This is a genomic window from Alterirhizorhabdus solaris, assembly GCF_007785815.1.
GTDB classification, from domain to species: domain Bacteria; phylum Pseudomonadota; class Alphaproteobacteria; order Sphingomonadales; family Sphingomonadaceae; genus Alterirhizorhabdus; species Alterirhizorhabdus solaris.
On sequence record NZ_VNIM01000002.1, the window covers coordinates 55,655 to 112,739 of the forward strand.

Consider the following 57,085-nt stretch of genomic DNA (forward strand, 5'->3'; position numbering starts at 1 on the left):
TGGCTCTCCGATCACGGCATTCCGGCGATGGCGTACAGCCCGGTCGAACAGGGACGGCTCCTCGCCGATCGCACCCTTGCTGCGATCGCGAGCAACATCGGCGCGATGCCGGCGCAGGTGGCGCTCGCCTGGGCGATGCGCCAGGATGGGGTCATCGCTATCCCGAAGGCGGGTTCCGTTGATCATGTGCGGGAGAACCGCGCGGCGGCCGATATCGTCCTTTCGGACGCTGATCTCGCAACACTGGACGCAGCGTTCCCGCGCCCCCGCACGCGTCGCCCGCTCGAGATGCTCTGAGCCTTCCGCAATGACGATCTTCTTCACCGCCGACACGCACTTCGGTGATCGTCGCACGATCAACATGCACCGCCGCCCGTTCGCCAGTGTGGCGGCAATGGACGAGGCGATCGTTGCCGGCTGGAACGAGAGGGTCGGCCCGGACGACGAGGTTTGGCACCTCGGTGACGTCGCACGTCGTTCGGCGGACGTGGCGGCCTTGCTGGCTGAGCTCAACGGCATCAAGCATCTCGTCCGCGGCAACAATGACGGTCCCGCAACCGGCGATGCGACAGGCTGGGCGAGCGTCCAGGACTATGCAGAACTGACGCTGGACGGCGTGTTGCTGGTGCTCTGTCACTACCCATTCAGGAGCTGGAACGGACAGCATCGCCGCTCCATCAACCTGCACGGGCATAGTCATGGCAAGTTGAAGCCCTTGCTGCGCCAGTTCGACGTCGGCGTAGATGCCCGTGGCTTTCGGCCGACGACACTCACCGCACTCCTCGGCGGAGTTTCGAGCAGCGAGCCTGGTGAGAGCACCCCTCGCCTGATCTCGTCGACAGCCTCAAGCGAGACGGTAGGGTGACCGCAAAGGACTATCTGGTCACACCCGATGGACGCTACTTCGTCGTCCGGGGGCGCCTGTGGCGGCGATCAAACCCGTCTTTGCCAGAACAGCAGCGCGGAGCCTTGGTCGGCGAACTCATGGGTGCGAGACGCGCCGTGGGGGTTGCGCTGCGCGCAGGCGACAAGGCTCGCGTTGCCGAGGCCCGTGCCCAGGTCGGCCAAGCCAAGGTCGTGCTCGGCGAGCGCGGGCCGGTATGGTGGCAGGATGGGACGCCTGATCTCAATCGGCACATGGTCGCCAACACACCCTATGCAGACTGGCTGAGAGAGGAGGACCGCGCGCCGTGATGAACCCGCTCCCCGAACTGCCCGCTGGCGCCTTCGCCAAGCAGGACACCGGTGATGATCTCGCTATCTATGCCCCTCCGCGGCTGGTCACGCACATCGACGAGGGGGCGGTGGCCTCGCTCACCGCACACTATCGAGGTCTGTTGCCCGAGAACAAGCCGGTACTCGACCTCATGTCGAGTTGGGTCAGCCACCTGCCGCCCGACCGGACCTACGCTCCTGTCGTCGGACATGGCATGAACGCCGAAGAGCTTGCCGCCAATCCACGCCTTGACCGCTGGTTCGTGCAGGATCTGAATCGCGACGCCACGCTGCCGCTGGACGACCGATCCTTCGAGGGTGCCCTCTGCTGCGTCGGTGCCCAATATCTTCAGCAGCCGGTCGCTGTATTCACCGAAGTGCGCAGGGTACTGGTGCCGGAAGCCCCGCTCATTGTCAGCTTCTCGAATCGGTGTTTCCCGACAAAGGCAGTTGCCATCTGGCGGTCGCTCGACATCAACGGACACGCCGCGCTGGTCCGGCTCTACCTTGAGCGCGCAGGGTTTCGCCACATCACCGCGGACGTCCTCGCCGACGGCCGTGCAAGTGATCCGTTGATCGCGGTCACTGGTCGCGCCTGACGACCGTGAGCGGCCATCGCCGGCGCTTGGAAAAAGAGCCGCGACCTCCTGGGTGATCCACCACCCGCGGAGGATCCCGGTCAAAGACAAACTGTCCGCCGGCGGTGCTACATGTCCACGACCTCGCGGCGTGAGGCGATGCGAGCCCGACGGTCAGCGACTCTTCCGTTGCTGCCGTTCCTCATGATCCGCTGTGATCTCCAGGTCCCTCGCGAGCTGCTCCAAGGCGCGGCGAGCGCCAAGGCGCTCAAGCCCGTCCCGATGATCGACAGACCGCGGCGGGGTGCTTCGCGCTCGCGCCAGTCTCGCGGCGGCCCTGAGTGTTTCTGAATCCACGACCGCCGATCCTCCGATCGCTGCTTAGGAAACCTCGACGGCAACATAGCATCATCGCGGGAGAAGTATCGACTCGCATAGCGTCGGACTCCCGGTCCCGAGGCATGTCCGATCCACCCCTAATGCACGTTGGCGCTGACCAGCTCGTCCAGAGCAGACCCAACGATTCCCCATCTTTTCATGCCCCGCCAATCCCGTTTCCGATGCAGATCCCGCATATAATTGTCAGCCCATGCGACTGCGTCATGTGCGCCCAGATCGGTGATCAATTCGGCCGCTATTGCCCAGGCTTCCTGCTGGTCGCCATGGTCCGGCACGATCTCGGTCGCTGGTTGCTTCCGAGCGCGGCGGTTACGCGGCTCACCAGCCGTCGATCGGAAAGGCGCGGAGTTCGGGTCTGTGCTGACGGCGTTCCGCAGAGTGCTGCGGTCGAGCTTTCGTCTCGCCATGATCAATCGTCCTGCGGTAGTTCATCGGGCCAGAAATCGACCTCTTCAGTCGTCTCTGCGGCGTGCCGCTTCCGGTCGCACTCGGGCAAGACGGGCACTTCTCCGTCGAACCCGATCCTGATCGCTGCTCCAGGCTGTGTCGCCCCCTGGAACACTGCCTGAAGCTCCCGACCATTGCGTAGCATGCTGCCGATCCAGGGCGCGCGATCCGCCGTCAGGTAACCGATCTGAACATGACGGGCGCTGACGACGGCAATGGCGCTCGGATCGACGGGGTTCTTGGGTTCGGGTACGAGCTCGATCGGCTCACCCGGCACACAGAGTAGGATTTCGAACCGGCGGTTGCTGCCATCGGCATTCGGATGGTTCGCGCCAACGACATGCAGGCTGAGTTGCTTCATAGCCATGTCTCAGTCCGCCGCGATCAGCTCAGGGTGCGGCCGAACCATAGCACCCGACCAACGATGTCGATCCGGCCAAGCTCGATGTTCTGCCAGCTCGGATAATCCGGATTGTCGCTCTTGATCGAAATGCCTCGGCCCGATGGATTGCGGGCGAGCCGTTTGACCATCAGGCTGTCGTCGAGCCGCAGCACGTAGATGCCGTCCCGAAGTCGCCCGACGCCGTCCTTACGATCGACGAGCACGTCGTCGCCGTCAGCCAACGTCGGCGCCATGGAATCGCCCTTCACCTGGATAACGGACAGCCCGTCGGCAGATCCCTTGGTGCGATCCCGCAGCCAACGCGGATCGAAGCCGATCGTCGTGCGCCGCGCCTCACCGAAATCGGCAGCGCCATGTCCGGCCGACGCATAGACGTCGAGCACGGGCACCTGTTGCAAGGCCGGCTGCTCCCACTCCTGCGGCCCTCCAAGAACGGCCTCTTTGACGCCGAAGTAAGCGGCAAGAACGCGCCGATCCTCTTCGTGCAGCCGCTTGGGCGTACCGCGCTTGATGTACTGCTGGATGTAAGCATCGTTGCGCCGAAGCATGCGGGACAGACCCGCATAGTCTTCGTTGCGCTCGTCGATCAGCCGTTGGAGCGCTGTGCGAGGATCTTCAATTTGCGCGAGCATCATAGGATCAACTGAGCCGCACGCTTAAGGGCACGCGCCATATGAGCCTGGAGGAAGCCGCGACGATCCTGCACGAAGCTGGGCTGCCGGCCCGCGGCACACTGACGCTGGCGCTGTTCGACCGCCAGGATCTCGCGACCGACTGGGCACGCTCAGGCCTTGGTGGTTTCTTGGAGATGATGGTGGCCGCCCTCCCCGATGCGCTCGCCGCGGAAATTGGCGACACCAGCGACCGGGTCGACCCACGCTGGGGTACGCAGGCCGCGCGCTTCGTGGCGCAGCGTATCGCCCACCACATCCACGACTTGATCGAACGAGAACAGCGGCTCGGCGACTTCTCGCCAGGTCGCACCGCCTAATCCGCTAGCAGCCGGCCACTGGGGAGAGGTCGGGCACACTTTAAACAAGGACAGCTTGATGCAAGCTCATCTCGCCCGATCGACAGAACGCCTGATCAGGCTACCCGAGGTCAGAAAGCGGGTGGGCCTCGGTCGCTCAACGATCTACCGGCTGATGGAACTGGGCTCGTTCCCGAAGTCGCGAAAGCTCGGCGCCAGGGCCATCGCTTGGTCAGAAGCAGAAATAAACGATTGGATTGAAGGCAAGCTAACGAACAGGTCTACTGATTGACCCGCAAGAATTGAGCCCAAACTTGGGATGCAGATCCTTCCGGTCGGTACCCAGGCAGCATCGCAGACCACGTTCCGGCCGGCTCCGACGGCGTTGCCTACTGCACTATTACCACGACCGTGCTTCCGCTGCGGCGTAGATCGACCTGATCGGCATGGGCCGCCCGGGTGCTCGAATCCCTGCTTGCGGGCGGGCTGGATACCGCTCATGCAGGGCAACAAGGGGTCTGAAAGTCAGGGATAGCGATCCTAAACGGTTTCACGCGCGAAGGCTGCTGCCGGGTTTCACGGTTTGAAGAACCAAGCTATCGTTTGTTGTGCAAGGGATCATAGCTGCGGCTGGCCCGTGGAAGCTGCATGGAAATTGACCCGGGTCTATGTCACTCAACGATGATACTTTCTTGAAACACACCCCCGACTTCCTTGCAGGAGGCGGAGAAATGGCCGCGCTCTCACGTGAGCACGATTGGAGGAAGACTCCGCTCGGCGCGCCTGACAGCTGGGAGCAATCGCTGCGAACTGCAGTTTCGATATGCCTCACTACGCCCTTCGTCAGCGCTGTTCATTGGGGTCCTGATCTTCGGATCATCTACAACGACGCCTACGCGCCCGCGCTTGCCGAGCGACACCCACGCGCTCTCGGCCAGCCATTCCGAGACGTGTGGCCTGAGATCTGGGATGTTCTCGGCCCGCAGGTCGAGCAAGTCCTCAAGACCGGTCGCGGATTCTCAACCGAAAACCAGCTTCTGCGCATGGAGCGGAACGGGCAGGTTCAGGACACCTACTGGATCTACAGCTTCGCCCCGATTCATGGGGACGGCTCCGAGATCGGCGGCGTGTTTGTCACCGCCATCGACAATACCGCCAACGTGCTTGCCGAGCGCCGGCGCGACGCTGAGACCGAGCGGCTGCGGCGGATGTTCGAGCAGGCTCCCGGCTTCATCACCGTTCTTGAGGGGCCAGCTCATCGCTTTACCCTCGCCAACGCAGCATACCGGGAGCTCGTCGGCGACCGTGAGCTGATCGGAAAAACCGTAGCGGAAGCCCTGCCGGAGGCGGTTGGGCAAGGCTATCTGGGCCTGCTCGATCAGGTGTTCGCAACAGGGGAAGCGTTCACCACCACCAGAGCGAAGTTCGTGGTTCAGCCGACCGCCGGCGGGCCCGCAAGCGAGCGCTATATCGACTTCGTCTACCAGCCTATTGCTAACGAAGAAGGCCGCGTCACCGGCATCTTCGTCGAAGGGCAGGACGTCACCGAGGCACATCGCGCCGATGCCGTGTTGCTCGAGAGCGAAGCGCGATTCCGAAACGTGGCAGACCATTCGCCCGTGATGATGTGGATGACGGAGCCCGACGGCTATTGCAGCTACCTCAACAAATTCTGGTATGAATTCACCGGGCAGACCGAGGCAGAAGCGCTCGGGCTCGGTTGGACGAAGGCGACCCACCCGGACGACCAGAAGCTCGCCGAGGACACGTTCCTTGCCGCGGTAGCGGCACAGGCTTCGTTCCGCGTCGAATATCGGCTGCGTCGCGCCGACGGGGTATATCGCTGGGCAATCGACGCTGCGGCCCCCCGCTTCGGTGAGGACGGTCGCTTCCTCGGCCATGTCGGCTCGGTGATCGACATCGACGAACGTCGCGAAGCCGAAGAAAAGTTGGCGCTCAATGAAGAGCGGCTGAGGCTGGCACTCGAAGTTGGCGAAATCGGCCAGTGGCATGTCGACAACGTGACCGGAGACATGTTCTGGCCGCCCCGCGTGAAGGCCATGTTCGGCATCTCGCCCGACGTGCCGGTCACGCTGGACGACTTCATCAACGGCGTGCACCCTGAAGACCGCGAGCAAACCCGCGTAGCCTATGAAGCGGCCTCTGATCCCGAGCGCCGGCCGATCTACGACGTGGAATACCGGACTGTCGGCAGGGAAGATGGATTGGTTCGCTGGGTGGCAGCGAAGGGCCGAGGTTTGTTCAACGCGGAAGGCTATTGCTACCGTGTGATTGGCACTGCCGTGGACGTCACGTCACGCAAGGCGGACGAGCTCCGACTTCGCGAGCTGAATGAGACGCTCGAGGCTCAGGTCGCCGAACGCACCGCTGATCGCGACCGCATGTGGCGCCTCTCGACCGATCTGATGTTGGTCGCCCGCTTCGACGCGGTGATTACCGCGGTGAATCCGGCCTGGTCGACGCTGCTCGGATGGGCTGAGCGCGAGCTGATTGGTCGGCGCTTCATCGATCTGGTCCATCCCGAGGATGTCACCAGCACATTGGAGGAGGCTGGCAAGCTGGGCGACGGACAAACGACCTTGCGCTTCGAAAATCGATACCAACACAAGGACGGCTCTTTCCGGTGGTTGTCTTGGACCGCAGTGCCCGGCGACAATTTGATCCATGCTGTGGCTCGCGATGTCTCGGCCGAGCGGGAGCAAGCCGAAATTCTTCAACAGACCGAGGAAGCGCTGCGCCAGGCGCAGAAGATGGAGGCGGTCGGCCAGCTTACCGGCGGCATCGCGCATGATTTCAATAATCTGCTCACCGGGGTGATCGGCTCCCTTGACATGATGCAGAGGAGGATCGCGAAGGGCGAGATGGGCAAGGTGGAGCACTACGCCACCACCGCCATGACGTCGGCGAACCGAGCCGCAGCCCTCACGCACCGACTGCTCGCATTCTCTCGCCGTCAGCCGCTCGACCCAAAGCCAGTCAATTCGAACCGTCTAGTCAGCGGCATGGAAGAATTGCTTCGCCGCACCCTAGGCGAGGCTGTCCGCCTCGAGATCGTGACCGCCGGCGGGCTCTGGCAGACGTTGTGCGACCCGCATCAACTCGAAAGTGCGATACTGAACCTGGCCATCAATGCGCGCGACGCCATGCCGGACGGCGGGAACCTCACCATTGAGACCTGCAACGCACACCTCGACACCGCCTATGCCGCCAAGCTCCGCGGGGTCCCGCCGGGTCAGTATGTCTGCATCTGCGTCACCGACACGGGGACCGGCATGAGCCCGGACGTGATCGCCAAGGCATTCGATCCCTTCTTCACTACCAAGCCGATCGGGCAAGGGACCGGCCTTGGGCTGTCGATGATCTACGGCTTCGCCCGCCAATCGGAGGGCTACGCCAAGATCTATTCCGAGGTTGATCAGGGCACCACATTCAAGCTCTACCTGCCTCGCTACTACGGCGAAGGGGAGGATGCCGACGTGGCTGCTCCCGGCTTCAACGAGGATCATCGCGCCGAACACGGTGAGGTAGTACTGGTTGTGGAGGACGAAACGGCCGTCCGCGAAATCGTCGTCGATGTGCTGGAAGAACTGGGCTATCGCGCGATCCAAGCCGCTGATGGACCGTCGGGCCTAAAGATACTGCAGACCGACACACGTGTAGATCTTCTCGTTAGCGATGTTGGGTTGCCAGGGCTCAACGGCCGCCAATTGGCGGATCAGGCGCGCGAACGCCGACGCGATCTGAAGGTGCTGTTCATGACGGGCTATGCCGAGAACGCCACAATCGCCAACGGCTTCCTCGATCCAGGTATGGAGATGATCACCAAACCATTTGCTATCGAATCGCTGGCAACGCGTATCCGGGGAATGATCGAGAGCAAGTAAGCTCCTCCCAACTCCGACTCTTGTCGGCCAGCAGTCGGGATTGAGAAAAGCTGTCGGAGGTGGCGTCGGCGTCGCACATCCCCGGCATCAGTTGTCGTGATCCACCATAACCGCTCCGACCCAGTTGCGGCTGTCGCCTCTCGCTCCTCGACATTCGCCGCTTGCTCATGTCAATGGACTGACCCTTCGCGAACCTTGCCAGCCGCTTTCAGCGACTTGGATTGGGGACATTGCTGGCTGACAGCTTTCAGGATCGGAACGGTCGAAAGCCGCAAGTGCGTAGTGTCACAACCGTTCGGGTGTGTCGATCAACTGATTGCGAGCAATGCCGAGTTTCATCAGGTCCGGCGCGAGGAAAGAGCGCAGCGCCAGCGGGCTGGCGACCCGCAGCACCGAGCAGCGCACATCCGCGAGCTTGCTAAGCGGAAACGTCTTGAAGGACTGAGCAGGATCGAGATCATGGAAGATCGTCTCGTAGACCGCGGCCTCAAATCCATCCGCGGCATAGGCGGTCGGCACGCGTTTGCGCACGGGGCCGATCGGCGCGAATCGCGAGGAGCCAAAGCCCGGATTGAACGCATCGCCGGCAAGCTTTTCGGCGTGAATGCGCCAGAGAACGGCGCCTACGGGCAGATCGGTGACGTGGGTCGCAAAGGCGGTCGGCGGTTTGGGGACAATGCCGGTCGGCGCCAGCGCTGTCACCCGCCGATCTCGTCGCTCTCATGCGCCGCGGCGTCGAGGACGGCCGCTTCATCGTCGTGGAGTTCCCTCGGAGCGGGTCCACCCAGCCACGAGTTGGTCGACACGAACCAGAAGGCGGTTTGCCATGGTGACCGGCTCGTCGGCAGGACCTCCAAAATCCTCTTGATGAGGGGAAGCGGCTTGCCGTCGGCGTCGAACTGGAAGGTCGGGAAGCGGTCCTGTCCCTGGTAGGGGACCGCGAAGACGCGGCGCTGCGCTTTCCAGCGCGCGGCGGTCTGGTGGCGGTTCTTGGCTTCATGCCCGGCGCGCGCCGCGACCTCGGCCGAGGTCAGCGTCTCGACCTCGTGCATGAAGCGCTGGCGGATGGCGGTGTTGTCAGCCGCGACTGCGGTATGGAACTCGGCCATCGGATCATGGGTATCGGCCAGGACGTCGAGGAGCTGCTCGATCTTGCGCTCGAGATGCCGCGCGCGGACATCCGGCAACAGCTTGTCGACGATTGCGTAGAGTGCCTGTCGATCCGGGTCGGCTGCGATGCCCGTGGCGGTCAGCTGCTCGATCGCGTGATCGACGGCGGTTCGATACTGTTCGGAGAAGCCCTCAACAGTAGGCGCTATATATAAGGTGTCGCTGGCGGCTTCGGAACGCGGAGCCCCGCGCCGCTTGGCCGGCTTGGCGCGCGCGGTCTCGACCAGGCTGGCGAACACCAGATTGGCGAAGGCGCTCGGATCGACAGCGGTGGCGAGGGTCGCCATGGACAGCTCCTGTGGTTAGTCTCGCTAACATATAACCGAACTAACCAAAATTGCCACCCCACGGAGGCAATGGCGCTTAGTCATGCTAACACATAAGCGATCTAACCACGCACGCCACTGCCGATGTTTATTCCAGTAACCCCCCTTCCTGGAAAAAACAAAGTAGTCGAGTAGGGCGGAGTTTTTCGAGTCACCTGGAACGCTGGAACGCTGGAACGCTGGAACGCTGGACCGCGACGTGGAGTGATCTTCTCACCTTTAAACGACCAAACTGGCGGACGGTCGGGAAGCAAAGGATCGATCTCCGCGCTTCGTGCAAGCGTGGCGGCATTCCTGGAACTCATGCTTCCACGCGTCACTCGGCTGCTGCTTGCCATAGACGAATCGTTGCGCAATAATGAGAACGGGTTCTGAGACGGTCTTGCGCCTCACCGCAGCTTATTAAAAGTAGGCGGCGGATTGTCGAGCTTGTTGCATACGAAACCGCGCGCGAGCGATATAGCCGGCGATGGCTGAGATCGATGTTGAGCATATGCGCCGGTGCATCCGCGCGATGGATTTTGAACGGGGTACTGCCGCCCAAATCGCCTTGTGGCGCGAAGATCTAGCTGATGCCCGGGCAAATCTCATCATCGAGAACATGGCGCCAACGGCCAACGAAGACGAAATGTTTGCAATGATGCTGGCCGAGGGCCTCCCACCGTCCCTCATGCCGTCGATTATAAGTAGCCTCTACAGGCCTGACGACTCGGTCTGACGCTTTCAGGCTGAAGGGTCCTGATCGTGTGCCATCCTTCCGTGGGCAGGCTCAAGCGCTTGCTTGGTCCTCGAAAGCACGAAACGGGAGCTCGTTCTCGTTTGTAGGAGGCTTATGAAGGGATTGGAAATCGCCAGCAGATGCGTCTTCGTGCTTTCGAGGACCGATTGAGAGGCCAGGACGGCATGACCCTGCGACGCCGCCAGTTCTTGAACATGACCGCCGTTAGTTGACCATTCATTGCTCTCCCCTTTATGTCACGGCTACGCGGCGTCCACCCAAGGAGAGTCCGTCTCCCGCTAGGGAACTAATGGCCAAGGCCGCCCATTGGGCGGCCTTTGGTTTATCTGGACTGTCAGCGTTTCAACCTATGCGTGACGGCTCTCGCTGCTTATAGGGTAGGCAATATGGCCGTCCCCGCTGTTGTCCATGGCATCAAGGGGCGGCCTTCTTTCGTTACGGGACAAGCAGGGCGTGCCACGTGGCGCACTTCGATGTGGAGGGCGCTGCGTCTCAGCCGCTATGCAGGCTCGGAGCCAAGGCTTCTATGATCCTGCAGTCGGCCACGGTGTTGCGGCTACAGGATTCGATCAGCGTGTCGAGCTCGCCCGCGAGGGCCGTCAGATCGGCGATCTTTCGTGTAATCGCATCCCGATGCCGATTGGCGATCACGTCCACGGCCATGCAGGATTGTTCGCGACGATCGGCGAGTCCCATAAGCTCCCGGACCTGATCGATCGAGAAGCCGAGATCGCGCGCTCGACGGATGAAGGACAAGCGGCGCAGATGCTCGTCCTCGTAAGTTCTGTAATTGCCTGCGGACCGCGCTGGTGTCGGCAGCAAGCCGATTTGTTCGTAGTAGCGTATCGTCTCGACCTTGGTGCCTGTCGCCGAAGCCAGCTTCCCGATCGTCAGTTTCTCAGACACAGCGCTTGACCCTCTACCGACTAGAGGGTGCATATAGGCTGCCAGATCGATTCTACCGAGGTGGCAAGATGGCCTGCACGAGTTGCGCGTCCGACAAGGCGGGCACCCTGAACGACCCGAAGTGGCGGCGCGCGCTGTGGATCGCGCTCGCGATCAATGGCGGCATGTTTGCGATCGAGATCGTCGCCGGGATTACGGGCGGATCGAAAGCGCTCCAGGCCGACGCGCTCGACTTCTTCGGTGACGCTGCCAACTACGCGATCAGCTTGGGCGTCGCTGGAATGGCGATAACCTGGCGCGCGCGCGCAGCGATGCTGAAGGGAGCGACGCTTGCTCTGCTCGGCCTATATGTCCTTCTCGCGGCAGGTTGGGGTGCGCTTCACGGCACGGTACCCCATGCCGAGGTCATGGGTATCGTGGGAGTTGCTGCACTGATCGCGAACGCCTTGGTCGCGGTCATGTTGTATCGCTTCCGCAGCGGCGACGCGAACATGCGTTCAGTTTGGATATGTTCGCGCAACGACGCGATCGGCAATATCGCGGTGGTACTGGCTGCGGGGGGTGTCTTTGGCCTCAACAGCGCGTGGCCTGATCTCATGGTCGCCGTGCTGATGGCAGCGCTTGGGCTGTCCGGCGGCTTCCAGATTATGCGCCAGGCACGCTCCGAACTGCGATCCGGGCCGACACCTCTTCCTTCGGATTACAGGCAGCCGTTACATGGGAGTCGTTAAGTTGCTACGGCGAAGGCCAATGCATCGGCTTACTGCCTTGTTCCTTTGTTTGATGCTCATGCTGTCGCTCGGGCTGGGATCGGTCGCGCACGCGACCGAAGGTGTGAGATGCGTTGATTTCACCGCCGCCAGCGCGCTTGAGCATAGCGCTAGTGACGGGGACCAAGTGCCGGCCGATGCTGACAAGTCCTACCCGCACCATCATGGTGGCTGCCACGGCCATCACATTGGTGTACCGTTTGAGGCAGGTCTCGTCGCCTCCGTAGATGGGCTGCCCATGGCCCATGGGTCTTGGAACCATGATCCGATGGCGCCGGTGCCTTCGGACCCAGCATTGAGACCGCCCCAAGCCTGACGACCACCTAATCCGCCGCACCGATCGCGTGCGGCATCCCAGGTTCGCCAGGAGTTCGTCACCATGTCCCGTATTATCGCGGCCTTACTGGCCGTGGCGTCGTGCGCATCGATCGCGCACGCGCAATCATCAGAGCCAGCACCGACCAGTCCCCCCCTCACGCTCGAACGGGCGTTGGCGCTCGCCGGCGAAACTGCGCCGAGCCTTGAAGCGGCCACGGCAGGGGTGCGAGCGGCCGTGGCGGGGCGTACAGTTGCCGGCTACCGCCCCAACCCGTCGATCGTTGCTGAAACCGAGAACGTCGCAGGAAGCGGCCAATATCGCGGTCTGCGCAGTGCAGAAACGACAGCCGGCTTGTCGCTCCCGATCGAGCTTGGGGGCAAGCGATCCGCACGGATCGCCGTCGCAGACGCGATCGGCAATCGGGCGCGCATCGGAACGGTGTTGGCAGAGGCCGATCTCCGGCTCGCCGTTACCCAGCTCTACATCCAGGCAGCGTCGGCCGAACGCCGCCTCGTTACAGCTCGCGAACAAGCCGGCATCGCTCGGGAGGCGCTACGCGCAGCCGGTGTTCGCGTGCAGGCGGGGCGTGCATCACCGCTCGAACAGCAGCGTGCCGATGTGCTGCGCATCAACGCAGAGACGGCCGTAGAGCGAGCCCAACGGCTTTCCGAGGTCGCGCGAGATAATCTTGCGCGGCGGATCGGCCAGCCCGTGACCGCGTCCTTGGACCTCGCATGGTATGATCGTGTCGAGGGTTTCGGGCCTGCGAGGCCGATCGAACCCGCCGGCACGCTGGCGCTAGCCGCCGCCCGTGCTGACGCTACGACGGCAGAGGCACAGGTTCGGCTTGCTCGCTCGCAGCGGGTTCCAGACGTGACGTTGAGTGCGAGCGCGCGACGGCTCGAGGCGACCAATGACGTTGCCGCAGTTTTCGGGGTCTCCATCCCCTTTCCTGTCTTCAACAACGGTCGGGCAGCTATCGCCCAAGCGCGTGCACAAAGCGATCAGGCGCAGGCCCTACGGCGTGCTGCCGAGTTGGACGCGGCGCAGGACATTGCAAACGCGCAGGCGGAGGTCGCGAATGCCGCTACCTCCGCACGCAATGCGAGCGGTCCGGTACTGGCAGCGGCAGCCGAGGCCGCTCGCATTGCCCGGATCGGCTACCGAGAGGGAAAATTCGGCCAGCTCGACTTGCTCGATGCTGAACGAACCCTGTCTGAGACGCGCACCGCCGCGATCGACGCGCTCGCCACTTATCACGACGCAAAAGCACGCCTGGAACGGCTCGTAGCCGCCGCGCCCTCGTCTGAGGAAAACGTTCAATGACAAAGATCATCATGCGGGCGCTGACGCCCGTGACCCTAGCTCTCATCCTTGCCGGATGCGGTGGAGCCGGCAGCAGCGGTGAAGCCGGCGAAAAGGCCGGAGCTGAAAAGACGGAAGGTGCCGAGGCCGGCGAGGCAAAGGAAGGTCCGAAGGACGTCGTCACACTATCCGCGCCGCAGATCGCCGACGCTGGGATCGAGGTTACGCGACCCACGGTAGGTGGCGTCGCCGGTGCGATCGAGCTGTCGGCAACGATCGAGGGTGATCCGCAGGGCGTACAGGTCGTGTCGGCATCAGTGGGCGGTCGTCTCGTATCGCTGACCCGCAATCTTGGACAATCCGTTGGTCGCGGCGATCCGCTCGCCATTATCGAAAGCCGCGAAGCGGCGTCGCTCAAAGCGGAGGTAGAGGCCGCTCGCGCGCGCTCCGCCCTCGCGCAATCGAATCTTCGTCGCGAGCAGCGGCTGTTCGCCGAGCGCGTGTCACCGGAACAGGATCTCGTTGCAGCGCGGACCGCCGCCACGGAAGCCAGCATCGCGCTTCGCCTGGCGCAGCAGCAATTGTCCGCGACTGGCAGCGGAGGCGGTGCGCTCAACCGCATTGCAGTGCGCTCGCCGATCGCCGGTCAGGTGATCGCGCGCTCGGCCACGCTCGGGCAGACGGTTGCGGCCGACGCCGAGCTTTTCCGGGTCGCCAACCTGTCGAAGGTGACGGTTGCGACTTCGCTGGTGCCGAGTGATGCAGGCCGCGTAAAGCCCGGTGCGCGTGTCGAAGTGACAGCAGTGGGTCGTCGCCAAGAAGGGCGCGTCACCTTCGTCTCCCCTGTCCTGGACGAGACGACGCGACTGGTTCCGGTGATTGTCACGCTCGACAATGCCGGGAGTACCTGGCGGGTTGGCGAGACGGTCAACGTCTCGATCTTGGTGCCGGCCAACGGAGACCGCACCGTCGCCGTGCCCTCGGCCGCGGTTCAGATGATCGAGGACAAGTCGTTCGTCTTCGTGCGCACTTCTACGGGCTTCCGGGCAACGCCGGTGACATTGGGACGCACCAACGGTGGTCAGGTCGTCGTCACGTCCGGGCTCACCGGCTCGGAGCGGATCGCCTCCACCAACAGCTTCACGCTCAAGGCCGAACTCGGCAAGGGCGAAGGCGGGGACGAGGACTGAGCCATGATCGGTCGCATCGTCACCCTCTCCGTCGAGAAGCGCTGGCTTGTCCTGCTTCTCACCGTCGCCGCGGCTCTGCTCGGGATCGGCGCTTTGCGCCAGCTCCCGATCGACGCCGTTCCCGACATCACCAACAACCAGGTGCAGATCAACGTCGTCGCCCCTGCCCTATCCCCTGACCAGATCGAGAAGCAGGTCGCGTTCACAGTCGAGACCGCGCTCGCCGGCATTCCTGGCCTCGAATATACCCGTTCGCTCAGCCGCAACGGCTTCGCCCAGGTCACAGCCGTCTTCACCGAAAAGACCGACATCTACTTCGCCCGGCAACAGGTCGCGGAGCGGCTGCGGACTGCGGAAGAGGATCTTCCCGAGGGCGTGAATCCCGAAATGGGTCCGATCGCGACCGGGCTCGGCGACATCTTCATGTGGACCGTCGAATACCGTGAGCTGGATCAGGTTCATCATCGCAACGGTGAGCCCGGTCTGCAACGCGATGGAAGCTACATCACACCCGAGGGCGATCACCTCGTCAGCGACGCGGACAAGGCGACCTACCTACGTACCGTACAGGACTGGATTGTTACGCCCCAGCTCAAGAGCACTGAGGGGCTGGCCGGGGTCGACTCTCTTGGCGGCTATACCAAGGAATACCTCGTTGTTCCCGATGTGCAGCGCATGGCGGCGATGCGCCTTACATTCCAGGACCTCACAACGGCACTGGAGCGCAACAACACCAGCGCCGGTGCCGGCGTCGTCAATCGTAATGGCGAAGGATTGGCGGTGCGTTCCGATGGGCGCGTGCGCAATGCCGATGAGCTTGCCCGCACCGTCATCGCCACCCGGGAAGGTGTGCCGATCCTGCTCAACCAGATCGCGACCATTCGGACCGGTCAGGCTCTCCGCATGGGTTCGGCGTCCGAGAATGGTCGCGAGGTGGTGGTCGGGACTGCAGTTATGCGGATCGGCGAGAATAGCCGCACTTTCTCAACCGGGGTGGCGGAACGCCTGACGGAAATCGGCAGATCGCTGCCGGTCGATGTGGTTGTGAAGCCCGTCATGAACCGGACCGAGCTGGTGAACTCCACCATCTCTACGGTTGCTCGCAACCTCGCCGAAGGCGCGGTGCTGGTCATCGTCGTGTTGTTCGCACTTCTAGGAAATTTCCGGGCGGCGCTGATCGCGGCACTCGTCATCCCGATCACGATGCTGCTCACCAGCATCGGCATGTTGGAGGCCGGCGTTTCGGCAAATCTGATGAGCCTGGGCGCGCTCGATTTTGGCCTGATCGTCGATGGTGCCGTCATCATCGTCGAGAATGCATTGCGGCGTCTCGCGGAAGCGCAGCATGGCCGTGACGGCGTTCTGACATTGGCGCAGCGGCTTGAACTGGTGGCGGCCTCGGCTCGTGAAATGATCCGTCCGTCCGTTTACGGTCAAGCGATCATCATCCTCGTCTATGCGCCCTTGCTCACCTTCACCGGTGTCGAGGGCAAGATGTTCGAGCCAATGGCACTCACCGTCATCATCGCGCTCGTGTTCGCCTTTATCCTCTCGCTAACCTTCGTGCCCGCAGCGATCGCCATTTGGCTGAGCAAGCGTGTGGAGGAGAAGGAAAGCCGGGCCGTGATGTTCCTCCGGCAGCGCTACGAACCGGGCCTCGATGCAGCGATGCGGCGCCCGACGTTGACCATGGGTGTCGCGGTGGGGGCTCTGGCACTCGCGGCGGCTGCCTTTACGACTTTGGGGCAGGAGTTCCTGCCCCAGCTCGACGAAGGTAATATCCTCGTGCAGGCTGTACGTATTCCCGGTACGTCGGTCGACCAGAGTCAGGCCATGCAGTTCCAGGTGGAAAAGGCTCTCGCGAAGGCACCCGAAGTTCGTTTCGCCTTTTCGCGTACCGGCACGTCTGAGATCGCATCTGACCCGATGCCGGCGAACGCCACGGATACGTTCGTTATCCTGAAGCCGAAGAAGGAATGGCCAGAGCCGGATCTCACGAGAGAGGAGCTGATAGAGCGCTTCGAAAAGCGTCTTTCGACCCTTCCTGGCAACGCCTACGAGATCACTCAGCCGATCCAGATGCGCTTCAACGAGCTGATCGCAGGTGTCCGCGGCGACATCGCCATCAAAGTGTTCGGCGACGACTTCGGCGAGATGAATGCCACCGCAGATCGGATCGCGGGTATCCTGCGCCGCACGAGGGGCGCCGCAGACGTGCGGGTCGAGCAGACTGAAGGACTGCCGATGCTTGATATCCGGCCGAACCGAACCGCAATGTCGCGTGTCGGGGTGACCGCTGGCGACGTGCAGGACACGGTCGCCGCAGCAATCGGCGGAAGGCAGGCGGGCATCATCTTCGAGGGGGATCGTCGCTTCCCGGTCGTGATCCGAATGGCAGAAAGCGCACGGTCTGACCTCACGGCCGTCGCCCAGGTGCCGGTGCCGACTGCCGCCGGCGGCTTCGTACCGCTCTCGACCGTGGCCGATATCGCCGTTGTCGATGGGCCAAACCAGATCAGCCGCGAGAACGGCAAGCGGCGCGTCGTGGTGCAGGCGAACGTGCGCGACCGTGACGTCGCTGGTGTCGTTGCCGATGCCCGCGCAGCGATCGACAGCCAGGTTAAGCTGCCAGCAGGGAGTTACCTGGAATGGGGCGGCCAGTTCGAAAACCTCGCCTCTGCACGTGATCGCTTGGCAATCGTGGTGCCGATCTGCTTCGTCGTCATCATGTTCCTGCTCTACGGGGCGCTCGGTTCCGTTCGGGACGCACTGATCGTGTTCACCGGCGTTCCGCTAGCGCTGGTAGGAGGGGTCCTGGCGCTCGTGCTGCGCGGTATGCCGTTCTCCATCTCTGCAGCAGTTGGCTTCATCGCCTTGTCGGGAATTGCCGTTCTCAACGGCTTGGTCATGGTGTCGTCGATCCACGACCTGATGCGGCAAGGCATGGATCGAGCACTTGCGGCGCATCAGGGCGCACTAGCCCGTCTTCGGCCTGTCGCAATGACTGCTCTTGTGGCTTCACTGGGCTTCGTGCCGATGGCGCTGGGGCACGGTGCTGGAGCGGAAGTGCAGAAACCTCTCGCAACCGTCGTCATCGGTGGCCTGATTTCTGCAACGCTGCTTACGTTGTTTGTGCTTCCAACGCTTTATGCCCGTTTCGGCAGCCGCATGCTGCCGACCTCGAACAACGATCAGCAGGCCGCGCCTACTGGTGAGGAGATCCCGGCATGAGCGAGGAAAGCTTTGATCTCGCCACGGCCGAAAAGCGCCGGACGCTCTGGATAGTCCTGCTGCTCAATCTGGGGCTGGCGGTAGGCTTCGGCGTGACCGGCATAGCCGCGGATTCTAGCGCTCTGATCGCGAACGGCCTCGACAACGCCTCTGATGGACTCGTTTATATCATCAGCTTGCTCGCCCTTTCGCGCTCACAGGCCTGGAAACGAGGGGCAGCGCTGACATCGGGCGTCTTGCTGCTGCTCTTCGCCGCTGGTGTGCTGTTTGATGCCGGGCGGCGCTACTTTTCGGGAAGCGAACCGCTCGGCCCCACGATGATCGGGATGGCGATCGTCGCGGCGCTCGTGAACGGGGTCTGTTTGTGGCTGCTGAAGCGGTTGCGCGAGCCCGACGTGAATATGCGAGCGGCCACGACCTTCAGCCTCAACGACTTCGTATCTAACGGCGGCATCATCCTAGCCGGCGTGATCGTCCTTTGGACTGGGCAGAACTGGCCGGACCTCGTCGTTGGCGTTGCTGTCGCCGCCATCGCGGTGAAAGGCGGCCTGGAGATCCTGCATGATGCCCGCTCCGACGCGGATACAGAAGATACGGATCAGTGAGCGCCGGTCATGACCATGGCGAACACGCCCACGCGACACCGGGCACCGGCATCCTTGAGACCTTAGGTGACAACGGGAAAGGGGCGGCGCTGGACGGAGGAGGCCGATGCGGAGCTCCGCCAGCGCGTGGCCGCCAGACAAACTCTAGCGACGATTGCGAAGGGATGAGACGTACGGTGGATGGGGTCCGTGGACGGGCTGCTCTTTTTTCGAATTACCCTGCCCTCGCCAACGCGGCCTTGCGAGACACGGTAAAGCATGGGTCGAGGTCGAAGCGGGACGGACCTCTGCCGGGTTCCAAGGCGTAAATCGGACTATCACGCCGGTTCCGGTTCAACATCTCAACGCCCGCTTCCATCAAGGCGATCGAGGATCGGGCAGTCTGGACGATCCTCACCGTGGCACGATCCCGCGAGATACACGAGCGAACGCCGCATGCCTTCGAGGGTCTCGATCTTCCGGGCAAGCTCGGCAACCCTAGCCTCAGCTACCGTCTTCACGTCCGCACTAGATCGCTCCCGGTCCGACCAGAGGCCGAGGAGCGCTCGAATGTCATCGATAGGGAATCCCAAATCGCGTGCGTTGGCGATGAAGCGCAGCCGATGAACGTCCGCTTCGCTATAGTCGCGATACCCACTCCCGCGCCGTGGCGGTGCGGGAACGAGCCCGATCTTCTCATAGTGGCGGATCATGCGCTGGGAGACGCCGCTGGCGTCCGACGCCGCTCCGATGTTCACAACTTCACCGCGTTGAGCCGCAGCGCGTTCAGAACGACAGTGAAAGACGAGAGCGCCATCGCCGCACCGGCTAGCATCGGCGAGAGCAGAATGCCGGCGACGGGGTAAAGCACCCCGGCCGCAACCGGCACGCCGATGCCGTTGAACAAGAACGAGAAGAACAGGTTCTGGCGGATGTTGCGCATCGTTGCGTGTGCGAGCTTGCGCGCCCGAACGATCGCCGACAAATCGCCGCGCGTGAGCGTCATGCCGGCGCTTTCGATCGCCACGTCCGTTCCGGTGCCCATCGCCAGGCCCACGTCCGCAGCGGCAAGCGCCGGGGCGTCATTGATGCCGTCGCCGGCCATCGCGACCTTGGCGCCGCTTGCCTTCAGCTCGCCTATGATGCGCGCTTTGTCTTCCGGCCGCAGATCGGCGCGCACGTCATCGAGACCGCCTACCGCGCGCGCGACCGCATCCGCGGTCCCACGATTGTCGCCGGTGAGCATGACGACGCGCAAGCCCTTTTTGCGAAGTGCGGCAATGGCGTCGCGTGCCGATGCCCGCACCGGGTCGGCGACCGCCAGCAAGCCAGCGAGCGCCCCATCGATCGCGACCAGGATGACACCTGCGCCCTCGCTACGATGACGATCAGCCGCGGCATCGACCGGCTTGGGATCAGCGCCGATCCGGCTCATTTGCGCGGGATTGCCGATGACGACCGAGCGGCCGTCGACCGTGGCGCTGACACCCAGGCCGGTTTGCGAGGCGAAGTCCGCTACCGTGCGGAGCTGCAATGCCCGCTCTTTAGCGGCAACGACGATCGCGTGAGCGAGCGGGTGTTCGGATTGCCCTTCGGCGGCCGCGGCAAGCGCGAGCATGTCGTTTTCCGCGACTGCGCCGACAGTCTCGATCGCGACCAGCTTAGGCTTGCCTTCCGTGAGCGTGCCCGTCTTGTCGATGACGAGCGTATCAACCTTCTCTAACCCCTGTAAGGCTTCCGCATTCTTGACCAGCACCCCGGCTGCCGCGCCCCGCCCGGTGCCGACCATGATCGACATGGGTGTGGCGAGCCCGAGCGCGCACGGACAGGCGATGACCAGCACGGCGATAGCGTTGAGCAGGGCATGGCCCATGCGCGGCTCAGGGCCGACTAGCGACCATACCACGAACGTCACCACCGAGATCAGCACGACCAGCGGTACGAACCATCCCGAAACCCGATCGGCGACCGCCTGAATAGGGGCGCGGCTCCGCTGCGCTTCCGCGACCATGCGGACGATCCGCGCCAGCATCGTATCCGAGCCGACCGCGCGAGCTTCCATGACCAGGCTGCCCGTGCCGTTCACCGTTCCCCCGGTGACAGCCGCTTCGACGCCCTTGAGGACTGGCGCGGGTTCGCCGGTGAGCATGGATTCATCGACCGACGAACGGCCTTCGACCACCACGCCATCGACCGGAATCGCTTCGCCGGGACGGACCCGCAGCCGATCGCCAGCGGCGACGTCAGCAAGACCGACCTCTTCCTCGGAGCCGTCAGTCCGCAACCGCCGAGCTGTCTTGGGAGCGAGATCCAGGAGGGCTCGGATCGCGCGCCCGGTTGCCGCCCTGGCGCGCAGCTCGAGCACTTGCCCGAGCAGCACCAGCGTCACCACGACGCCGGCCGCCTCGTAATAGACCGGAACCATCCCACCGTGCATCCGGAACGTCGCGGGGAACAGGCCTGGCGCGAGCGTCGCGACCACGCTGTAGAGGAAGGCCGCGCCGACCCCGATTGCGATCAGCGTGAACATATTGAGATGGCGGGTGTGGATCGAGGTCCACCCTCGCTCGAAAAACGGCAAGCCCGCCCACAGCACGATCGGTGCGGTTAGCGCGAGCTGGACCCACGGCGAGACCGTGGGGCTGACGACATTGATGCCGAGCATCTCGGCAAACATCGAAACGACGAGGAGCGGGATCGTCAGTGCGCCGGCCACCCACAGCCGGCGTGTGAAGTCGACCAGCTCGGGGTTGGGTGTGTCGTCGAGCGACGGTTCTTCGGGCTCGAGCGCCATGCCGCAGATAGGGCACGTCCCCGGCCCTTCCTGGCGGACTTGCGGGTGCATCGGGCACGTCCACATCGCCCCTGGCGTCGCTGTTGGCTCAGGTTTTGGCTTATCGCCGAGATAGGCGTTCGGATCAGCCAAGAACTTGGTCCGGCACCCGGCGCTGCAAAAATGATATTCATGGCCGGCGTGCTCGGCATGGTGCGCCGTTTTCGCTGGATCGACCGCCATGCCGCACACCGGGTCCGTTACCTTGGTCGCGTCGCCGGGCACCTTGGGTCCCGAACAGCAGCCACCCATTTTGCCGGCCTGTTCGACTGGCACTGACGCGGTAGAGGCCCCAGAGCAGCATGAAGCGGGCTCGGCAGCCGGCTCGGCTGACTTTGCTGAGCTGCCGCAACCCCCGGTATGGGCATGAGAATGAGGATCGTTCATGGCGTAACTCCTTCGACCCGGAGGCATGTAGGGTCTGACACCGTGTCAGGGTCAAGGCCAGGTCGAGCTTAACCCGCGACCGTGCGGCCAAGCCGCCTAATATGAGCTACGCGGCCGAAGGCGTTGCCCCTCGAAAAGGGCCAAGCAGGCGAGGGAAAGTGCGATCTGGCGCGTATCTCCTTTAGGGCGGGGATAAGACGGAGAATGACCGATGCATCAGATGGACCCGGCGATGAAGGCGTGCATGGACGCCTGCCACGAATGCCATATCACCTGTCTTTATATGGCGATGAACCACTGCCTTGAGGCAGGTGGGAAGCACGCCGAGCCGCAGCACATGAAAATTATGGCCGATTGCGCGCAGATTTGCGCAGTCGCGATCGACTTCATGGCCCGCAAATCCGAACACCATCGTCATATCTGCCGCGAGTGCGCCGAGATTTGCCGGGCGTGCGCGGCGAGTTGCGAAGGGCTCGCCGGCATGGAGGATTGCGTCGCGGCCTGTAACCGTTGCGCCGAGGAATGCGAGAAGATGGCCGCCTGAGCGGCGAGGCGGGCGGCATTTGGCCGCCCGCCCCTCACATCGCCGAAGCAGGCGGTTCGAGTGTTCCCAGCCATGCGACGAGCGCCAGGATCGCCACTGCGCAGCTCGCCTCAACTGCGAGGCTGCGCCGCAGGCCGCGAAGCGCGCCATGATGATCGACCGCGGTGATCGAGCGCTCGAACGCCGGCGTAAGCCGAAAGCGGTTGAACGACGCAAGCGCGAGCATCGCGCCGAAGAGGGCGAGCTTGGCGATCAGAAGCTGGCCGTAGACCGTAGCTGTGACGTTCGGCAGATTGGCAAGGCCGACCAGCAACCAGGCATTGACCATACCGGTGACGGCGATCGTGCCGACCAGGATCGTGCCCACCAAGCCGAACCCGTGCAGTGCGCGGTGCGTCAGCGTCAGATGGGTGGCATCGACGCGGCCAACCGGCCGGGCGACGAGAAGTACGAGCCCGAGCAGGGCTCCGGCCCAGGCCCCGCCGGCAAGCAGGTGGAGAATGTCGGCGCCCAGATGCACCCAGCCGGCAGCGCCCTCGTCCATCGCGCCGTGCCCTGTCCAGGCAAGCGTGGCGAGCGCCACGGCCGCGGCGAACGCCACCAGGCCGAGCCAAGCCGCGCGACCGGCTGCTACGAGAGCCGCGATCGAGGCCACCCCAAGCGCAGCCATCCGCGCTTCCCACGCGGTGCCCGTCGCAGACCCGGAGAGGAGCATCCCGATCGCATCCTGATCGACCGGCCAAGGCGGCGCCCCGGCCATCGCTGCGGCGAGCAGCGCAAGCGCGATCCCGGAGAAAAGGAGGCCGAGTAGGCCGCTTCCGACGAGCCAGGGGCGCAACGCAATCGCGTCGGCGCGCTCGCCGGCCTTGAGGCCATAAAGGCTGAAAGCCGACAGGCCGAACAGTCCGCTCAGCGTCACATAGAGCGCGAAGCGGACCGCGATCAGCGGCCAGTCGGTGTCCACTTCTACTTGACCGCGAACGCGAAGTTGCCAGCGACGCGGTGGGTGTCGGCCGAGACGACATGCCATGCGACGCTATAGCGGCCCGGTGCGAGCGGTGCCTTCGGCGTGACGACGAGGGTGCGGCCATCATCAGCGACCCCGGCGGCAGCCGCGACCTCCATCGGGGGGTGCGCCGTGCCGCCATGCGCGGTCATCATCAGGTCCGCGCCCGAGAACTTCGGCATCAGCTTCTCGCTGAACCGCAGCGCGAGGCGACCGGGCTTGGCGACCGTCGCGTTCGGCGCTGGTGAGGCGGACAGCAACTTAGGGTGAGCCTCGGCGCCGCTCGCAAGTCCGAGAATGGCGAAGGCGGCGGGGAGGATGACGCGACGCATGAAGTTACTCCATTATGTTCTGTCCATTCTACGCGACGCAATTGCGCACCCCTCATGCGGCCGGGTGAGGGATGATGGGCAGCGCTGCGTAACCAGTGTTAAGGGGACGGAGTGGAAAACATGGATGATCTGGACAGAGCGTTGGCGAGATTGGCGGGAGCACCTGTTCCGGCCGCGCTGGACGACGTCGAAGCACGTGTTCTCGCGCGGATCGGCACCCGGCCGGTCGTGCGGCAGGCCGGGCTCGGCATCGGTGTGGTGACGGTCGCGGCCTTGGCGATCGGCATGATCGGCGCCGAGCTGCCCGCGACCGCGAGTCCCGCGGTGTCGCTCGCACCGCTCGGCGGGGCCTCGCCGCTCGCACCCTCGACTTTACTGATAGGCGAGCCGTGACCTCGACCAAGCGCGTCGTTCTGTGTGTCGTCCTCGCCTTTCTCGCGGCGATCGGAGGCGTGTTCGTTGGACGTGCGCTGTTGCCCCAGCCCAAGCAGCCTGGCACCGCGCTGCACGAGGTATTGCACCACAAGCTCGCGCTCGATGCCGATCAGCAGGCTAAGCTGAAGGTTCTGGAGGACCGGTTCGCGGTGCAACGGCGCGCTCTCGAGCTGGAGTTGCGCGCGACCAATGCTCGGCTTGCCGAGGCGATCGAGGCCGAGCACGGCAACGGCCCGCGGGTCACGGCCGCAGTCGATCAGAGCCATGCCGCGATGGGCGAGCTGCAAAAGGCCACGTTGGCCCACATCTTCGCGATGCGGCAGCTTCTACGGACCGATCAAACCTCCCAATTCGACGCTGCGGTGGTGAAGGCGCTCACCGACGGCCAGGGGTGAGCCTCGATTGGACCACACTGTCCGATGGCGAGCTGGCGACGCTCAGCATCGCCGGTCGGCACGCCGCTTTTGCCGAAATCGTGAGGCGCTACCAACAGCCGGTGTTCCGGCTCGCGCGGGCATGCGTCGGCGAACCCGAAGAAGCGCTCGACCTCGTGCAGGAGACGTTCGTCGCCGCACACCAGGCCCTCCCGCGGTACGACGGGCAGCGCGCCATGAAGGCGTGGCTTTCGACGATCGCGATCAACAAGTGCCGTGACTGGGCGCGAAAGCGCACGGTGCGCCGGTTCTTCTCGTTTGCGGCCCCTATCGATCATCGGGCCGAAGCGGTGGTGGACGATCAGGTGGCGATCGACGACGGCGCAGCCGATCGTCAGGAGTTGGACCGGGTGACAGCTGCCATTTCGACTCTGCCCATGAACCTCAAGGAAGCACTGGTGCTGCGCACCATCGAGGGTTTGAGCCAAGCCGAAACCGCCGAGGTGTTGGGGATCAGCCAGAAGGCTGTCGAAACTCGCCTCTACCGGGCACGCTTGCGCCTCCTAGAAAAGTTGGGCGGCGCACAAGGGATGGGCGTGCGGGACGCGTAGAAGGGGTGAGACGGGCCGATAGCGGTCCCGCCCTTCGAGGAGCTTACATGTCGCGCGTACTCGACCGCCGCCAAGTGCTGCGCGGTGCCACCTTAGCCGGAAGCGGCCTTGCGCTGTCGGCGTACATGCCGGCGTGGGCGCAGCCGGTGTCCGCGGGCATTGCCAAGCCATTGCCGACGGTCTCGGGCGACGACATCACGCTGAAGGTCGCGCATCAGATGATGATGATCGATGGGCGGCAGAGCCATGCCATCGGCATCAACGGCACCGTGCCTGCGCCGCTCATTCGCTTGCGCGAGGGGCAGAATGTCCGCCTTCATGTCGTGAACGAGCTGGACGAGGAGACGTCAATCCACTGGCACGGGCTGTTGGTGCCCTTCCAGATGGACGGTGTGCCCGGCATCAACTTCCCGGGCATCCCCGCGCGCTCGACCTTCACCTACGAGTTCCCGATCATCCAGAGCGGTACCTATTGGTATCACAGTCACTCGGGGCTTCAGGAGCAGGAGGGGCATTACGGCCCTATCCTGATCGACCCCAAGAACCCCGACCCGGTGCAGTTCGATCGCGAGCACGTCATCGTGCTGTCCGACCACAGCTTCCAGCACCCACACTATCTGTTCGATCGCCTCAAGAAGGAGTCGGGCTATTTCAACCGTCAGCGCCAGACCTTGGGCGGGCTGCTGGCCGGCAAGGATCAGCCACTGAAAGAGCGGCTGATGTGGGGCAAAATGCGGATGGACCCCGCCGACGTCGCCGACGTGACCGGCTCGACCTACACCTATCTGGTCAACGGCCATGGCCCCAAGGACAATTGGACCGCGCTGTTCCGGCCGGGCGAGCGGGTGCGGCTTCGCTTCATCAACGCATCGTCCATGACAACCTTCAACGTCCGCATTCCCGGCCTGCCGATGACGATCGTCGCGGCCGATGGCTTGAACGTGCGGCCGATCCAAATTGACGAGTTCCAGTTCGGTCCGGCCGAAACCTATGACGCGATTGTCACGCCGCCCGATATGCGCGCCTATACGTTGGTGGGCGAAAGCGTCGATCGCTCCGGCATGGCGCGCGCGACGCTCGCACCCCGCGAGGGTATGGCGGCTGAAGTCCCACCGCTGCGCAAGCGCCCGCTCGCGACCATGAAAGACATGGGCATGGGCGGTCACGACATGAGCACCATGGATCACGGCTCCATGCAGGGCATGGAGAGCGGTGTGACTGGCGCGCAGGCCGGATCGATGGCGGGCATGGACCACAGCACGATGGACCATGGAGCAGGTGCCGGCTCGATGCAGGGCATGGACCATTCCCAGATGAACCATGGCGCGGCCGGCGCTGCTGCTGGCGCCATGGCCGGGATGACCGCGCCGCAAGCTCAGAGTGGCGCAATGGCCGGGATGGATCACGGGTCCGGTGCGATGCCGGGCATGACGGATGGGCAGTCGATGGCCGGCATGGACATGGGCAGCATGAACATGCGCGATTTTTCGAAGGCCCCGGGTGTGAAGAAGGGGCCAGGCGTCCAGACCATTTCGGCCATGCCCGTCGATCGCACCGGCGAGCCAGGTCAGGGACTGGAGAATGTCGGGCACCGCGTGCTGACCTATCGCGATCTGGTTGCCCTAGACCGCAATCCCGACACGCGGGCACCCGAGCGCGAGATCAAGCTCCACCTTACCGGCAACATGGAACGGTATATGTGGGGCTTCGATGGCGAGAAGCTGTCGGAGAGCCCCGATCCGATCACCCTGCTGCACGGCGAGCGGGTGCGCGTCACCCTCATCAACGACACGATGATGGGGCACCCCATTCACATCCACGGTCACTTCTTCGACCTGGTAACGGGGAAAGGCGCATACGCGCCCCGGAAGCATACCGTGCTCGTCCAGCCAGGCGGGACGGTGAGCTGGGACGTGACAGGCGAGGAAGGCGATTGGGCGTTCCACTGCCACATGCTCTACCACATGCACGCAGGGATGATGCGCGTCGTCCAGGTCCGCAAGGCCGGGGAGGCAGCAGCGTGAAGCGGTCGCTCCTCCTTGTCGGCCTCGCATCGGCAGTCGCCAGCCCAGTGTTCGGGCAGAGCATGGATCATTCCATGCACAACATGCCGGGGATGACCATGCCGGCGAAGCCCGTGGCCAAGGCGACCCCCAAGCCCGCGGGGAAAGCGGCCGCGAAACCTGCGGCCAAACGGAAGGCCCCTGTTCGGCGCGCGGCTCCCCGTCGTGCGCCGACCGCATCGGCTCGGGCGGCCGATCCGCACGCCGGTCACGACATGAGCGGGATGCAGGGCATGAACATGGGCGGGCAGCGGGCCGCGCCCGCCCAGGACCCGCACGCCGGCCACGACATGTCCGCTATGCCCGGTATGGGCTCCCCGGCAGCAGCGGGGCAGGACCCGCATGCCGGGCATGACATGAGCGCGATGCCCGGTATGGCAATGGAGGGTAGCCAGGCAGGCGCCAAGGTCGGGACCGACCTTCCTCCCGGCAACAAGCCCGCTCCCGCGCCGTCCGGCGATCATCTCGCCGATCGTTTCTGGGGAGCGGATACCATGGCCAACTCCCGCGAGAACGACCTGCGGCGCGAGCATGGTGGGATGACCTACTATCAGGTGCTCTTCAATCTCGCCGAATATCAGGCCCGCAAGGGACGCGATGGCTACCGCTGGGATGGCGAGGCTTGGGTCGGAGGCGACATCAACCGGCTCTGGCTGAAGTCGGAAGGCGAAGGGGGGGTCGGCAAGACGCTGAAAAGCGCCGAGCTGCAGGCGCTCTACAGCCACGCCCTCGATCCCTATTGGAACCTCCAGGCCGGCGTCCGCTACGACTTCAAGCCCAATCCCTCGCGCACCTATGCGACGATCGGGATTGAGGGGCTGGCCCCCTACCAATTCGAGGTCGAGGGAGCGCTGTTCCTCTCCGACAAGGGCGACGTGCTCGCCCGCGCCGAGGGCTATTACGACCAGCGCATCACCAATTACTTCGTTCTCCAGCCCAGGGTGGAGGCCAACTTCGCGGCCCAGGACGTGCGGGAAACCGGGATCGGCTCCGGGCTGACGGATTTGGAGGCCGGTTTGCGGCTTCGCTATGAGGGCCGCCGTGAGTTCGCGCCCTATATCGGCGTATCGTGGGAACGGCAGTTCGGCGACACCGCCCGCTTCTCGCGGGCACGGGGCGACGACACGGGCGGCTTCAGCTTCGTCGCCGGCGTGAGGACTTGGTTCTGAGCCCCCGCCTTCGCCTCCACCTCGGAGCGAGCAAGATCCACCGTTGGCTTGCTCTTCTGATCGGCGCGCAGGCGATCGTCTGGTTCACCAGCGGCCTTGTGATGAGCCTGCTCCCCATCGACACCGTGCATGGCGATCACCGGATCGAACGGAACGCCGAGCCGGCGCTGTCGAGCACACAAGGCTTCGCACCGTTGCCCGCCTTGCTCGCGTCGGCCGGAGCGCCGGTCCGACAGCTTCAGCACCGCATGCTGCTCGGGCGACCGATCGTCGAGGCACAGCTTGTGGATGGTCACATCCGTCTGCTGGACGCTCGCACGGCTGCACCACTTCCACCATTGGATGCCAGGGTAGCCAGGACGATCGCTCAGAAGGCGTATCGGGGGGTTGGTGTGCCTGCGCCCACCATCGAGCGGGTCGAACGAGCCAGCACCGAGTATCGCGGGGCGTTGCCAGCTTGGCGTGTCACGTTCGCCGATGATGACGCCACCCGCATCTATGTAGCGGCCGACACGGGACGGCTCACGTCGGTCCGGACAGGAACGTGGCGGCTGTACGACTTCTTCTGGGGCCTCCACATCATGGATTGGACCGAGCACGAGCGGTTCAACACGCCGTGGCTCAACGCCTTTGCCGCAGGCGGTCTCGTCTTCGCAGTGTCGGGCGCGATCCTTCTCTTCATGCGCTGGCCGAGACGGGCGCGCCGCAAAGCCGGGGGGCATATTTCCAGACAGGGAGTCGCATGATGGATGACCACCAAGGCAAGATGGACATGAAGATGGGCTACGGTCGCTTCGCAGCGATGGTGGCGACCTCGACCGTTGTCATGTTCGGGTTGATGTACGTGAACGTCTATGCCCTCGGGCATATCGAATTTAGCCAGACACGGTTCTGGATGGCGTTCGTGATGGGCGCCACGATGGCGATCATCATGCTCCTCTTCATGTGGTCGATGTACAAGAACAAGCGGACGAATGCCGCAATCATCGGGGGTAGCATCGTGGTGTTCGCGCTCGCGCTGTGGCTCGTCCGCAGCCAGGAAACGGTGGACGACGTGAGCTGGATGAAAGCCATGATCCCGCACCACTCGATCGCGATCCTGACGAGCGAGCGCGCGCACATCAAAGACCCCGAGGTGCGCAAGCTGGCCGACGGAATCATCGATGCCCAGGTTCGTGAGATCACGCAGATGAAGCGGGCCATTGCCAGGCTCGAGGCAAATCCTACGCCTGCGAATGCGCCCGACCTACCCTCCTATCGTGACAAGCAGGTTCCCCCTCCCCCGCCTGAAACTGATGAGAGCGTAGGAGTTAATACCCTTCAGCCGATCCGCTGAATTCGATCACGGGCGTGAGGGATACGGTCGCCGCGCCCGTATCTCTCCTGTGAGTGGGGGTGTTTACACAGGAGCGACACGATGAAGAAGATGACTGTTTTGGCCCTCGCGGCCGCACTCGGCGCCGCCCCGGCCATCGCCCAGATGCAGAGCATGGATCATTCTGGCATGAACCACGGTCAGATGATGCAGCCGACGCCGGCGAACCCCTATCCGCCCTCTGAAATGCAGATGCATCAGAAGATGATGTCGGCCATGGGTGCCGATGCGACCGAGACTTGGGTCCGCAAAATGGTCGAGCATCATCGCGGTGGCATTGCCATGTCGCAGATTGTGTTGCGCGAAACCAAGGACGCAAAGGTTCGCATGATGGCGACCAAGACGATCGCCGAGCAGAACAAGGAAGTCGGCGAGCTGAACACCTGGCTGCGGGCGCACGGCAAGGCTGCACAGTGATCGGCCACCGCCCCACCGCAGGGGATAACCTGCGGTGGGGCGACCATCTAGGAACAGACATGACCCGCATTCGCCTTCTCGCCGCTGTTGCAGCGTTCGTCATGCCGGTCGCAGCCGTGGCTGCCGGGCCGGTGCTGATGCACCGCGATCCGGGCTGCCCATGTTGCGAGAAGTGGGCGCAGCAGGTGAAGGCTCAGTTCGGTCGCGCGGTCCGCGTCGTCGACGACGCGAACCGGCCTACGTTCATGAAGGCCCGGGGCGTGCCTGCGGACTTGGCCTCGTGCCACACGGCCATCATCGACGGCATGACTTTCGAGGGTCATGTGCCGATCGCCGACATGAAGCGGGCTCTGGCAACGCACCCGAAGGGTGTGACGGGGCTCGCGGTTGCCGGGATGCCGATGGGCTCGCCGGGCATGGAGATGCCGGGCATGACGGCCCAGCCCTACAACGTCGTCGCGTTCGGACCCGGTGGGCAGCGAGTATTCGCTCACCACGGCGGATAGTCGTTGACACCCGCACCCCCACGCCCGACCGTATCGGTGTGAAAGGTCATCTTTCCCTCCTTCTCCTCTTGGGAGCGTTGCTTGGCCTGTTCGGTCAGCAGGCTGCCTATGCCGTGGGACCAGCGCTCGCGCCGACGATGGAAGCGAGCCATGTTATGCCGTCCGACATGGACTGCGCCGGCATGGAGGGAATGCCCAAGGCCGTGCACGAGCAGCCCTGCAAAGGGCTTACGCTCGCATGCATCGCTCAAATGGGATGCATGATTCCCATGACCATCCAGGACCGTCTTCCTTTGACGGCACCACGCGTTCCCCTGCCTCCCGTCGCCTACCGCGCCGTGGATGCACCCTTGGCCGGCCGCGACCTAATGCCGGAACTACAACCGCCCACCGTCTGAGCTGACCCGATCGCGGTCTTGCATCTGCGTCCTCACAAAAGGGCGTGGGCGAGAGCGCGTGATCGTATCACTCCCTCCAGACGGACTTAGCCATGCGCGCATCCCTGATGCTGGCCGTGGCGGCGCTTTCAACGAGTGCCGCGCACGCAGAATCCCTCACTTATGACCAAGCGATACGCGGGGCGGTTGCAAATGCCCCCGGAGCAGCCGCAGGGCGCGCGGGGGTCACGGCTGCCCAAGCCGAGGCCAGCGCGGCCGGAAGCCTTCCCGATCCCCGATTATCGATCGGGATCGACAACTATCCAATTTCGGGGCCTCCAGCCTTCTCGCTGTCGCGTGACAACATGACGATGGGGCGGGTCGGCTTTCAGCAGGACTTGCCCAACCTGGCCAAGCGCCACGCCGCGCAGGCGCAAGCCCAGGCGGCAATCGTGACCGCCCAAGCGTCCCAGGAGATCAAGCTCCGGCAGATCCGGTTAGGTGCGGGACAAGCGTGGATCGACCTTGCCTATGCCGGTCGACGGTTGGCAGCGATCGATGCGATCATCAGGTCGCTGCGCGCACTCCCGCCTGCCGCGCGAACGGCCGTTTCGTCCGGCACGGCGCGTCCGGCCCAAAGCTTAGGGATCGACCAGGCCATTGCCGGTCTGGAGGATCGGCGCGACGAGCTGGTAGCTGGAGTTGCGCGTGCCCGCGCGATGTTGGCTCGCTGGACGGGCGTACAGGCTCCCGAAATCGCAGGAGACGTGCCGGCGATCGACCTAGCGCCTGCGCGCCTGCGGGCAGCGCTTGAGCAGCATCCCGATATGATTTCCGCTGACGCGGGCATTCGCCGGGCCGAGGCTGACGTTGGCGCGGCACGTGCGGAGAAGCGCCCGGATTGGGGCGTAGAGGTAGCGTATCAGCGCCGCGATCCTCGCTATGGCGACATGATGTCGGCCGGTGTCACGATGAGCCTGCCGCTGTTCGCGCGGTTGCGGCAAGATCCTCGCATCGCGGCGCGGCAATCGGCTGAGGCACAGGCCGAGGCAATGCGCGAGGAGACGCGACGCTCTTTGGCGGCCGACCTCGAGACCGCTTTGGCTGACCATCAGATGCACCATAGTCAATGGCAACGAGCACAGCGCGTGCTTCTTCCGCTTGCTCGCGAGCGAGCCGAACTGGAGACGGCCAGCTACTCAGCCGGTCGGGCGAGCCTGACAGACGTCATCGATGCCAAGGCTGCGTTCGCGGACGCCGAACTGACGGCGCTCGATCGAGAGGCGCAGGTCGCATCCGATGCAGTCCGGCTCACCATTACCTTTGGGAGCGACGACCGATGAGCGGCACGAACATGACCCGCGCCCGCCTCGCAACTGCTGCGGGTGCGCTTGCCCTTGTGGCGGGCGGCATCGGTTTCGGCATCGCGCGGCTCGGGAACACGGCCAGCTCGCCAGCGCAACAGGCCCAGACCGACCAGCGCAAGATCCTCTACTGGTATGACCCGATGATCCCGGCCGAGCATCATGACGGCCCAGGTCTCTCGTCCATGGGGATGAAGACGATCCCCCGATATGCCGATGATGGCGGCGTCACGAATGCCACGCCGGGGGTCACTATCGACGCTGGCAGCATCCAGCGCCTCGGAGCGCGGATCGTGTCGGCCGAGCGAGGGACGCTCAGCAATGCGGTGACTGTGACGGGCAGCATCGAGTTCGACGAGCGCACCCTTGCCGTCGTCCAAGTGCGTAGCGCCGGCTTCGTCCAACGTGTTTATGCACGCGCGCCCGGAGACGTGGTGTCCGCTGGAGCACCGCTGGCCGACCTTCTGGTCCCGGAATGGGCAGGCGCGCAAGCCGAGTACGATGCCGTCCGGCGCACCGGCGATGCTGCGCTGGCACGGGCCGCACGCCAACGCATGACTCTTCTCGGCATGACCGGCTCGACCGGCGGGCGCACGACAATCCGCGCACCGATCGGCGGAGTCATAAAGACGCTCAGCGTGCGGCAAGGGATGACCCTGGCACAGGGGCAGACCCTCGCCGAGGTGAATGGGCTCGGCACTGTCTGGCTGAACGCGGCCGTCCCCGAGGCGGGCGCCGGCACGCTGCGCGTCGGCACTCCCGTAAGCGCCACGCTTCCGGCTTTCCCGGGGGAAACCTTCGCAGGCCGGATCGCTGCCATTCTCCCTCAGGCGCAGGCGGAGACCCGCACGCTGACCATGCGGATCGAACTGGCCAACAGAGGCGGCAGGCTTCGGCCGGGCATGTTCGCCAGCGTCGCACTGGGGCAGGATTCGCGCGACAGGCTGCTCGTGCCCAGCGAGGCCGTGATCCGCACCGGGCGCCGCACGCTCGTCATGCTCGCTGGCCCCGGTGGGCGGTTCCGACCCGCTGAGGTGCGAACCGGCACCGAAGGTGGCGGAAAGACCGAAATCCTTGCGGGGCTCGCCGAGGGCGAAAAGGTCGTGGCATCCGGTCAGTTCCTGATCGATTCCGAGGCCAGCCTTGCAGGCCTCAATGCGCGGCCGATCGACGGTGACGCGAAGCCGCAGCCGAAACAGCCGTCGGCTGCGACGGCCCAAGTCTATGAGACAGTCGGGCGTGTGGAGACGTTGGACGCGAGTTCGATCACGCTGTCGCATCAGCCAGTGCCGGCGATCGGGTGGCCGGCAATGACGATGAGCTTCCGCGTTGCCAATCCAGCCATGCTGCGCGGCTACAAGAAGGGAGATCGTGTCCGGTTCGGCTTCGACCAGCCCCCCGAAGGCCCAACCCTGCGCCGTATCATGCAGGAGCGCAGCCGGTGATCGCCACGATCATCCGCTGGTCCGTCGCCAACCGCTTTCTTGTTGTGCTGGCAGCGCTCGCACTCGCCATCGCCGGCGTGTTCGCGCTGCGGGCCACGCCCGTTGATGCCTTGCCCGATCTATCGGACACCCAGGTCATCATCCGGACGAGCTGGCCGGGTCAGGCACCGCAGATCGTCGAGAACCAGGTCACCTATCCGCTGACGACCACCATGCTGTCCGTGCCGGGCGCCAGAACCGTGCGCGGTTATTCCTTCTTCGGCGACAGCTACGTCTATGTCATCTTCGACGAGGGCACCGACCTGTACTGGGCGCGCTCCCGCGTGCTCGAATATCTCAGCCAGATCCAAGGCCGACTGCCACAAGGGGCACAAGCAGCGCTCGGACCGGACGCCACCGGGGTAGGCTGGATCTACGAATATGCGCTGGTGGACCGCAGCGGCCGCCACGACCTGTCGCAGCTTCGATCACTGCAGGACTGGTTCCTGCGCTACGAGTTGAAGACCCTCCCCGGTGTCGCTGAAGTCGCCAGCATCGGGGGCATGGTGAAGCAGTACCAGGTCCTGCTCGACCCGACCCGGCTTGCTGCGCTCGGCGTCACCCACGCCCAGACCGTAGAAGCCATTCGCCGTGCCAATCAGGAGGCGGGCGGTTCGGTGCTGGAGATGGGCGGGGCGGAGTATATGGTCCGCGCGTCGGGCTATCTCCGCACCGTCGACGATTTCCGTGCGATCCCGCTTAGGGTCGCCGGGGCCGGTGTCCCGGTGACGTTGGGCGACGTCGCGACCATCCAGGTCGGCCCGGAAATGCGACGGGGCATCGCGGATCTCAATGGCGAGGGAGAGGTATCGGGCGGTGTCGTCATCTTGCGCCAAGGTAAGAACGCACGGGAGACGATCGAGGCGGTGAGAACCAAGCTGGTCGAGTTGAGGCGAAGCCTTCCTCCAGGCGTGCAGGTCGTCACCACCTACGACAGGTCGCAATTGATCGATCGCGCGGTGGAGAACCTGTCGAGCAAGCTCCTCGAGGAGTTCGTCGTGGTGGCGATCGTGTGCGGACTGTTCCTCTGGCACGTCCGGTCGGCCCTGGTCGCGATCGTGACCCTACCGCTCGGCGTGCTGGCAGCCTTACTCGTCATGCGCGTCCAGGGTGTGAACGCCAACATCATGTCCTTGGGCGGCATCGCCATTGCGATCGGCGCGATGGTGGATGCGGCCATCGTCATGATCGAGAATGCGCATAAGCGGATCGAGCATTGGGAGGATGAGAACCCAAGCCGAGCGCTCGCCGGCGAGGAGCGGTGGCAGGTCATCACCGAAGCTGCCGCCGAAGTCGGTCCGGCGCTGTTCTTCAGCCTCGTTATCATCACGCTCTCGTTCGTGCCTGTCTTCACGCTTGAAGCTCAGGAAGGGCGGCTTTTCGCCCCGCTTGCTTTCACCAAGAGCTACGCGATGGCCGCAGCCGCCATTCTGTCGATCACGCTTGTCCCGGTGTTGATGGGCTGGCTGATCCGGGGGCGCATCCCTGCCGAGCAGGATAACGTCATTAATCGTGGCCTGACCCGCCTTTACCGCCCTGCCTTGGACCGGGTGATGGCGCGCCCTTGGGCGACGATCGCTATCGCCGTTGTGGTGCTGGCAACGACGGCTTGGCCGCTCGCCCGGCTAGGAGGCGAGTTCATCCCCTCGATGGATGAGGGCGACCTGCTTTACATGCCATCGGCGTTGCCGGGCCTCTCGGCCGCCAGCGCCTCCGATCTGCTGCAACGAACCGATCGGCTCATCAAAACGGTGCCCGAGGTCGCAACCGTGTTCGGGAAAGCCGGGCGCGCCGAAACCGCAACCGACCCTGCCCCGCTGGAAATGTTCGAGACGACGATCCAGTTCAAGCCACGCGACCAGTGGCGAGCGGGGATGACGCCGGCAAAGCTGGTCGAGGAGCTGGACAGGACGGTCCGCGTGCCCGGGCTCACCAATGTCTGGGTGCCACCCATCCGCAATCGCATCGACATGCTGGCGACGGGCATCAAGAGCCCGATCGGCGTGAAGGTTTCGGGCGCCAATCTCGCTGAACTGGACCGAATAGCGGCGAACGTCGAGCGGATCGCCAAGACCGTCCCAGGCGTCAGTTCCGCCTTGGCCGAGCGGTTGACCGGCGGACGCTATGTCGACGTGGACATCGATCGGGCGAGCGCTGCCCGGTACGGCCTCAACATTGCCGACGTTCAGGAGATCGTCGCAGGCGCGATTGGGGGCGAGACGATCGGGGAAACGGTCGAGGGCTTGGCTCGCTATCCCATCAGCGTACGCTACCCGCGCGAGTTGCGAGACAGCCTGGAGGGGCTGCGCACGCTGCCAATCGTGACCGCCACGGGTCAGCAGATCACGCTCGGCACGGTCGCCACAGTGTCGGTCGCCGAGGGGCCGCCAATGCTCAAGACCGAGAACGGGCGACCATCGACATGGGTCTATGTCGACGTCCGCGACCGTGACCTGGCTTCGACCGTTGCCGACCTGCAGCGCGCTGTTGCGAAAGGGGTGCGACTCAGCCCCGGCGTATCGATCGCCTATTCGGGGCAGTTCGAGTATCTGCAGCGTGCCGAAAGCCGGCTGATGCTCGTCATTCCGGCGACGCTCGCGATCATCTTCCTGCTGCTCTACCTGACGTTCGGCCGGCTCGACGAGGCGGCGTTGGTCATGGGGACTCTGCTCTTCGCTCTGGTCGGAGGCATCTGGATCCTCTGGCTGCTCGGCTATGCGCAGTCGGTCGCGACGGGGGTCGGGTTCATCGCCTTGGCGGGTGTCTCTGCGGAGTTCGGCGTCGTGATGCTGATCTATTTGAAACACGCCCTCGCCGCTCGCGGTCCTTCGCCTACGAAAGAGGAAGTCGTCGAAGCAATCCGCGAAGGCGCTCTGCTGCGGGTTCGGCCCAAGGCGATGACCGTTGCCGTCATCATCGCCGGCCTGCTCCCCGTCCTGGTCGGGCACGGTGCCGGTTCCGAGGTCATGAGCCGCATCGCGGCACCCATGATCGGCGGAATGCTGACGGCTCCCCTCCTATCCCTGTTCCTCTTGCCCGCCGCCTACATGCTGTTGCGGCAGCGAGGTCTCACCAGTTCCAAAAGGAGTGCATCATGAAAGCCTCGTCTATGCTTCGGGCAGGTCTTGTCCTGCTTCTCACCCCCCTCACCGCCAACGCTGTGGCCGCCCCAGCATCGCCGGCCGCGTCGGCCGCAAAGGTCGGCAAAGGTACGGGTACGATCACGGCTCTCGACCCGCGGGCGGGAACCGTCACGATCAAGCACGGTCCCATACCGGCGATCGGTTGGCCGGCGATGACCATGGCCTTCCGCGCCTCGCCTCCCGCTTTGCTCAAGAACCTTCGGGCGGGGCAGCGGGTCGCCTTCACGGCAAAGGCACAAGGCATGAACGCTCAAGTCACGGCGATCAGACCGCAATGAGGTAGGATGATAGCTGGTTTTCGACGGTCGCTGCCGGCGACCGTCGAAACTAGTGCTGCTTTGCGAGCACCGGGACGACCATCATCACGTTTTCGGTCAACAAGACGAAGCCCGGAGGTACATAGCTATCCCCGCCCGTGCAGGCGCACTTAAGCGCGCGTTTGTGGACGGAAATCACCTCTATTCAGGAGATCCGACGTGGCTTTTACCGGCAACGGAACGACAAGGCAGATCATTCTCATTCCGCCGGCGCAACGCTCAAATTCGGCGCGGCTTTACGGCGGTTAAGGGAAAATCCGGCCAGGATTGCCAGCACCATGAGAAGCTGGGCCAAGATGGATTGCCAAGTAGGGAAGATCCCAAGGATGGATACCCGAGGCGCATCCGCAAGCGGAGCGATGTCGATGATCCCTGCCTCCTGTAGCGCCGCAACGCCTTTTCCAGCGAGCACCACCGTAAGCCCCGCCATCAGCCACGAACTGTAAGAGAAGACCTTGGCAATCGGAAGCTGGCGGCTGTAGCGGAGCATGGCCCATGCGATCACGGCGAGCAACGCGACCGCTGATCCCGCGCCGGCGAGAAGCGCACCGCCATTCCCCTGCGTCCATAGTGCGGCGTAGAACAGGATCGTTTCGAACACCTCGCGATACACCACCACGAAGGCCAGTCCGAACAGGAACCAGGCCGAGCGACCCGACAACGCGCGCGTCATCTTCTCTCGAATATAGCGCTGCCACTGATCAGCTTGCGCCTTGCCGTGCATCCATATTCCGACCGATAGCAGGACCACGGCAGCGAACAGGGAACCGAACCCTTCGGTCAGCTCTCGGCTCGCACCGCTGATCCCGATCGCATAGGTGGCGACCACCCAGGTTAGCAGGCCAGCGACAAGCGCTCCGACCCAGCCACCATGGACATAGGGCAAGACTTCCGAGCGCTCCGCTTTGCGGAGGAAGGCGATCATGGCAACAACGATGAGCAGGGCTTCCAAGCCCTCGCGCAACAGGATCGTAAACGCGCCCAGGAAGGTCGATGCATCGCTGGAGGCGCTAGGGGCCAGCGCCGCTTCGGCATCGTCGAACAGATTATTCAGGACGAGCACCCGGTTCGCCAGATCGTCGGGCTCCGCACCCTGATCGACGGCAGCGCGGTATTCGCCCATCGCACCCTCAATCCGGGCGAGCAGCGTTGCATCGCGTGCGCCCAGCGTGGGTTCGATCGGCTCAAAGCCATCCAAATAGGCGGACAGCGCTGCTTCCTTCGCTGCGCGACGATTGCCCTTGCGTGCGGCATCAAGGCTCGTCGCCAGCTTCTGCCGGACAATCGAGAGCGACGCAGGGGCCTGTTCGATCACAGCGTCGGGATGACGGCGTAGATAAGCCATGACCGCCAGTGCCCGCTTCTCGCCGATACGGTCGGCGAGCGCGGAAGGGGTGAGCGCCACGAGTGTCTGGAGGTCCGGCACCTGCTGCCGGAGCGACGGATCGGCCTTCCAAAATCGCTCCCCTTCCCGCGCCTGTTCGTCGGTCAGTGCGAAGCTGCCGGCACGGAACGCCAGTGCCCAGCGATCCTCGTTCGGAAGCTCGGCGAAGCTCTGCATCGCCGTCCCGTCGATGCCTTGGGTTATGACTTGGTAGAGTGCAAATACGCTGCGCTGGCGGGCGCGCTCGACATCCGTGAACGCGATGGGAGGCGTTGTAAGCTTGGCCGCGTCGGGGCCATGTCCGTTGCCGGTCATGCCGTGACAGGCTGCGCAGGTGGAGCCAAACAGCGTCACTCCGCGAGTAAAGCTCGGTGGTGCTGCCGGGGCGAGCGGCACCGGGTAGGCTTTCAGTAGATCGGCCGCGAGCCCATGGGCGAGCGTCGCGACTTCCTGCGATGTTCCCTTGCGCCCGATCACGCTCTGGAGGCGCGCCACACCCGCGATCAGCGCCGCCCGCTCTGGCTTTGGCGGCAGCGCCGCAAGCCGCTGCGACACGGAGCCGGCAAACTCCGTCATCTCGGAATATTCGGCTGCGCTCTTTATCCGGCCGCCCTCGACTGCGCCGTCGTAATCGACCGCTACATAGTCGAGCAGTCGCCACGCGGTTTGGACGTCGTTCGGGTCTGCCTTGGGCGCGGCATGCAGCGCCGTCAGCGGCATGAGCAAGCCAAGCAGGATCACAAGCCCGACGGCAATCAGCCGCATGGAGGCGGCTCGGATCACGCGACCGGAAGGTGCGGTATCGATGTCCAAATGAAGGTTGAGCGGCGACATGCCAGGCCCTTACAACCTCTAGCCGCTGTAGGAGCAAGCGATTTGAGACCCGCTCGCAATAACATGCTCAGCGCACACGCTTCAGTAGTAGTCGGCAAGTTTGAGCGTTCGTGTCGTACCATCGGTGAGTTTCAACGCGACCTTCTCTCCGGCAGGCCCGTATCGCCACTGCCACAGCGAGCCACGTGTGTAAGACGTGTCGATCGGAAAGCCCTTCACGGCCGCGATCCGGTCGCCGGCCGCCCACCCCGATCGCGCTGCGGGACCCCCAGCGGCCACATGAACGACAGTCAATTCCGTTGGTGACGCGGCAAGTCCAAGGCCGCTTCTATCCTTCAGCATCGGCAAACGGGCTTTCGCGGGGATAGGCCGCAACCACAATCGCCCCTGAGAAATGTCGAGCACGATATCGAATTGCCCCAACAGCGGCATGCCGATGTTTCCCACGGTGCTTTCGGATGTCCAGCGATCATGGGCAATCGCCGGCACGGAGGCTACCTGGAGCGTGCCCAGATTGACCTTATCGGCGGTGAAGGTCTTGACGATGTGCACCCCCTCGACGCCGCCAAGAGCGGCTGTCGAGTTGGCCTTTCCGGCCAGGAGGGATTGGGCCTCAACATACGCCCCAGACAACATCAAGGCTGACGAGCTGCCAAAGTCGAGCATCAACGGAACCGGGTCCAGACCAGCAACCGACGCGAACACGAACAGCTCTTTTCTGGTGCCGTGACCGAGCACCAAAGGCGTCCAATCAGGGCTGGGAGCGAAGCTGCCCGATTTCTCAAAAGCGAAACGTCTGGTTGCGAAGTCCAGGGCAACGCAGCCGCCGGCAAGGACGTCGGCTCCGAGCATCATATCGATCGGTCGACCGAAAGCGGCCGAGATCGCCCCGAGATCGGCCACGATTGCGAACGGCAGGACACGCGCCTGGCCGGCGAGCACCACCTCGACGTTGCGAACCAGGCCAACTTCGGCCTTGCCACCCAGACCGTTGATCCTTCGCGGTTCCATTTTGGTCATGCCGAGCCTGGCGGCTAGCGGTTTGCTGATCATCGTTGCGCCGCTGCCGCTGTCCAGGACCGCCTCGATCACGGCGCCGGACACGGTTGCCGTCGCGATCAGGGTGTCGCCTGTTCCGATATTCAGGGTGCGCCAAATCGGCTTCGCAGCGAAGCCTCGCCAAGGCTGCTGGCGGTTGGCCGGCTGCCCCCACGATCGAAACGGCATCAATGTCGCGATCACTCCGCTACCCATGCGAGCCAGTGCAGTCCGCCGACCAACCAGCCCGCTTGGTGCCGTTTCGACGCTGCGTTTCACCACAATTCAATCGATTCCTACTTCTCGTAGCGCGTTCAGTCTCACTTACATGCTACAGTCACTGGAGGAGCAAGCCTCGATGTGAGAGAGGTGCGAGGTCACCTAAAACCGCTTCGAGAAGCCAGCGGCGAGAAATGGATGTGGCGTCGTTGAACCGGCAACGCCGGTTCCGACGCTGAGATCTAGCTGGATGTCGTGGCCGATGATGTAAGCCACGCCTGCATCGATGATGACCGACGCTCTGCCACCCTTCTCCTCCGGAGCCTGGATGCCGGTATCCACGAAGAAGTTCAGCGTCTTACTGGGATTGAAGTTCAACGTGGCAGCCGCAAGCCCTGCCGTATAGGTGCGGTTGGAGTCGTCCTGGAAGACACCAACGCCGATGTTGGGGTTCAGCGACCAGTTGTCGGCAAACGCCCAGTCGGCTGCCATCCTGAAATCTCCCGTCGTCTTGCTGTTCCGGAACTCTCCAGAGCCAGACGGTGGAAAGATTCGAGCAATTGCGCCGAGCGAGACCTGCCTCGAGCCTTCCGGAGCATCAACGAAGTTGTACTTGAGCCCAATCGACGTGGGAGCGAAGCCATCCGAATGTGATGTATCGGTGGGGTCCTTCTGCCTCATCCATGAATAGGTGTTTCCCTCAATCCGCACTTCGACCTTATCGGCAAAGCCGAGGCGGAGCAGAGTCGGAAAGAAGATTGTCCGCTCGTGTTCATCGCCATCATGACGAAACTCGGCCTGGATTGCGGTCTCCAGTTGGAAGCGATTCTTTCCAACGGTTGTGCTGCCGTCCGCAATGCCAGGCCGATCGGCGTTGATGTAGTCATCGGACGGATCCGCCATAGCGGGCGTTGCCATCCCGATTGTCGCCACCATCAGGAGGGCTGTTGAGGCGCAGAGGCTCCGTAGTGGCATCACGTGATTTTCCGTTCTCGGTTCAGGGTTAGGCGGTTGGTCCAGCGATAGCCTGGATAACCCGACACTCGGCCATCGTTTTGGCGGAACATCCGGCTGCGCTCATTGCAGCCAGTTCATCGCGCAGCGCGCCTAGCTGGCGAAGGCGCTCCTCGACGTCGGCGAGATGACGTGATGCGATCTCAGTGGCTTCCCCACAGTCGCGGTCTGGCTGATCGGCGAGTGCGAGCAAGGAGCGGATCTCGTCGATAGAAAAACCGAGACGCCTACCGTTTCGTATGAAGTTGAGACGATCGGTGTCCGACGCCCCGTAAGTGCGCCGGCCTGAGGTCGTGCGAGCGGGACGGCCGAGTAGGCCGATGCCCTCATAGAAGCGGATCGTCGTGACCTTGGTCGCGGTGGCTTTCGCCAGTTCGCCAATTTGCATTCGAATGCCCGCTTTCTGCTGCCGGGATTACAATGCGCTTGCTTCTACAGCTACTGTAGAATGTAGGGAAGGTTGATGATGCGGCACAGGCGATGCCTGCGGTTGTAAAATTCTGACAATGAGGTGCCCGTGCCAAGCGATCTGATCAGCGCCCAGCGCACGCCGTCCCTGGGCCGTTTCGTGGTGTTGCTAGCAATTGCCGGCGCAGCGATGGTCCCGGCGGTTATTTTGCGGATAGAAGGCTGGCGCCCTGATCCGCTGCTCGACACTGCAGCGTTCGGTGCTGCCATTCTTGCGTCAGGCTTTCTTCTGTCATGGGGGGCGGAAGCCGCTGAAAAGCGCATATCGGCGGGGCTGATCGTAGCGATCATCGCCCTGATCACCGTTCTCCCCCCATATGCCGTGGGCTTCTATTACGCCTACTCGGCAGGTGCGAGTCCGGGCTCCAACTACGTACATTATGCGGCGGCAAACATGACGGGCGCGAACCGACTGCTCGTCGGTCTTGCTTGGCCGCTACTTGTGCTACTTCATTGGTATCGCACGCGGGAACGCGCCATCCAGCTCCTCCCCGCCAATCGCACCGAAATTCTCTTCCTTCTGCTTCCGAGCATCTACGCCTTCTGGATCGTGGCCAAGGGTCGGATCACCCCGATCGATACCGTCGTCCTGATCGCGATGTTCGGGCTGTATATGTGGCAGGCCAGCAGGAAGGAGTCTGGCGAGGAGGAGGACGAAGATGACGAGCCAGGCCCGGCCGCTGCGCTGCTGCTGCTTTCGCCCACGCGTCAGTGGCTTGCGATGGGGGCACTGACGCTCGTTGCCGCCGTAATCATCCTTGCCTCAGCAGAGCCCTTTGCCGAGTCCATGATCGACTCGGGCCGCCTGCTGGGCTTCGATGAGTTCTTGCTGATACAGTGGCTTGCGCCGCTTGCGAGCGAAGCACCTGCCGTCGTGGTTGCAGCATTGTTCGTAATGTCAGCTCGGGCTGAATCCGGGCTCGCAACCATGATGTCCGACAAGATCAATCAGTGGACTCTCCTCGTCGGCATGCTGCCGCTGGCGGTCGGTCTGGGTGCAGGGCATCTCACCAGCTTGCCACTCGATGCACGTCAGCATGAGGAGTTTTTTCTGACGGCAGCTCAATCCCTGTTCGGGATCGGCTTACTGCTCCGCCTTCGGCTTAGTTGGATGGGCGCGGCCGCCCTCGCGATCCTTTTTGTCATTCAGGTGGCACTGGCGATAATCTGGCAAGGTGACGAGCCTCGCATCATCAGCAGTCTGACATGGCTGGGCTGGGGCTATCTGGCGCTGGCGGCGATCCTGATGCTGACGAACATCCAAGCTCTTGCCGCGCTGTTCAGAGGGTTGGGGCGAGCCCGTCCGTATGGCTAAGCCAGCTGCGCCCTGCCCAGCCGCAAATCGCGGTTTCGACCCATTCGTCGCGGAGAAAAGTGATGTTCGATACGAGCCGACATAGGCAGGGAGCTCGTAAAGCAGCCGACTTCCTGTCGATCTACCAACAAGGTTTTGTGAGGGTGGCTGCCTGCCGTCCCACCTGCAGGATTGCCGATCCCGCGTTTAATCTTGAAGCGACGCTGGCGCTCGCTCGGGAGGGAAGCGATGCAGGCGTTGCGTTGATGGTCTTCCCGGAGCTCGGGCTGTCAGGTTACTCGATCGATGACCTCTTCCTGCAGCGGGCGCTGCTCGACGAGGTTGAGCGAGGGCTTCTCGACCTGGTCTCTGCAAGTTGCGATCTTCATCCGGTGCTTCTGGTGGGTGCGCCGCTCCGTCGTGAGGGGCGGCTCTACAATTGTGCTGTCGCCGTGCACCGGGGCCGGATCCTTGGCGTGGTACCAAAAGGCCACCTGCCCAACTACCGTGAGTTTTATGAGAAGCGGTGGTTCGCCTCCGGGCGTGACGTGCGTGGCGAAATCTCCGTTGGCGGCGATCCGGTTCCTTTCGGCATGGATTTGCTGTTTCAGGCTGATGACGTCGATGGCCTGATCTTCCACATTGAAATTTGCGAGGACGTTTGGGCTCCTGCGCCCCCAAGCGACTTTGCTGCGCTCGCCGGCGCGCTGATCCTGACGAACCTGTCAGCAAGCAACATCGTAGTGGGCAAGGCGGACACACGGCGGCGACTCTGCGAGCTGCAGTCCGGACGCTGCTGGGCAGCCTACATCTACTCCGCGGCCGGATATGGCGAGTCGACCACTGATCTTGCCTGGGACGGACAGGCCTGCATATACGAACTGGGAGCTCAAATCGCGGAGACACCCCGTTTCAGCGTTGACTCCCAGATGGTCGTTGCGGACATCGACGTCGAGCGGCTGCAACTAGAGCGCATGCGGACCGGCACGTTCAACGAGGCCGCTATTGCAAACGGGATGCCCGACCGGCGTTTCCGTCGCGTGTCCTTCCATCTTGATCCGCCGTTGGGCAATCTCGGGCTGCGACGACATATCGATCGTTTCCCCTTCGTACCCGACGACCCGGCCCGTCTCGACCAGGACTGCTACGAGGCGTTCAACATCCAGGTCAGCGGGCTTGCGAGGAGGCTGGAAGCAACCGGTATAGCCAAGATCTGCATCGGCGTATCCGGTGGGTTGGATTCAACCCATGCCTTGATCGTCGCGGCAAAGGCGTTCGATCTGCTCGGGCGTCCTCGGACCGACATCCTCGGTTTCACGATGCCTGGGTTTGCCACCAGCGCCAGGACAAAGCTCAATGCCCACGCCCTGATGAGCGGACTCGGTGTGACCGCCGAGGAGATCGACATCAAGCCGCTTGCCAACCAGATGCTAGCGGATTTGCAGCACCCGTTCGCGATGGGGCAACCGGTCTACGACACGACGTTCGAGAATGTGCAGGCAGGACTCCGGACGGATCTTCTGTTCAGAGCTGCCAACCAGCGTAACGCCTTGGTGCTCGGCACCGGCAACATGTCGGAGCTTGCACTTGGCTGGTGCACCTACGGTGTGGGCGACCAGATGAGCCACTACAACGTGAATGGCTCGCTTCCGAAGACTCTCATTCAGCACCTCATCCGGTGGACGGCGTCGAACCGGCTGTTCGATACCAATGTCACAGACGTCCTTCTGGACGTTCTCGGGACTACGATCTCGCCCGAGCTCATCCCGCAGGCGAGCGAAGGAGAATCGCAGAGCACCGAAGGCAAGATCGGACCGTATGAGCTCCACGATTTCTGGATCTACTATTTCACCCGGTTCGGGCTACCACCCTCGAAGATCGCCTTTCTGGCACTCCACGCTTGGCAGGACGTCGGTGCGGGAAGCTGGCCGCCGGGGTTTCCCGAGGAGCAAAAGCGCGCCTACGAGTTGGGCGCCATTCGCGCGTGGCTTGAGGTGTTCTTACGCCGCTTTTTCGCTAACCAGTTCAAGCGCTCTGCTCTGCCGAATGGACCCAAGGTCACGACCGGCGGATCGCTGTCGCCGCGTGGCGACTGGCGCATGCCTTCGGATGCACCTGGACAGGTTTGGATCGACGAGCTGCGTCGCAACGTGCCCGAAGGCCTTGACGCTGTGGGAGAGGATCTCGCGACGCAAGCATCCACTCCGGTGGCAACCGAGGCCAAGCCCATTGTCCGATGACGTCCGCACTTCCTAATCGAGGATCAGGGCTGGAGCGCTCCGCAAGGCTGGATAATTGGATACAGAGCGGTGTGCGTCATTCGCTACTGCGAGCGCACCGCTGCTGGGGCCAGGAGATGCGCGATCAGGGCCTCAGGTTCGGGCAATGGCGATGCCCGACAGATCGGCTGCGGCATCGACGGGAACGCCGGCCTGCTTTCGCTCCGAATAGCGGTCCACGAGTTGGACCGCATGGGGGCGCAGGAGGACGGTGAAGCGCACCAGTTCCTCCATAACGTCGACGATGCGGTCATAATAGCTCGACGGCTTCATGCGTCCCGCTTCGTCGAACTCCTTGTAAGCCATTGCGACCGAAGACTGGTTTGGGATCGTGAACATCCGCATCCAGCGACCGAGCAGGCGCAGAGTGTTGACCGCGTTGAACGACTGCGACCCACCCGACACCTGCATGACGGCTAGCGTGCGTCCTTGCGTCGGGCGCATGCCCTTCATCTCGAGCGGCAGATGGTCGATCTGGGCCTTCATGATGCCGGTGATCTGGCCGTGCCGCTCTGGACTGCACCAGACCTGACCCTCCGACCACATCGACAGCTCTCGCAGTTCGTGGACGGCGGGATGATCGTCGCCGGCTACCTGGTCGGGAAGCGGCAGCGTAGATGGATCGAAGATGCGCGTTTCGGCACCAAGCAGGTGCAGCAGGCGAGCGGCTTCCTCGACGGCAAGCCTGGAGAAGGAGCGCTCGCGTAGCGACCCATAGAGTAGCAGGATGCGTGGGGCAGGCTCGGTCGGCCCAAGATCCTCAGCAGGGCGATGGCGGATAAATGCCGGATCGAGCGCAGGCAGAATGTCGGGATCGGTAAGGGTGCGAAGCGGCATCAGAGAGCTTTCACGAGGTAAGTAGCCGAGGCGGGGCAGAGCAAGGTGAACTCGCGCGTGGCGGCAATGGCCGAGGGTGCCGCATGCCGATCGGCAGCCGCATAGCCGAGCGCGCGGAAGAACACGGCCGCGGTCGTGGTCAGCAGATGCAATCGCTCCACGCCCAGTCCGCGCGCTTCTTGTTCCAGCGCCGCGACCAGCGTTCGGCCGATGCCGGCGCCTCGACGATCGGGGACGACGAGAATGGAGCGGAGCAGGCGGTCGGCTCCCTCGCCTTCGAGACCGCCATAACCGACGAGGCTATCCGCATCGAACCGGAAGAAGACGCGGTCAGTCTCCGCGAGATCGGCACTGGGGAGGCTTGCGGTATTGAGGAGCCATGCCAGTCCCGTCAGCTCGTTCGGATCGAGGCGTGTGGCGATCAGCGCCGTCACGCAGCACGCGGCCCGAGCAGGATCACACAGGTTCCAATCAGGCACAGGGCAGCGCCGCCGACATCCCAGCGATCGGGACGGATGCCCTCCACGCTCCACAGCCAAAGCAGGGAGGCACAGATGTAGATGCCGCCATAAGCGGCATAGGCCCGCCCCGCTGCATCACTGTCGACGCGGGTCAGAAGCCAGGCGAACAGGATCAGACACGCAATGCCGGGGACCAACCAGAGGGGCGCCTTGCCCATCCGGAGCCACGCCCAAAACGCGAAGCATCCGGCGATTTCGGCAAGCGCTGCACCGATATAGATCAAGGCTGTCATCCGATGGCGATCCTTGAAGCCAAGGCGCCGAGCGTAACCAGCAGCACCGGAACGGTCAGTGTGACGCCTACGCGAAAGTAATAGCCCCATCCGATCCGCACGCCCTTTTGACCAAGCACGTGGAGCCACAGGAGCGTTGCAAGCGAGCCGATCGGCGTGAGCTTCGGGCCGAGGTCGCAACCGATTACGTTGGCGTAGATCATTGCTTCCTTGACCGCGCCGGTCGCGTGCGCCGCGTCGATCGACAGCGCCCCGACGAGTACGGTCGGCATGTTGTTCATCACCGACGAGAGGACGGCTGCAATGATGCCCGTTCCGAAGGCCGCACCCCACACACCGCCTTGTGCCGTGCGATCGAGCAGCGCGGCGAGGTGATCGGTCAGGCCGGCGTTCCGCAGGCCGTAGACGACGAGGTACATGCCGAGCGAGAAGATCACGACTTGCCATGGCGCGCCTCGCAGCACCTTCCGTGTCTCGATCACATGGCCGCGCCCCGCGATCACCAGCAGTAGGACTGCGCCGGCAGCGGCGACGGCGCTGACGGGCACGCCCAAAGGCTCGAGCAGGAAGAATCCGGCGAGCAGCAGCGCCAGGACGATCCATCCCGCCCGAAACGTCGGCGCGTCGCGGATCGCCTCATACGGGGACCGAAGTGCCCCCACGTCGTACGTCTCCGGGATATCGCGCCGGAAGAACAACAGGAGTGCGCCGAGCGTTGCCGCGATGGACACCAGATCGACAGGCACCATCACAGACGCATATTCGCCGAAGCCGATCTTGAAGAAATCTGCCGACACGATGTTGACGAGATTCGACACGACGAGCGGCAGGCTCGCGGTGTCGGCAATGAAACCAGCGGCCATGACAAATGCTAGCGTTGCCTTGTCCTTGAAGCCCAGCGCTCGCAGCATGGCGATGACGATCGGCGTCAGGATCAGCGCCGCGCCGTCATTGGCGAACAGCGCGGACACCGCCGCGCCGAGCAAAACGATGAGGACAAAGAGCCGGCGGCCATGTCCCCGGCCCCAGCGTGCGACATGGAGCGCTGCCCACTCGAAGAACCCGGCTTCATCGAGCAGCAGGCTGATGACAATGATCGCAACAAACGCAGCGGTCGCATTCCAGACGATGCCCCACACTACCGGCACGTCGGATAGCGTGACGACGCCCGCGAGGAGCGCCACGACAGCCCCACCCATTGCGCTCCATCCGATCCCGAGGCCTTTGGGTTGCCAGATGACGAGCGCGATCGTGGCGACGAAGATCAGGACGGCAAGGAGCATCAGGCGAGGCGCTGGCCCGAGGCATTGACGACTTGCTCTCCGTCTTCCTTGGCGAACGCACCGAGCTGGTCGGCTGGCAGCAGATCGAGAACGGCTTCGGAAGGACGGCATAGCTTCACGCCAAGGGGAGAAACGACCAGCGGCCGGTTGATGAGGATCGGGTGTGCCATCATCGCATCAACCAGCGCATCGTCGGGCAGCGACGTGTCGCCTAGGCCCAGCTCCCCGTAAGGAGTCCCCTTCTCACGCAGCAGGTCGCGCGGAGTGATGCCGGCGCGTTCGATGAGCTGGACCAGCAGCGCGCGCGCTGGCGGAGTCTTCACATATTCGACAACATGCGGCTCGATGCCGGCATTGCGGATCAGGCCAAGGGTGTTGCGCGACGTGCCGCACTCGGGGTTGTGGTAGATAACGATGTCGACCGGCACGAAACGTCCTTTCAGCAGCAGGGGGCGAGTTCGGCGACGAGGGGCGCGCACAGCTCGGCATTGCCGGCGCAACAGTCCTTGACGAGGAACAGGGTGAGCGCGCGCAGCCCGTCCAGGTCAGCGCGGTAGATGATCGAGCGGCTGCGTCGTTCGGATCGCACGAGGCCGGCGCGCGCGAGGATGCCGAGGTGTGCGGACATGGTGTTCTGCGGCACGTCGAGCTGACGGGCGACGTCACCCGCTGCCATGCCGTCCGGTTCGTGTCGCACGAGCAGCCGGAACACATCAAGGCGCGTGCCTTGCGCGAGCGCTCTTAGGGCAGAGATGGCAAACTTGTTTTCCATACATCCAGCTTAGCGGATATGTGGAAAATGACTAGTCTGAACCGGACGGTCCTGCCATCTCAGAGCCGCAGTCCGATACGCGGTGCCAACCAGATCATTGCGCCATATAGCGCGATCGTAAGCAGGCAGCTGACAACGAGTGCTATCCAGAAGGGCGCTCCTCGATTGAGCAGCGCCGGGATCAGCAAGAACATCGGCAGCGACGGCAACACGAACCAGAATGTCGCATGCGCATGAGCAGCCATGCCGACCCGATCATGCGTATCACGCCACAGCCAGATCATGCCGAGCACGGAAACAAGCGGCAGGGAGGCAACCAGCGCGCCGAAGCCGGGGCTCCGTTTCGCGATCTCCGACACGGCCGCGATGATGATGCCCGAGATAAGAGCCTTGATCGCGAGGTACAGCATGTTTTCCTCTCAGGCCGCCGCGGGTTGTGGAACGGCGGCTCGTCGGCTGCCATGGACAATCCGGTAGAGCGCCGGCAGCACGAGCAGCGTCAGCAGTGTCGACGAAATGATGCCTCCGATGACAACGGTGGCGAGCGGGCGCTGGACTTCGGAACCGAGCCCGACGTTAAGCGCCATCGGCACGAAGCCAAGGCTCGCCACCAGCGCCGTCATCAGTACCGGCCGCAAGCGGGTGAGCGCGCCGTGGCGGATTGCCTCGTCAAGCGGCTCACCCTGCTCGCGAAGCTGGCGGATGAAGGTGAGCATGACGAGCCCGTTCAGGACCGCCACGCCCGACAGCGCGATGAAGCCGACGCCGGCCGAGATCGAGAACGGAATGCCCCGCATCAGCAGCGCGGCGACGCCGCCGGTAAGCGCAAGCGGCACGCCCGAGAACACGATGAGCGCGTCCTTGACCGACCGGAGTAGCGCGACGAGCAACCCGAAGATCAGCAGCAGCGCCAGCGGAACGACGACCTTCAACCGGGTGGAAGCGGACTGAAGCTGCTCGAACGTGCCGCCATAGTCGATCCAGTATCCCGCCGGCAGATCGACCTCGGCGGCAATCCTCGCCTGCGTCTCCGCGATGAAAGAGCCGAGATCGCGACCGCGCACGTTGGTGGTGACGACCGCCCGGCGCTTGCCGTCCTCGCGACTGATCTGGTTCGGGCCGGTCGTGCGCTCAATCGTGGCGACTTCAGATAGCGGCACCGACCCTGCGCCGTTCGGCAACGGGATCGGCAGGCGCTGGAGCACGGACGGGTCCTGGCGCAGTCGCTCGGGCAAGCGCACGACGATATCGAAGCGCCGATCGCCGTCGAATATCTGCCCTGCCCGAGTCCCGCCGGTCGCGGCGGCAACCACCGCTTGTACATCGGCGATGTTGAGGCCGAGTCGAGTAAGTGCGAACCGATCAGGCAGAATCTGAATGAGCGGCAGTCCGGTCACCTGTTCAGTCTGCGCGTCCTGCGATCCCTCGATGCCCGAGACGAGGCCCAACACATCGGCGGCCACCCTCGCGAGTTTCTCCAGATCGTCGCCATAGACCCGGATCGCCACGTCCGAGCGGACACCGGCGATCAGTTCGTTGAACCGCATCTGGATGGGCTGGATGAACTCGTAGCGCGAGCCAGGCACTTGTTGCACTGCCGCGTCCAACTCCGCGACGAGTTGCGCCTTCGGCTTGCGCGCGTCGGGCCATTCGCGGCGAGGTTTCATGATGATGAAGGTGTCCGCGACCGACGGTGGCACCGGATCGGTCGCGACGTCAGCGGTGCCTATCTTGGCGAACACCTGCTCGACTTCTGGGAACTGCTTGATCCGCCGCTCCAGCGCCGACTGCATCGCCACTGCCTGGCTGAGGCTCGTACCGGGGATACGAAGCGCGTGGAGAGCGATGTCGCCCTCGTCGAGGTTGGGAATGAACTCCGATCCCAGCCGCGTCGCGGCGATGCCGCTGATCACGACCAATGCGACCGCTCCGGCTACCACAGCCACGCGCATCCGCAGCGCCCATGCAAGCAGCGGGCGGTAGCTCCTCCCCGCCGCCTGCATCACGCGGTTCTCTTTCTCATTCACCCGGCCGGTGACGAAGGTCGCGACCGCGGCGGGAACGAAGGTAAGCGAAAGCAGCGCTGCGGCACAGAGCGCCAGCACGACGGTGAACGCCATCGGGTGAAACGTCTTCCCCTCCACCCCCTCGAGCGCGAAAATCGGCAAATAGACGATGGTAATAATCGCGATGCCGAACAGGCTGGGCCGGATCACTTCCGCGCTCGCCGACGCCGCTAGGTCAAACCGCTCGTCGCGCTCGAGCAGGCGGCCGAGCCGATGTTGCGCCTCACCGAAGCGGCGCAGGCAGTTCTCCACGATGATGACCGCGCCATCGACGATGAGGCCGAAGTCGAGCGCGCCGAGGCTCATTAGATTGCCCGACGTGTCGGACGCCACCATGCCGGTGATCGTCATCAGGAAAGAGAGCGGGATCACGGCCGCGGTGATAAGCGCGGCGCGGATATTGCCGAGCAGCAGGAACAGCACGACGATGACGAGCAACGCGCCCTCGGCCAGGTTCTTCTCGACCGTGCCGACCGTTGCATCGACCAGCTTCGAGCGATCATAGACGGTGTTGACCACCACCCCACCTGGCAGCGAGCGGTTGACCGCCTCCAGGCGTTCGGCGACCGCGAGGCTCACGTTGCGCGGGTTCTCGCCGACCAGCATGTAGATGGTGCCAAGCACCACTTCGCGGCCGTCCTTGGTTGCGGCACCGTTCCGTAGCTCTGACCCAATCTCAACATCGGCCACATCGGCGACGCGAATGGGCGTGTTCTGCCGATAGGCGACGATGATGCCAGACAGATCGCGTTCGTTTGCAGCCTGGCCGGGAACGCGGATTAGATATTGCGAGCCGGATTGCTCGATATAGCCTGCGCCGACATTGGCGTTGTTCTTCTCCAGCGCGGCGACGAGGTTCTGGACACTAAGTCCGAATCCGGAGAGCCGCGCCGGGATGGGCGCCACCACATATTCGCGCCGATAGCCCCCGACCGAGTTGACCTCGGTAACGCCTGGAACGGTGCGGAGCTGGGGGCGCACAACCCAATCGTGAAGCGTGCGCAGGTCCTGCGCCGTGTAACGCTTGCCCGCGTCGTTCACCGCACCAGGGCGAGCCTCGACCGTGTACATGAAGATCTCGCCGAGACCCGTGGCGATCGGTCCCAGCTCCGGCTCGACGTTGGCAGGCAACGTGCCGCGGACGCCTTGCAGCCGCTCATTCACGAGCTGGCGGGCGAAGTAGATATCGGTCCCGTCCTCGAACACGACCGTCACTTGGCTGAGGCCATAGCGCGAGACCGAGCGGGTATATTGCAGCCCCGGCAGGCCCGCGATGGCGGTCTCGACCGGAAAGGTGACCCGCTGTTCGGCTTCGAGCGGGGAGAAGCCGGGCGCTTCCGTGTTGATCTGAACCTGGACATTGGTGATGTCCGGTACGGCGTCGATCTTGAGGCGACCGAACGCCCAGACGCCGAGTGCGGCGAGGAGAAGGACTATCGCGAGAACCGCGAAGCGCTGCCGGATCGACAGCCGTATGATGCGTTCGAGCATGGGCTGTCGTCCTAGTGATCGTGGCTCGCGCCGGACTTCTCGATATCAGCCTTGATGACGTAGCTGTTCTTCGCAGCGTAGGTCGTGCCGGGCTTCAGCCCACCCAGCACCTCCGTCCACTCCGGCCCTTCCCGACCAAGTTCCAGCATCCGGACCTCATAGGTGTTTCCCACCTTGGCAAAGACGACACGAAAATCTCGGAACTGCTGGAGCGCTTCCGTTCGGACCGCCAGCGGCACCGTGCGCTGGTCGACGGTGACGATCCCGCGCACTGCCATGCCCGGCCGCCAGAAGCCGCCGGGGTTGGGCAGCGCGGCCCGCGCCGTTACGGTCTGCGTCTGGACCTCCGCCAGGGGCAAGAAGTCGCGTATGGTCGAGCTCTGGCTGCGCTCGCCTTCAAGTCCGCGGATCTGCACGGCTTGCCCCGGTCGGACGCGCTCGATGTCGCGAGGGAAGACCGGGAAGGTCGCCACCGTGCGTGCGGGATCGGAGATGACGAAGATCGGATCGTCCCCGGTCACATCGCCGACATTGGTGTTCCGCTGCGTGATGACGCCGGCGATCGGCGCGGTGACGGCGTAGGTCTGTAGCGAGTAGCTGCTTTCTATGCGCGCAAGCAGCGCCCCGCGGCCGACCCGATCGCCGACGTTCCGATGGACGGACACGACGCGGCCGGGGAACTTGGCTCCCACATCGGCACTCGCCGACGGGTCAAGCTCGACCCGGCCGACGATCTCCAGCGTCTCGCCAACCGCGGCAGGTCCGGCGATCGCTGTTTCGATGCCGGCGGCGCGCGCCGCCGCGGGGGCGATCGTCGTACGGCCCTCATAGGAAGGAAACTTCCAGTGATGCCGTCGCCCGCCCTCGCTGGCGGTGACCGCCACGTCGAAGCTATGCGGCTCGACCAGCGTCGCTTGTCCACGCAGATAATTCTCTTCCGGCTTGAACGCGAAGGTCGTGACCTCCTCGTCGAGGCGCCGGATCGTCACGCTTGCCTGGACCTCTCCCGGCGGCAGCGGCTTGTCACCGCGATAAGCGTAGAGCCGGTACTCGGGCGGGATGCCGTCCTCGAACACGGTCATCTCCAGCGCGAAATCGCCATCACGGAGCATCCGGCCATTGTGAGGTCCGCGCTCATAGTCGCCGGCCGCCGGTGCCTCATGTTCCGCATTTGTGTTTGCGGCGCCGTCCCCGCAGGCGGCGAGCGGAAGGACGAGAAGCAGGGCGAGCGTGAACGTCCGCATCATTGTGTTCCTTGAGCGAAGGCGCCGAAGCGGCCGGTGAGCCGGTCCAGTTCGACCCGAGCTTCGTGATGACGAGCGGCGACACGGACCATCCGTGCGCGCGCTTCGTGGAGAGCGATTTGCGCCGTGGACACGTCCAGGAAGGTGAACCCGCCACGGTTGTAACCGGCGCGGACTTCGGCGAGCGTCCGCTGGGCACCGGGGACGACGCGGTCGCGGATCGCCTCGACCTCGTGGCGCGTTTCCTCAACCTTCTCCGCCGCAAGCGCGATAGCCTGTGTTCGCTGAAACCGCTCCACGGCGAGATCCGCCTCGACCTGTCTTGCTTCCGCTTCCGCACGCGCGATGTTGGCGCGATTGAGGCCGCGGTTGGCGAGCGGCAGCGACACGCCCGCGACCACTGCGACGTCGCCCGTGCCGATATAGCGCGGCCCCGCCGTCCAGGTCGGATCGGTGCGGGCACCCGCCTGTTGCAGAGTCAGCCCGGCAGCGGCGCGACGCCGCCGGGCCTCGAAGATGGCGAGATCGGCGGCGGCGGGTTGGAGCGGACCAGCTGAAGGGTCGAGTACCAGGAAGCGATCGGCCGTGACTGTCATGCCCGCCGCGTCGCCGCCCCAGAGCGATGCCAGACGCTTCATCGCGGCGTCGCGCGCGTGCTCGGCAAGCTCCAGATCGACCTTCGCCTCGGCGAGCTGCGTTCGGGCGCGCGTCCCCGCGAAGAGCGGATCACGCGCCTCTGCGACGCGGCGACCGACCTCGCGCGCTAACTGCTCGGCGATAGCGACACGCTCGCGGGCGATGCCGATCGCGGCTTCGGTCGCCTGGACCTCCACATAGAGGCGCTGCACCGCCGTCGCGACGTCCAGCCGGCGCACCACTGCTTCGGCGCGTGCAACGTCGAGATCGGCATCGGCCGCGGCGACGCGCGCGGCGCGCTTGCCACCGCGCTCGATCCGCTGACTGTAGGTCGCGCCAATCTGGATCTGACGGTTGAGATCGTCTCCCCCGACTCCGAAGTTTTCGGCGAGCACGTCAATGGACGCGGGCGGCCGCGTATCCGCACCCGCGCGCGCAGCGGTGAGCACATCGACGCGCGCGGCATTAGCGGCACCTTGCGGTGAGGCGCCGATCGCGCGCGCGACCGCATCCTCCAGCGTCAGCGTCTGGCCGTGAACGACCGCCGACAACGACAGCGCCGCCGCCACAACGGCGGCGCGCAAATATGGTTTCATGGGAAACTCTCCCGACGTTCAACGACAGTCGTCGGCGAATAGCGACGCGCGGACGCAGGTAGTCAGGCCGAGGGTGGCTCGAGCAGCGGGGCTATGCCGCGAGAAGGCCCGAAAGTCGCGATCGTCGAGGCGCTCCTCGCCGCCCCGTCGAGAAGAGCCGGCACGAACGCATCAGTCGTCCGGGCCAGGTCGCCCACGACATGAGTATGCACCGCGTGGCCGGTCGCCTTGCCCTCGTCCTCGTCCTCGTTGCCAACCGCGTCAGCGTGATCGTCATGATCCTCATCGGCGTGATGGACCACTACCCGATCTGCGGCATCGACATGGCCAGCGTCGTGCGCGTGACCGTGCGGCACGGCCGCGCCCATGCTCCCGTGCGAGAAGAGCATGACGCAAAGCATGAAGATGGCGAGCCATTGTCGCATTCGGGTCGCTTAACACCACGGGCAGCAACCAACAATCGAAACAACGCCAGCATCGGGAGCTCGCTGATCGAACGTCCTGACGACTCCACTCAGTAGTGCCGTTGCAGTCTAGCTCAGGGCAATCGCGCCGATCGCCGCGCCCATCGCAAGGACCGCCGGCGTGGCGAGCTTGCTCTTCCAGCAGTACATGATTCCCAGCGCGACCGCGAAGATGACCGCAGTCGCGGTCAGGCTCGGCGTGCGAACGGCCGTAGTCCGGGCGAGGTCGACAACAGTTACCACGATAAGTCCGACAACGCCGGCCGCGACACCCGCCAGGAAAAGCTGGAGCCGCTTATGCTCGACCACCGCCTCCAACCGCTCGTACAGCAGGAGAGAGAAGGCGAAGGCGGGCAAGAACATGCCGGCGGTCATCGCGAGCGCTCCGGCCAGCCCACCGCTGATCCAGCCGACGAAGGTGGCGAAGATGACGAGCGGCGCAGGCAGGATGCCCGACAGGCCGAGACCGTCAAGGAACTGCGCGTCGGACATCCAGCCCCGACCCACCGTGTCGTACCGGATGAACGGGATGGCGGTGTAGGCTCCGCCGAACGTCAGCAGCCCGCCTTTCAGCCCGGCCCAGAACAGCGCGGTGGCGGTCGGCGCGGGCTCCGGGATTTCGGTCGCCGCTCCCGCTAGGCCAGCGCCTTCCGCCCAGGTCAGGACCGCCAAGCCGACCGCGAGCAGAACCACCGTAGCCGCCAGAGCGTAGCGCGCGTTTGATCCGAGCGCATAGGCCGCACCGGCGGCCGGGAGTACAATCCAGAAGCTGACTCCGGCGAGCGAGGCGGCAGCCGCGGCGAGAGCAGCGGCCCAAAGCCACGGGTCTAGCAGGATATGCTCGCCGATACGGTGGACGGCGCGCACGATGACCGCGATCACCGCCGCCTGGACGCCGAGGAACATCGCGCCCAGCACGGTTTCCTGGATCGGCAGCCGCGTATAGGCCCAGGCGAGGACCAGCATGAGGACGAGGCCTGGCAGCATGAAGCCGAGCCCGGCGAGCAGTCCGCCCAGCCTGCCCTTTGCCCGGATGCCGAGGTGGACGCACAGCTCGTGCGCCTCCGGCCCGGGGAGCACCTGCATGACAGCGAGCAGGTTGTTGAATCGGTCGCTCGCTATCCAGCGTTCTTCGTCGACCAGCTCGCGCCGGATCATGGCGATCTGTGCCACCGGGCCGCCGAACGCCATCAGGCCGAAGCGCAAGAAGCGGAGGAA

General features: G+C 64.1%; 54 protein-coding genes (2 of these 54 cut by a window edge). 30 read left to right on the forward strand and 24 right to left on the reverse strand.

What is annotated here, in order from left to right:
* The 4 genes in view from FOY91_RS00975 to FOY91_RS00990 are tightly spaced (at most 10 nt apart) and all read left to right on the forward strand, a layout consistent with a single transcriptional unit that may run on beyond the window.
* Positions 1-297: the final stretch of an aldo/keto reductase gene (locus tag FOY91_RS00975; RefSeq protein ID WP_145147194.1), read on the forward strand. Its footprint begins 534 nt before the window's first position; 297 of the gene's 831 nt are visible here — the last part of the coding sequence; its start codon lies beyond the left edge, outside the window; the stop codon is at positions 295-297.
* A gap of 10 nt (positions 298-307) precedes the next feature.
* Positions 308-865 carry a metallophosphoesterase family protein gene (locus tag FOY91_RS00980; RefSeq protein WP_238995155.1) on the forward strand — a complete coding sequence of 186 codons (558 nt, stop codon included), beginning with the start codon at positions 308-310 and terminating at the stop codon, positions 863-865.
* Positions 862-1,194 carry a hypothetical protein gene (locus FOY91_RS00985; RefSeq protein WP_203234452.1) on the forward strand — a complete coding sequence of 111 codons (333 nt, stop codon included), beginning with the start codon at positions 862-864 and terminating at the stop codon, positions 1,192-1,194. The genes FOY91_RS00980 and FOY91_RS00985 overlap by 4 nt, the downstream gene beginning before the upstream one ends.
* Positions 1,194-1,814, forward strand: coding sequence for a methyltransferase domain-containing protein (locus tag FOY91_RS00990; RefSeq protein WP_145147311.1), 621 nt, complete (start codon positions 1,194-1,196; stop codon positions 1,812-1,814). The genes FOY91_RS00985 and FOY91_RS00990 overlap by 1 nt, the downstream gene beginning before the upstream one ends.
* 787 nt (positions 1,815-2,601) lie before the next feature.
* Here the strand turns inward: FOY91_RS00990 and FOY91_RS01000 are convergent.
* On the reverse strand, positions 2,602-3,000 hold the full coding sequence (locus FOY91_RS01000) for an HIRAN domain-containing protein (protein ID WP_162527092.1): 399 nt from the start codon (positions 2,998-3,000) through the stop codon (positions 2,602-2,604).
* Between the two features lie 23 nt (positions 3,001-3,023).
* Positions 3,024-3,674, reverse strand: coding sequence for a S24 family peptidase (locus FOY91_RS01005; protein WP_145147198.1), 651 nt, complete (start codon positions 3,672-3,674; stop codon positions 3,024-3,026).
* A 41-nt stretch (positions 3,675-3,715) separates the two neighbouring features.
* On the opposite strand from FOY91_RS01005, the gene FOY91_RS01010 reads away from it, so the two are divergent.
* From FOY91_RS01010 to FOY91_RS01020, 3 genes are all read left to right on the forward strand, one after another.
* Positions 3,716-4,033 carry a hypothetical protein gene (locus FOY91_RS01010; protein WP_145147200.1) on the forward strand — a complete coding sequence of 106 codons (318 nt, stop codon included), beginning with the start codon at positions 3,716-3,718 and terminating at the stop codon, positions 4,031-4,033.
* 58 nt (positions 4,034-4,091) lie between these two features.
* Positions 4,092-4,304 (forward strand): helix-turn-helix transcriptional regulator, encoded by a 213-nt coding sequence (locus FOY91_RS01015; RefSeq protein ID WP_145147202.1) that lies wholly within the window; start codon positions 4,092-4,094, stop codon positions 4,302-4,304.
* Positions 4,305-4,704: 400 nt separating this feature from the next.
* A complete protein-coding gene (locus FOY91_RS01020; protein WP_203234453.1) occupies positions 4,705-7,917 on the forward strand; it encodes a hybrid sensor histidine kinase/response regulator in 3,213 nt (1,070 codons plus the stop codon).
* Between the two features lie 285 nt (positions 7,918-8,202).
* Here the strand turns inward: FOY91_RS01020 and FOY91_RS01025 are convergent, their stop codons facing one another.
* Together FOY91_RS01025 and FOY91_RS01030 are read right to left on the reverse strand one after the other, a co-directional pair.
* Positions 8,203-8,619, reverse strand: coding sequence for an RES family NAD+ phosphorylase (locus tag FOY91_RS01025; RefSeq protein ID WP_145147206.1), 417 nt, complete (start codon positions 8,617-8,619; stop codon positions 8,203-8,205).
* A complete protein-coding gene (locus tag FOY91_RS01030) occupies positions 8,616-9,374 on the reverse strand; it encodes a hypothetical protein (protein ID WP_145147208.1) in 759 nt (252 codons plus the stop codon). The genes FOY91_RS01025 and FOY91_RS01030 overlap by 4 nt, the downstream gene beginning before the upstream one ends.
* 508 nt (positions 9,375-9,882) lie before the next feature.
* On the opposite strand from FOY91_RS01030, the gene FOY91_RS01035 reads away from it, so the two are divergent.
* Positions 9,883-10,131 (forward strand): hypothetical protein, encoded by a 249-nt coding sequence (locus FOY91_RS01035; protein WP_145147210.1) that lies wholly within the window; start codon positions 9,883-9,885, stop codon positions 10,129-10,131.
* 513 nt (positions 10,132-10,644) lie between these two features.
* Here FOY91_RS01035 and FOY91_RS01040 read toward each other — a convergent pair.
* Positions 10,645-11,058, reverse strand: a complete 414-nt coding sequence (locus FOY91_RS01040; RefSeq protein ID WP_238995156.1) for a MerR family transcriptional regulator — start codon at positions 11,056-11,058, stop codon at positions 10,645-10,647.
* 68 nt (positions 11,059-11,126) lie between these two features.
* Here FOY91_RS01040 and FOY91_RS01045 point away from each other — a divergent pair, with 68 nt between their 5' ends.
* The 5 genes from FOY91_RS01045 (at position 11,127) to FOY91_RS01065 (ending at position 18,478) form a co-directional block, all read left to right on the forward strand.
* Positions 11,127-11,789, forward strand: coding sequence for a cation efflux transmembrane domain-containing protein (locus FOY91_RS01045; RefSeq protein WP_145147214.1), 663 nt, complete (start codon positions 11,127-11,129; stop codon positions 11,787-11,789).
* Between the two features lie 418 nt (positions 11,790-12,207).
* A complete protein-coding gene (locus FOY91_RS01050; RefSeq protein WP_145147216.1) occupies positions 12,208-13,473 on the forward strand; it encodes a TolC family protein in 1,266 nt (421 codons plus the stop codon).
* Positions 13,470-14,642 (forward strand): efflux RND transporter periplasmic adaptor subunit, encoded by a 1,173-nt coding sequence (locus FOY91_RS01055; protein WP_145147218.1) that lies wholly within the window; start codon positions 13,470-13,472, stop codon positions 14,640-14,642. Before FOY91_RS01050 ends, FOY91_RS01055 begins: the two co-directional genes overlap by 4 nt.
* Positions 14,643-14,645: 3 nt before the next feature.
* On the forward strand, positions 14,646-17,873 hold the full coding sequence (locus FOY91_RS01060) for an efflux RND transporter permease subunit (protein WP_145147220.1): 3,228 nt from the start codon (positions 14,646-14,648) through the stop codon (positions 17,871-17,873).
* Positions 17,870-18,478, forward strand: coding sequence for a cation diffusion facilitator family transporter (locus tag FOY91_RS01065; protein WP_145147222.1), 609 nt, complete (start codon positions 17,870-17,872; stop codon positions 18,476-18,478). Before FOY91_RS01060 ends, FOY91_RS01065 begins: the two co-directional genes overlap by 4 nt.
* 341 nt (positions 18,479-18,819) lie before the next feature.
* On the opposite strand, the gene cueR is transcribed toward FOY91_RS01065, so the two are convergent.
* Both cueR and FOY91_RS01075 read right to left on the reverse strand, forming a co-directional pair.
* Positions 18,820-19,215 (reverse strand): Cu(I)-responsive transcriptional regulator, encoded by a 396-nt coding sequence (gene cueR / locus FOY91_RS01070; protein ID WP_145147225.1) that lies wholly within the window; start codon positions 19,213-19,215, stop codon positions 18,820-18,822.
* Positions 19,212-21,473, reverse strand: coding sequence for a heavy metal translocating P-type ATPase (locus FOY91_RS01075; protein ID WP_238995164.1), 2,262 nt, complete (start codon positions 21,471-21,473; stop codon positions 19,212-19,214). Before FOY91_RS01075 ends, cueR begins: the two co-directional genes overlap by 4 nt.
* A 415-nt stretch (positions 21,474-21,888) precedes the next feature.
* Between FOY91_RS01075 and FOY91_RS01080 the strand changes: the two genes are divergently transcribed.
* Entirely contained in the window at positions 21,889-22,221 is a 333-nt protein-coding gene (locus FOY91_RS01080; protein ID WP_145147227.1) for a four-helix bundle copper-binding protein, read from the forward strand.
* A 34-nt stretch (positions 22,222-22,255) separates the two neighbouring features.
* Here the strand turns inward: FOY91_RS01080 and copD are convergent, their stop codons facing one another.
* Positions 22,256-23,185, reverse strand: coding sequence for a copper homeostasis membrane protein CopD (gene copD / locus FOY91_RS01085; protein WP_238995157.1), 930 nt, complete (start codon positions 23,183-23,185; stop codon positions 22,256-22,258).
* Between the two features lie 2 nt (positions 23,186-23,187).
* Positions 23,188-23,559 carry a copper homeostasis periplasmic binding protein CopC gene (gene copC / locus FOY91_RS01090; protein WP_145147231.1) on the reverse strand — a complete coding sequence of 124 codons (372 nt, stop codon included), beginning with the start codon at positions 23,557-23,559 and terminating at the stop codon, positions 23,188-23,190.
* Positions 23,560-23,679: 120 nt separating this feature from the next.
* On the opposite strand from copC, the gene FOY91_RS01095 reads away from it, so the two are divergent.
* The 13 genes from FOY91_RS01095 to FOY91_RS01155 all read left to right on the forward strand — a co-directional run bounded on the left by FOY91_RS01095 (position 23,680) and on the right by FOY91_RS01155 (position 37,155).
* Positions 23,680-23,952 carry a hypothetical protein gene (locus tag FOY91_RS01095; RefSeq protein ID WP_093330861.1) on the forward strand — a complete coding sequence of 91 codons (273 nt, stop codon included), beginning with the start codon at positions 23,680-23,682 and terminating at the stop codon, positions 23,950-23,952.
* Entirely contained in the window at positions 23,949-24,389 is a 441-nt protein-coding gene (locus FOY91_RS01100) for a periplasmic heavy metal sensor (protein WP_145147233.1), read from the forward strand. Before FOY91_RS01095 ends, FOY91_RS01100 begins: the two co-directional genes overlap by 4 nt.
* A complete protein-coding gene (locus FOY91_RS01105) occupies positions 24,386-24,979 on the forward strand; it encodes an RNA polymerase sigma factor (RefSeq protein ID WP_145147235.1) in 594 nt (197 codons plus the stop codon). Before FOY91_RS01100 ends, FOY91_RS01105 begins: the two co-directional genes overlap by 4 nt.
* 47 nt (positions 24,980-25,026) lie before the next feature.
* On the forward strand, positions 25,027-27,003 hold the full coding sequence (locus tag FOY91_RS01110; RefSeq protein WP_145147237.1) for a copper resistance system multicopper oxidase: 1,977 nt from the start codon (positions 25,027-25,029) through the stop codon (positions 27,001-27,003).
* 62 nt (positions 27,004-27,065) lie between these two features.
* On the forward strand, positions 27,066-28,211 hold the full coding sequence (locus tag FOY91_RS01115; RefSeq protein ID WP_476692370.1) for a copper resistance protein B: 1,146 nt from the start codon (positions 27,066-27,068) through the stop codon (positions 28,209-28,211).
* Positions 28,202-28,957 (forward strand): PepSY domain-containing protein, encoded by a 756-nt coding sequence (locus tag FOY91_RS01120; protein WP_145147239.1) that lies wholly within the window; start codon positions 28,202-28,204, stop codon positions 28,955-28,957. The genes FOY91_RS01115 and FOY91_RS01120 overlap by 10 nt, the downstream gene beginning before the upstream one ends.
* Positions 28,957-29,547, forward strand: a complete 591-nt coding sequence (locus tag FOY91_RS01125) for a DUF305 domain-containing protein (RefSeq protein ID WP_203234455.1) — start codon at positions 28,957-28,959, stop codon at positions 29,545-29,547. Before FOY91_RS01120 ends, FOY91_RS01125 begins: the two co-directional genes overlap by 1 nt.
* A gap of 81 nt (positions 29,548-29,628) precedes the next feature.
* Entirely contained in the window at positions 29,629-30,003 is a 375-nt protein-coding gene (locus tag FOY91_RS01130; protein WP_145147241.1) for a DUF305 domain-containing protein, read from the forward strand.
* A gap of 59 nt (positions 30,004-30,062) precedes the next feature.
* Positions 30,063-30,509 carry a DUF411 domain-containing protein gene (locus FOY91_RS01135; RefSeq protein ID WP_238995158.1) on the forward strand — a complete coding sequence of 149 codons (447 nt, stop codon included), beginning with the start codon at positions 30,063-30,065 and terminating at the stop codon, positions 30,507-30,509.
* A 490-nt stretch (positions 30,510-30,999) separates the two neighbouring features.
* Positions 31,000-32,229 (forward strand): TolC family protein, encoded by a 1,230-nt coding sequence (locus FOY91_RS01140; protein ID WP_145147243.1) that lies wholly within the window; start codon positions 31,000-31,002, stop codon positions 32,227-32,229.
* On the forward strand, positions 32,226-33,695 hold the full coding sequence (locus FOY91_RS01145; protein WP_145147245.1) for an efflux RND transporter periplasmic adaptor subunit: 1,470 nt from the start codon (positions 32,226-32,228) through the stop codon (positions 33,693-33,695). Before FOY91_RS01140 ends, FOY91_RS01145 begins: the two co-directional genes overlap by 4 nt.
* Entirely contained in the window at positions 33,692-36,832 is a 3,141-nt protein-coding gene (locus tag FOY91_RS01150) for an efflux RND transporter permease subunit (protein WP_145147247.1), read from the forward strand. Before FOY91_RS01145 ends, FOY91_RS01150 begins: the two co-directional genes overlap by 4 nt.
* Positions 36,829-37,155, forward strand: coding sequence for a copper-binding protein (locus tag FOY91_RS01155; protein WP_145147248.1), 327 nt, complete (start codon positions 36,829-36,831; stop codon positions 37,153-37,155). Before FOY91_RS01150 ends, FOY91_RS01155 begins: the two co-directional genes overlap by 4 nt.
* Positions 37,156-37,393: 238 nt before the next feature.
* Here the strand turns inward: FOY91_RS01155 and FOY91_RS01160 are convergent, their stop codons facing one another.
* The 4 genes from FOY91_RS01160 to FOY91_RS01175 form a co-directional block, all read right to left on the reverse strand.
* On the reverse strand, positions 37,394-39,343 hold the full coding sequence (locus FOY91_RS01160; RefSeq protein ID WP_145147321.1) for a cytochrome c/FTR1 family iron permease: 1,950 nt from the start codon (positions 39,341-39,343) through the stop codon (positions 37,394-37,396).
* Between the two features lie 150 nt (positions 39,344-39,493).
* Positions 39,494-40,654, reverse strand: a complete 1,161-nt coding sequence (locus FOY91_RS01165) for a retropepsin-like aspartic protease (protein ID WP_238995159.1) — start codon at positions 40,652-40,654, stop codon at positions 39,494-39,496.
* A gap of 177 nt (positions 40,655-40,831) precedes the next feature.
* Complete coding sequence (locus tag FOY91_RS01170; RefSeq protein ID WP_162527094.1) at positions 40,832-41,605, reverse strand: transporter; 774 nt, start codon at positions 41,603-41,605, stop codon at positions 40,832-40,834.
* A 67-nt stretch (positions 41,606-41,672) separates the two neighbouring features.
* The gene (locus FOY91_RS01175; protein WP_145147252.1) at positions 41,673-42,071 is read right to left on the reverse strand and encodes a MerR family transcriptional regulator; all 399 of its coding nucleotides are present in this window, start codon (positions 42,069-42,071) and stop codon (positions 41,673-41,675) included.
* 129 nt (positions 42,072-42,200) lie between these two features.
* Here FOY91_RS01175 and FOY91_RS01180 point away from each other — a divergent pair, with 129 nt between their 5' ends.
* Positions 42,201-43,466, forward strand: coding sequence for a sodium:proton exchanger (locus FOY91_RS01180; RefSeq protein ID WP_238995160.1), 1,266 nt, complete (start codon positions 42,201-42,203; stop codon positions 43,464-43,466).
* Between the two features lie 62 nt (positions 43,467-43,528).
* Positions 43,529-45,685 (forward strand): NAD(+) synthase, encoded by a 2,157-nt coding sequence (locus FOY91_RS01185; RefSeq protein WP_145147254.1) that lies wholly within the window; start codon positions 43,529-43,531, stop codon positions 45,683-45,685.
* Positions 45,686-45,817: 132 nt separating this feature from the next.
* Here the strand turns inward: FOY91_RS01185 and arsH are convergent, their stop codons facing one another.
* Genes arsH through FOY91_RS01235 form a run of 10 tightly spaced genes read right to left on the reverse strand, consistent with a single transcriptional unit; the run spans position 45,818 to position 55,403 of the window.
* Complete coding sequence (gene arsH / locus FOY91_RS01190) at positions 45,818-46,561, reverse strand: arsenical resistance protein ArsH (RefSeq protein WP_145147256.1); 744 nt, start codon at positions 46,559-46,561, stop codon at positions 45,818-45,820.
* Complete coding sequence (arsN2, locus tag FOY91_RS01195) at positions 46,561-46,995, reverse strand: arsenic resistance N-acetyltransferase ArsN2 (protein WP_338062054.1); 435 nt, start codon at positions 46,993-46,995, stop codon at positions 46,561-46,563. Before arsN2 ends, arsH begins: the two co-directional genes overlap by 1 nt.
* Positions 46,992-47,315, reverse strand: coding sequence for a YnfA family protein (locus FOY91_RS01200; RefSeq protein ID WP_145147258.1), 324 nt, complete (start codon positions 47,313-47,315; stop codon positions 46,992-46,994). Before FOY91_RS01200 ends, arsN2 begins: the two co-directional genes overlap by 4 nt.
* Positions 47,312-48,598: an arsenic transporter gene (locus FOY91_RS01205; protein WP_145147260.1), complete on the reverse strand. Its 1,287-nt coding sequence runs from the start codon at positions 48,596-48,598 to the stop codon at positions 47,312-47,314. The genes FOY91_RS01200 and FOY91_RS01205 overlap by 4 nt, the downstream gene beginning before the upstream one ends.
* Complete coding sequence (gene arsC, locus FOY91_RS01210) at positions 48,598-49,026, reverse strand: arsenate reductase (glutaredoxin) (RefSeq protein ID WP_145147263.1); 429 nt, start codon at positions 49,024-49,026, stop codon at positions 48,598-48,600. Before arsC ends, FOY91_RS01205 begins: the two co-directional genes overlap by 1 nt.
* 11 nt (positions 49,027-49,037) lie before the next feature.
* Positions 49,038-49,370 carry an ArsR/SmtB family transcription factor gene (locus tag FOY91_RS01215; RefSeq protein ID WP_145147265.1) on the reverse strand — a complete coding sequence of 111 codons (333 nt, stop codon included), beginning with the start codon at positions 49,368-49,370 and terminating at the stop codon, positions 49,038-49,040.
* Positions 49,371-49,429: 59 nt separating this feature from the next.
* The gene (locus FOY91_RS01220) at positions 49,430-49,780 is read right to left on the reverse strand and encodes a DUF3147 family protein (RefSeq protein ID WP_145147267.1); all 351 of its coding nucleotides are present in this window, start codon (positions 49,778-49,780) and stop codon (positions 49,430-49,432) included.
* Positions 49,781-49,789: 9 nt separating this feature from the next.
* Positions 49,790-52,927 (reverse strand): efflux RND transporter permease subunit, encoded by a 3,138-nt coding sequence (locus FOY91_RS01225; RefSeq protein ID WP_145147269.1) that lies wholly within the window; start codon positions 52,925-52,927, stop codon positions 49,790-49,792.
* 11 nt (positions 52,928-52,938) lie between these two features.
* Entirely contained in the window at positions 52,939-54,174 is a 1,236-nt protein-coding gene (locus tag FOY91_RS01230; RefSeq protein ID WP_145147271.1) for an efflux RND transporter periplasmic adaptor subunit, read from the reverse strand.
* A complete protein-coding gene (locus FOY91_RS01235) occupies positions 54,171-55,403 on the reverse strand; it encodes a TolC family protein (RefSeq protein ID WP_145147273.1) in 1,233 nt (410 codons plus the stop codon). Before FOY91_RS01235 ends, FOY91_RS01230 begins: the two co-directional genes overlap by 4 nt.
* 206 nt (positions 55,404-55,609) lie before the next feature.
* Here FOY91_RS01235 and FOY91_RS01240 point away from each other — a divergent pair, with 206 nt between their 5' ends.
* Entirely contained in the window at positions 55,610-55,924 is a 315-nt protein-coding gene (locus FOY91_RS01240; protein ID WP_145147275.1) for a hypothetical protein, read from the forward strand.
* A gap of 12 nt (positions 55,925-55,936) precedes the next feature.
* Here FOY91_RS01240 and chrA read toward each other — a convergent pair whose 3' ends face one another.
* Positions 55,937-57,085 carry the 3' portion of a chromate efflux transporter gene (gene chrA, locus FOY91_RS01245; RefSeq protein WP_145147277.1) on the reverse strand. Its footprint extends 81 nt past the window's final position, so only the last 1,149 of its 1,230 coding nucleotides appear in the window; its start codon lies off the right edge, out of view — the gene reads right to left on this strand; it ends in the stop codon at positions 55,937-55,939.

Excerpts from the sequence above, each read along its gene's own strand:
- FOY91_RS01185 (WP_145147254.1), top strand. The coding sequence starts at position 43,529 with ATGTTCGATACGAGCCGACATAGGCAGGGAGCTCGTAAAGCAGCCGAC.
- FOY91_RS01110 (WP_145147237.1), top strand. The coding sequence starts at position 25,027 with ATGTCGCGCGTACTCGACCGCCGCCAAGTGCTGCGCGGTGCCACCTTA.
- FOY91_RS00990 (WP_145147311.1), top strand. The coding sequence starts at position 1,194 with ATGAACCCGCTCCCCGAACTGCCCGCTGGCGCCTTCGCCAAGCAGGAC.
- FOY91_RS01205 (WP_145147260.1), bottom strand. The coding sequence starts at position 48,598 with ATGCTCCTTGCCGTCCTGATCTTCGTCGCCACGATCGCGCTCGTCATC.
- FOY91_RS01240 (WP_145147275.1), top strand. The coding sequence starts at position 55,610 with ATGCACCGCGTGGCCGGTCGCCTTGCCCTCGTCCTCGTCCTCGTTGCC.
- FOY91_RS01130 (WP_145147241.1), top strand. The coding sequence starts at position 29,629 with ATGAAGAAGATGACTGTTTTGGCCCTCGCGGCCGCACTCGGCGCCGCC.
- FOY91_RS00980 (WP_238995155.1), top strand. The coding sequence starts at position 308 with ATGACGATCTTCTTCACCGCCGACACGCACTTCGGTGATCGTCGCACG.
- FOY91_RS01230 (WP_145147271.1), bottom strand. The coding sequence starts at position 54,174 with ATGATGCGGACGTTCACGCTCGCCCTGCTTCTCGTCCTTCCGCTCGCC.
- FOY91_RS01145 (WP_145147245.1), top strand. The coding sequence starts at position 32,226 with ATGAGCGGCACGAACATGACCCGCGCCCGCCTCGCAACTGCTGCGGGT.
- copC (WP_145147231.1), bottom strand. The coding sequence starts at position 23,559 with ATGCGTCGCGTCATCCTCCCCGCCGCCTTCGCCATTCTCGGACTTGCG.
- FOY91_RS01175 (WP_145147252.1), bottom strand. The coding sequence starts at position 42,071 with ATGCAAATTGGCGAACTGGCGAAAGCCACCGCGACCAAGGTCACGACG.
- FOY91_RS01125 (WP_203234455.1), top strand. The coding sequence starts at position 28,957 with ATGGATGACCACCAAGGCAAGATGGACATGAAGATGGGCTACGGTCGC.
- FOY91_RS01160 (WP_145147321.1), bottom strand. The coding sequence starts at position 39,343 with ATGCGGCTGATTGCCGTCGGGCTTGTGATCCTGCTTGGCTTGCTCATG.
- FOY91_RS01030 (WP_145147208.1), bottom strand. The coding sequence starts at position 9,374 with ATGGCGACCCTCGCCACCGCTGTCGATCCGAGCGCCTTCGCCAATCTG.
- FOY91_RS01050 (WP_145147216.1), top strand. The coding sequence starts at position 12,208 with ATGTCCCGTATTATCGCGGCCTTACTGGCCGTGGCGTCGTGCGCATCG.
- FOY91_RS01060 (WP_145147220.1), top strand. The coding sequence starts at position 14,646 with ATGATCGGTCGCATCGTCACCCTCTCCGTCGAGAAGCGCTGGCTTGTC.
- FOY91_RS01000 (WP_162527092.1), bottom strand. The coding sequence starts at position 3,000 with ATGAAGCAACTCAGCCTGCATGTCGTTGGCGCGAACCATCCGAATGCC.
- arsH (WP_145147256.1), bottom strand. The coding sequence starts at position 46,561 with ATGCCGCTTCGCACCCTTACCGATCCCGACATTCTGCCTGCGCTCGAT.
- FOY91_RS01075 (WP_238995164.1), bottom strand. The coding sequence starts at position 21,473 with ATGGCGGTCGATCCAGCGAAAACGGCGCACCATGCCGAGCACGCCGGC.
- FOY91_RS01015 (WP_145147202.1), top strand. The coding sequence starts at position 4,092 with ATGCAAGCTCATCTCGCCCGATCGACAGAACGCCTGATCAGGCTACCC.
- FOY91_RS01225 (WP_145147269.1), bottom strand. The coding sequence starts at position 52,927 with ATGCTCGAACGCATCATACGGCTGTCGATCCGGCAGCGCTTCGCGGTT.
- FOY91_RS01135 (WP_238995158.1), top strand. The coding sequence starts at position 30,063 with ATGACCCGCATTCGCCTTCTCGCCGCTGTTGCAGCGTTCGTCATGCCG.
- FOY91_RS01215 (WP_145147265.1), bottom strand. The coding sequence starts at position 49,370 with ATGGAAAACAAGTTTGCCATCTCTGCCCTAAGAGCGCTCGCGCAAGGC.
- FOY91_RS01055 (WP_145147218.1), top strand. The coding sequence starts at position 13,470 with ATGACAAAGATCATCATGCGGGCGCTGACGCCCGTGACCCTAGCTCTC.
- FOY91_RS01095 (WP_093330861.1), top strand. The coding sequence starts at position 23,680 with ATGGATGATCTGGACAGAGCGTTGGCGAGATTGGCGGGAGCACCTGTT.
- FOY91_RS01200 (WP_145147258.1), bottom strand. The coding sequence starts at position 47,315 with ATGACAGCCTTGATCTATATCGGTGCAGCGCTTGCCGAAATCGCCGGA.
- FOY91_RS01170 (WP_162527094.1), bottom strand. The coding sequence starts at position 41,605 with ATGGTGGCGACAATCGGGATGGCAACGCCCGCTATGGCGGATCCGTCC.
- FOY91_RS01080 (WP_145147227.1), top strand. The coding sequence starts at position 21,889 with ATGCATCAGATGGACCCGGCGATGAAGGCGTGCATGGACGCCTGCCAC.
- FOY91_RS01010 (WP_145147200.1), top strand. The coding sequence starts at position 3,716 with ATGAGCCTGGAGGAAGCCGCGACGATCCTGCACGAAGCTGGGCTGCCG.
- FOY91_RS01235 (WP_145147273.1), bottom strand. The coding sequence starts at position 55,403 with ATGAAACCATATTTGCGCGCCGCCGTTGTGGCGGCGGCGCTGTCGTTG.
- FOY91_RS01155 (WP_145147248.1), top strand. The coding sequence starts at position 36,829 with ATGAAAGCCTCGTCTATGCTTCGGGCAGGTCTTGTCCTGCTTCTCACC.
- FOY91_RS01115 (WP_476692370.1), top strand. The coding sequence starts at position 27,066 with ATGGATCATTCCATGCACAACATGCCGGGGATGACCATGCCGGCGAAG.
- FOY91_RS01220 (WP_145147267.1), bottom strand. The coding sequence starts at position 49,780 with ATGCTGTACCTCGCGATCAAGGCTCTTATCTCGGGCATCATCATCGCG.
- FOY91_RS01005 (WP_145147198.1), bottom strand. The coding sequence starts at position 3,674 with ATGCTCGCGCAAATTGAAGATCCTCGCACAGCGCTCCAACGGCTGATC.
- FOY91_RS01045 (WP_145147214.1), top strand. The coding sequence starts at position 11,127 with ATGGCCTGCACGAGTTGCGCGTCCGACAAGGCGGGCACCCTGAACGAC.
- FOY91_RS01140 (WP_145147243.1), top strand. The coding sequence starts at position 31,000 with ATGCGCGCATCCCTGATGCTGGCCGTGGCGGCGCTTTCAACGAGTGCC.
- FOY91_RS01065 (WP_145147222.1), top strand. The coding sequence starts at position 17,870 with ATGAGCGAGGAAAGCTTTGATCTCGCCACGGCCGAAAAGCGCCGGACG.
- FOY91_RS01035 (WP_145147210.1), top strand. The coding sequence starts at position 9,883 with ATGGCTGAGATCGATGTTGAGCATATGCGCCGGTGCATCCGCGCGATG.